Raw genomic sequence first — 55964 nt, forward strand, 5'->3', positions numbered from 1 at the left:
TCGGCGTCGCCGCGCTGACCTTCGACCCGCAGCGGGCGAACGGCCTGGACTCGGCGCTGAAGGCGCTGCGCGAGCAGCCCTACGGGGTGTTCCTGCTGATCGCGGTGGGGTTGGGGATCGCCTGCTACGGGGTCTTCTGCTTCCTCGACGCCCGGTACCACCGGGTCACCTGAACGACCCGGCGGTCTCGTCCTCGACGAGGCCGTACTGGACGGCGGCCTCGTTGAGGCGTGTGCAGGCTTCGTTCAGCTCGGCCAGGTGGGCGTTGTGCGTGGCGAGGATGTGGTCGATCTTCCGTTGAAACATCCGCTGTGCGTCCCTGGAGACCGGGTCGTCGCCGCAGCGGGGAATGTTCGTGAGGTTCAGGGCTGCAACGTTCAGGGCGAGCTGGATGGAGTCGGCCTGCTCCCGGAGAACCGCGTGCGTCTGTAGGACGTTCGAGACGTCGATTTGTGTCATGAGCGAGTCGGAGGCGGTGCCGCGTGGAAGTCGTGCGTCGATGTCCATGCGCCGACCGTAGGAAGTGCACATTCACCGGGGAGCGTTTCGGAAGCGAAGGTTCACAGCTGCGATCGCGGGTCATCGAGTGGGCCGGAGATTCTGTACCACCTGCGAGGTGAAGACCTCTGCGCGCCGGCACAGATCGTCGACGGGTTCCGGGCCGTCGCCGTCGTCGTCTCCCGTCGCCTGGGTCAGCGTCCGGATACCCATGACATCGGATGTGTCGACGTAGTACATGCACAGCGGGACCGAAGTCGTGTAGGCGGTGACCTGTACGACCCCGTAGCCGCCGATCTCCCGGACGACCGAGTCAGGGCTGCCGACCGTGACCGCGGCGGGGACCGGGGTGGTCTGGACGGTGTAGTTGTAGCCGTCGTCGAAGTTGCTCCAGCTGCAGGTTCGCGTCGGGCCGTCGCTGAGTTCGGCGGTACCTGCCGAACCGGGCCCCACACCGAGTGCGAGCTGTTGGTCGGGTTCCAGAGCGGTGCAGAGGTCGACGGTGGTGGTGTCGATGTCGGCGGGCCGGGGTGGGAACGGGCCGGTGGGCTCGCTGGTCCCGCAGCCGGCGAGCAGGGCTGCGATCGTGAGCAGGACGGCGGTGCGGCGCAGTGCCGGTCGTGCCACGGGTCCTCCGAGCGCCTGGGGAGGGTCAGGTTAGTGGCAGTTGGTCACTGTCCGGTGTGGAACGGCCCCGTCCAGGCCGCGTGATCGCCGATCGGGAACCGAGTCGTTCACCCAGCGGGCGTTCTGGTTCCCGATCCGTGATCGTGCGGGTCACCTGAAGGACTCGGCGGTCTCGTCCTCGACGAGGCCGTACTGGACGGCGGCCTCCTTGAGGCGTGTGCAGGCCTCGCGCAGTTCGGCCAGGTACACGTCGTGGGTATCGAGGATGTGGTCGATCTTTGCCTGGAACATCTTCTGGGCGTCCCTGGAGATGGGGTCGTCGCCGCAACGCGGGATACTCCGCAGGTCCGAGGCGTCGTGCAGTGCCAACTGGACGGCAATCGCCTGCTGTTCGAGTGCTGCGTGCGTCTGCAGGACGTTGCCGATGTGGATCTGCGTCATGAGCGAGTCGGATGCGGTTCCGCGAGGAAGCCTGGCGTCGATGTGCATGCGCCGGAGCGTATTGCTCGATGGCTTCGGAGCGATGGCCGTCGGCCCAGGGCTTCGCAGTGGTGAACGGTCAGGGGGCGAATCGTAGGTTTCGTAGAGCGTGCGAGGTGAGGATCGAGCTCCGCTCACACACCTCGTCGATCGTCCTGCTTGCACCGTCGTCGTCCACGCCCGTCAGGAGTACCTGGACGCGGAGGCCGAACTCGTCGGAGACGTCGACGTAGTTCGCGCACAGCGGCGACGAATCCTCATCCTCGGTGATCCTGACGATCCCGTAGCCGTCGATGACGTGGATCGTCGAGCGAGGACTGTTCACGACAGCGAGCGCCGGGACGGGGAGCGTCTGGACGGTGTAGTTGTAGCCGTCGTCGAAGTTGCTCCAGCCGCAGATCCGGGTCGGGCCGTCGCTGAGGAGCCCCGTCCTCGCCCTGCCCGCCTCCACCCCCAGCTCGTCCTGCTGTTCAGCGGTGAGGGCTGTGCAGAGGTCGACGGTGGTGGTGTCGATGTCGGCGGGCCGGGCTGGGAACGGACCGGTGGGCTCCCCGGGCCCGCACCCGGCGAGAAGCACCACCAGCGCCGCGAGGAGAGCCCGGCCGACGGTCCGACATGCCATGGCGCCTCCAGGGAGAACGGGGGATCCCAGGTTAGCGCCGGTGATCACTGTCCGGTGTGGATCCGGACAGCAACATCACCGACCCCTCGCCGAGGGCCCCGCCCGTTGCGTTCTTAACGATTGATCAGTAGGTTGCCGACATCGCCTCGACGTGGAGGGAACCGCGCATGACCGTGGTCGACGAGACCCAGGGCACGACGTCGGAGTACCGCAGGGCGGTGCGCGCCTGGCTCGCCGCCAACGCCCCCGGCTCACTCGCCCACCTGCCGCCCGACGAGCAGCTGCGGCGCTCCCGGGAGTTCCAGGCCGCCCTCTACGACGCCGGGTACGCGGGCATCACCTGGCCGGAGAGCGTCGGCGGGCAGGGCCTCGGGCAGGCCGAGCAGCAGGCGTTCTCCGACGAGGCCGCCGAGCACGAGCTCCCGCTGTACCCGTTCATGATCGGGATGGGGATGTGCGGGCCGACGGTCGTCGACCTGGGCACCGACGCCCAGCGGGACCGCTACCTGCGCCCGCTGCTGCGCGGCGAGGAGATCTGGTGCCAGCTGTTCTCCGAGCCGGGCGCCGGATCCGACGTCGCGAGCCTGCAGTCGCGGGCCGTGCCCGACGGTGACCGCTGGATCCTCAACGGCCAGAAGGTGTGGACGACGAACGCCCAGTTCGCCGACTTCGGCGCGGTCCTCGCGCGCACCGATCCGGACCGGCCGAAGCACGGGGGGTTGACGATGTTCGTCGTCGACATGCACGCGCCGGGCGTCACGGTCCGCCCGCTGAAGGACATGACCGGGCGGTCGCCGTTCAACGAGGTCTACTTCGACGACGTCGGGATCCCCGCGGAGAACGTGCTCGGCGAGATCGGCGGCGGCTGGCACGCCGCGGTGACGATGCTCGGCCACGAGCGGGTGTCGATCGGCTCCGCCCGCCGCCCGCGCCGGAGCCCGCTGGAGTTCGCCTCGCTCGCCGAACGGGCCCGGGCGGCCGGCGTCGCCGACGATCCGGTGGTGCGCGACCGGCTCGCCGAGCTCTATGCGCACGAGCGCGCGCTCGCGCTGCTCAACTCCCGGATCCGGCAGGAGACCGCGGCCGGGCGCCCGCCGGGCGCCCGCGGCTCGGTGCTGAAGCTCGCCGGGGCGCTCCAGCTGCGGCGCGCGATCGAGGTCGCCGGTCTGGTGTCCGGCGCCGACGCCGTCGCCTGGGATCCGGCCGACCCGGCCGGCGACGAGCTGGCGCTGGCGATCAACGCCGCGCCGTCGTCGAGTATCGCGGGCGGCACGAACGAGGTGCAGCGCAACATCATCGGTGAGCGGGTCCTCGGGCTGCCGAAGGAGCCGCAGGTCGATCGGGACGTCCCGTTCCGCGAGCTCGCGGTCGGGACCCAGCGGCGGGAGGGGACCCGGTGACACTCGTCCTGGACAGCGAGGCCGAGGAGCTGCGCGCCGCGGTGCGCCGCTTCCTCGCCGACAAGGCACCCTCGGAGCGGGTGCGCGCGGTGATGGACGGCGATCCCGGGCACGATCCGGCAGTCTGGTCCGGGCTCGCCGCCCAGGGGGTGCTCGGGCTCGTCGTGCCCGAGGAGCTGGGCGGCAGCGGGGCCGGGCACGTGGAGCGCGCCGTCGTCGCGGAGGAGCTGGGCCGCGCGCTCACGCCGGTGCCGTTCCTGGCGTCGGCGGTGCTCGCCGTCGACACCCTGTCGGCGCTCGACGACGACGCTGCACGCGCCGAGTACCTGCCGCGGCTGGCCGCCGGGGAGCTGATCGGCACCGTGGCGGTCGCCGAGCGGGGCGGGGAGTGGGACCGCACCGGCGGGCGGACCACCGCCACCGAGCGGGACGGCCGGTGGGAGCTGACCGGGGCCAGGTCCCCGGTGCTCGCCGGGGACACCGCCGATCTGGTGCTGGTCCTGGCCCGGACCGCGGACGGGCCGGGCTGGTTCGCGGTGGACGGCGACGCCCCCGGCCTGACCCGCGACCGGCTGGGCGCGCTGGACCCGACACGGCGGCTCGCCAGGCTGACGTTCGACGCGACCCCGGCCCGGCCGCTCGCCTCCGCCGACCCGGCGGCGGCGCTCGGAACGGTCGCCGATCTCGCCGCGGTGGCGCTCGCCGCCGAGCAGACCGGGCTGATGCAGCGGGCGCTGGAGCTGACCGCCGAGTACGCGACGCTGCGCGTGCAGTTCGGCCGCCCGATCGGCTCGTACCAGGCGGTGAAGCACGGCTGCGCCGACGTGTACAGCGCCTGGGAGCACGCGGTCTCGGTGGTGCGGCACGCCGCCTGGGCCGCCGACCACGACCGCGCCGAGCTGCCGGTGGCGGCGGCGCTCGCGCAGACCTACACCGGGCCCGCGGCGTTCACCGCGGCGACCGCGATGGTGCAGTACCACGGTGGTGTCGGCTACACCTGGGAGCACGACGCGCACCTGTTCTACAAGCGGGCAAAGAGCGCCGAGCAGCTCCTGGGGTCCCCGGCGGGGCACCGGGCCCGGCTCGCCGAGCGGCTCGGGCTGTAGCGGCAGGGCCGGACCGAGCACCGTGACGGAAGTGAGGACGACGATGTCCGCGACGCCATCCGCGCACGCCCCGACGACGATCCCCGGCCGGGGGATGACGATGAGCGATCTCGTCGCCCGGCACGCCCGCATCGCACCGGACGCGGTGGCGCTGGCCGATCCGGTGCACCGGCGGACCTACCGCGAACTCGACGCCCGGGTCGACCGGCTCGCCGCCGCGCTCGCCGGTCGCGGGACCGGCCCGAGCGACCGGGTCGCCGTGCTCGGGACGAACAGCGTCGGGGTGGTCGAGTCCTGGCTCGCGATCCTGCGGCTCGGCGCGATCGCGGTGCCGGTGAACTTCCGGCTGGCGCCGGACGAGATCCGCTACGTCCTCGACGACAGCGGATCGAGCCTGGCCCTCGTCGATCCGGCGCTGGCGCCCGGGGTCGCGAAGGCCCGCGCAGGGGCGCCGTCGGTCCGGTCGGTGATCACGTTCGGCGAGGAGTACGAGGCGCTGCTCGCCGAACCCGGACGGCCCCGCGGGTACCCGGAATCCCCGGTGCCGGACGAGGCACCGGCGTTCATCATGTACACCTCCGGGACGACCGGCTTCCCGAAGGGCGCGGTGCTCACCCATCGCAACCTGTACCTGCACGCCTTCTGCTCGATGGCGACCCTGGGCATCACCGGCGACGACCGCGTGTGGATGTCGGCGGCGCCGCTGTTCCACATCGCCGGGCTGTCCGGGATGCTGCCGGTGCTGATCACAGGCGGGAAGGTCGTGATCCCGCCGTCGGGCGGCTTCGACCCGGTGCAGACCGTGCGCACCCTCGCCGGCGAGGGCGTCACCTCGTGCTTCATGGTCCCGGCCCAGTGGCAGGCGGTCTGCGCCGTCGATCTCGCCGCCCACGATCTGTCCCGGCTGCGCCGGATCTCCTGGGGTGCGGCGCCGGCGTCGACCACCCTGCTCCGCACCATGATCGACGCGTTCCCTCAGGCCGAGGTGTGCACCGCGTTCGGGCAGACCGAGTGCAGCCCGGTCACCACGAACCTGCGCGGCGAGGACTCGATCCGCAAGATCGGGTCGATCGGCACGCCGATGGTCGGCGTCGAGGCCCGGATCGTCGACGACGACATGAACGACGTCCCGCCCGGGGACGTCGGCGAGATCGTCTACCGCAGTCCGATGGTGATGACCGGCTACTGGAACAAGCCCGAGGAGACCGCCGAGGCGTTCCGCGGCGGCTGGTTCCACTCCGGCGACCTGGTCCGCGCGGACCCGGACGGCTACCTCTACGTCGTCGACCGCAAGAAGGACATGATCATCTCCGGTGGCGAGAACATCTACTGCGCCGAGGTGGAGAACGTGCTCGCCGGGCATCCGAAGATCGCCGACGTGGCCCTGATCGGCGTCCCGGACCCGAAGTGGGGCGAGACGCCGCTGGCCGTCGTCGTGCCGCGGGACCCGGCCGATCCGCCGACCGGCGCCGACATCGAGGGCTACGCCCGGGAGCGGCTGGCCGCATACAAGCGGCCCCGGCACCTGCGGCTGGTCGACGCGCTGCCGCGCAACCCGAGCGGGAAGGTGCTCAAGACGGTGCTGCGCGCGGACCACGGCGGCTAGAACGACCTGCGGGACAGCACCACCTTCGCGTCCGTGACGTCGCGCGGGAAGACCAGCAGGGCGTATCCGGCGCCGCCCTCGTCCCGGGAGATGGTTGCCCGGATGCCGGCGGCGCGCAGCCGGTCGCGCAGCACCCGGGCCGCGTCCGGGCCCGGGACCCGGGAGACCTCGGTCAGCAACCCGGTGGCGACCGGGTCGTCCGGGTCGTCGGTGGGCAGTTTCACGTTCCGCTGGTGGCCGAACGTCCAGCGCAGCAGCAGCCCGATCAGGACCAGCGTCGTGACCAGGCCGATCACGGTGCCCAGCCGGGGGACGAGGTCCAGGTTCATCGGTCGATCGTCGCACCCGCGGGCGCCGGGCGCCTCGCCGAGCGGACGGGGTGAACCGATCCAGCGCTCGGTTTCCCGCGCGGATCGCGTAGTTTGCCGCGCACAGGGGTGTGACGAGTGCCGACTCGGCGACGCCCAGCGGCTACTCGCCAGTAGTATCCGTGCAGGCTGTGCCGACTGTGCCGATGACGACGCGGAGGTGTCCGGTGCCCTACCCGACCGATCGTGAGCGCGACCGCCCGTGGGTGATCCGCACGTACGCCGGGCACTCGTCGGCGGCGAAGACCAACGAGCTGTACCGGCGGAACCTGGCGAAGGGGCAGACCGGGCTCTCGGTCGCCTTCGACCTGCCCACCCAGACCGGATACGACCCGGACGACGAGCTCGCCAAGGGCGAGGTCGGCAAGGTCGGCGTCCCGGTCAGCCACATCGGTGACATGCGCGCGCTGTTCGAGGGCATTCCGGTGGCCGAGGCGAACACCTCGATGACGATCAACGCCCCGGCGATGTGGTTGCTTGCGCTCTACGTCGCGGTCGCCGAGGAGCAGGCCGAGGAGCAGGGCCTCGACTACTCCGAGGTCCGCGGGAAGCTGGCCGGCACCACCCAGAACGACATCGTCAAGGAGTACCTGTCCCGCGGGACCTACGTGTTCCCGCCCGGGCCGAGCCTGCGCCTGATCACCGACATGGTCGCCTGGTCGGTCACCGAGATCCCCAAGTGGAACCCGATCAACATCTGCAGCTACCACCTGCAGGAGGCCGGCGCGACGCCGCAGCAGGAGCTGGCCTACGCGCTGTCCACCGCGATCGCGGTGCTCGACTCGGTGCGCGACTCGGGCCAGGTGCCGCCGGAGAAGTTCGGCGACGTCGTCGGCCGCATCTCGTTCTTCGTCAACGCCGGCATCCGGTTCGTCGAGGAGATGTGCAAGCTGCGCGCCCTCGGCCGGCTCTGGGACGAGATCACGAAGGAGCGCTACGGCGTCGAGAACCCCAAGCAGCGCCGGCTGCGCTACGGCGTCCAGGTCAACTCGCTGGGCCTGACCGAGGCGCAGCCGGAGAACAACGTCCAGCGGATCGTGCTGGAGATGCTCGCCGTCACGCTGTCCAAGGACGCCCGGGCCCGGGCCGTCCAGCTGCCGGCCTGGAACGAGGCGCTCGGCCTGCCCCGCCCGTGGGACCAGCAGTGGGCGCTGCGGATGCAGCAGGTGCTGGCCTACGAGACCGACCTGCTCGAGTACGAGGACATATTCGACGGCTCGCGGGTCGTCGAGGCCAAGGTCGCCGAGCTCGTCGAGGGCGCCCGGGCGGAGATCGACCGGGTGCAGGAGATGGGCGGCGCGGTCGAGGCCGTCGAGAGCGGCTACATGAAGGGCGAGCTGGTGAGTTCGCTGGCCGAGCGGCGGCGCCGGCTCGAGTCCGGCGAGGAGGTCGTGGTCGGCGTAAACAAGTTCGAGACGACCGAGCCGAGCCCGTTGCAGGCCGAGGGCGCGGGGGCGATCTTCACCGTCGACCCGGCGACCGAGCAGGCCGCGGTCGAGGCGATCCGGGCCTGGCGTGCCGATCGTGACCAGGCCGCCGTCGAGGAGACGCTGCGCGCGCTGCGGGATGCGGCCAAGACCGACCAGAACCTGATGCAGGTCTCGATCGACTGCGCCAAGGCCGGCGTGACCACCGGCGAGTGGGCGGGGGCGCTGCGCGAGGTGTTCGGCGAGTTCCGGGCGCCGACCGGGGTGTCCGGGGCGAGCGCGTCCGGCGAGGCCGCGACCGAGATCGCCGAGGTGCGCGAGCGGGTCCGGACGACCGGCGACGAGCTGGGCCAGCGGCTGCGGATGCTGGTCGGCAAGCCCGGCCTGGACGGGCACTCCAACGGTGCCGAGCAGGTCGCCGTGCGCGCCCGCGACGTCGGCTTCGAAGTCGTCTACCAGGGCATCCGGCTGACCCCGTCGCAGATCGTGGCGGCCGCCGTGCAGGAGGGCGTGCACGCGGTCGGGCTGTCCGTGCTGTCCGGGTCACACCTGGAGGTCGTCCCGTCGGTGGTGCGCGGGCTGCGCGAGGCCGGCGCCGGGGACATCCCGGTCGTGGTCGGCGGGATCATTCCGCCGGACGACGAGAAGCGGCTGCGCGAGGGCGGGATCGCCGCCGTCTTCACGCCGAAGAACTACCGGATGACCGAGATGATGGACGAAATCGTGACCCTGATCAGGCAGGCGCAGGGGCTCGACCAGGGGTGAGCGGGCGGTCCGGTCAGTCCCCGGTCTTCTCGCTGCCCCGGCGGCTGAGCAGCCGGAAGCCGGGGATCCCGACGATCGCTTGCCGGACCTCCTTCAGCACGTCCAGCAGCTCGTGCACGTCCGGGCCGACGCGGTCCAGGGTCGCGAGGATCGGCATGATGTCGTTCTCCATGTGCTCGGTGAACACCGGCAGATGGTCGACGAGCTTGATCGCGGCGTGGATCTCGTCCTCGGACAGCTCGTCGACGAACTTGCGGGCCAGCGGTGCCGCCTGCTGAGCGAGCGGGGCGTAGAGATCGATCAGCTCGCGGGCCTGGCTGCTGGCGACCTGCGCCTCGTCGACGACCCCGTTCGCCCGCTCGGCGACCTGGCGGGCCGAGCCGATCACGCCGGTCGCGTCCGTGGTGACCTGCTCGACCTGCGAGATGAGGTTGCCGGCCCGGTCGCAGACGGTCGAGGTGGTGCGGATGAGGCCGCCTGCGTCGTCGGCGACGGCGTCCACCCGGGCGACCAGGCCCTCGGCGTTCCCGGCGACGGTGGTGACGCGGGTGACGAGCTCGCCTGCGTCGTCGGCGACGCCGGTGACCCGGGAGACCAGCGACTCCGCGTCCACCGCGACGCCGGAGACGCGCTCGACGAGCTGCTCCGCGCGCTCGGCCACCGGCCGGATCCGCTCGACCACGCCGGTCGCCTCGCCGGCCACCGCGTCGACCCGGACGAGCAGCCCCTCGGCCCGGTCGACGACGCCGTCCACCCGGTCCAGCAGCGCCTCCGCCCGGCCCGCGATGGTGCCGATCCGGCCGACCAGCGACCCGATGTCGTCGATCAGCTCACCGGCACGGGCCGGGAGCGCGACCACCGTGCCGGCTAGCTCACCGGTCCGGTCGACGACGGCCGCCGCCCCGGAGAGCAGGTCGGACGGGCCGGGGACCGGGATCCCGGCGATGCGCAGCGCCATGTGCGGGATCCTCGCATCCCGGCGGCGTCCGGGGGGTCACGACTCGGGTGTGCGCGCGCAGAGGTCGTCGACGGTGAGATCCGGCGGTGGGAGGTTCTCCTCGGTGAACCCGAACGGACGCGCCAGCTCCAGCCAGCGGCCGGACTCCTGCAGCGCGGTCAGCCCGCGGTCGAACTCGGCGCGGAACGCGGAGTCGGCGGGCCGGAACGCGAACGCCCCGGCACCGACGACCGGGCGGCCGTTCACCTCGGGCGCGAAGCCGGGCGTGACCTGCAGCCCGATGCCGGCGTTGCGGCGCACCTCGTCGAGCAGCGAGATCCGGGTGAGCGCGCCGACCTGGGCCTCCCCGGCGGCGACGCCGCGGACCAGGGCGCCCTGCGAGTCGAACGGGACGATCCGCTCGCTCCCGATGTCGGCGGCGAGCGCGTACTCGAACTCGGCGGAACCGCGCAGCACCCCGAGCGTGGCGCCGGACCGCCGGACACCGCCGAGCGTCGCGACGCCCAGCGGGTTGCCGGTCGGGACCAGCAGCGCGGTCCGGGCGATGTAGTCGGGCCGGGAGAACGCGACCTGCTGGCAGCGCAGCGGGGTGACGGTGAGGCCGACCGCGATCACGTCGAACCGCTCGTCCAGCAGGCCCTCGACCAGCCGCTCGAACGGGACCTGCACCGCGACCAGCCCGCCGCCGCCCAGACCGGCGACGACCGCCCGGGCCACCTCCGGGCTCTGCCCGGTCGGCCGTCCGACGCCGTCGGTGAAGCCGAACGGGCGCTCGCCGGAGAGCCCGACCACGACGTCGCCGCCGGCCCGCAACCGGGTCAGCGCGTCGGCCGACTCGCGGCCGCAGCCGGTCAGCCCGATCGCGGCCCCGCCGAGCACCGCCGCGGTGCCCAGCAGGCGGCGCCGGCTCAGACGGATGGGGTCGTTCATGGTCCGGACGAGCCTAGGTGATCGGTGCGGCCGGGGCCGCCCGGCCGCGGCGCGCCGCTAGTCCGACCACTCCGGCGGGCGCTTCTCCAGGAACGACGCCATCCCCTCGCGGGCCCCGCCGGACTGCGACATCGAGGCCATGACCTCGGACGCGATCCGGTAGGCGTCCGCCTCCGGACGGTCGAGCTGGGCGTAGAGGGTCTGCTTGCCGACGGCCTTGGACAGCCGGCTGCCGCGGGTGGCCCTGGCGAGCAGCTCGTCGACCCTGGCGTCCAGCTCGTCGTCGGGCACCGCGTAGTTGATGAGGCCCCATCCGGCGGCGGTCGCGGCGTCGATCGGGTCCCCGGTCAGGGCCAGCTCCATCAGCCGCTTGCGGCCGATGTTGCGGGCGACCGGGACCGCCGGGGTGTGGCAGAACCAGCCACCCTTGCCGCCCGGCAGCGCGAACGTCGCCGACTCGGCGGCGACCGCGAGGTCGCAGGACGCGACGAGCTGGCAGCCGGCCGCCCACGCCGTCGCGTGCACCCGTGCGACGACGACCTGCGGCACCTCCTGCACGGTGCGCATCACCGTCGTGCACAGCCGGAGCAGGTCGCGCACCCCGGCCAGGTCCCGGTCCGCGACGTCGCCGAAGTCGTGCCCGGAGGAGAACGCCTTGCCCTCGCCGGCGAGCACGATCCCGGTCGCGTCGCTGCGCCCGGCGCTCTCGAACGCGTCCAGCAGTTCCCGGAGGTGCCCGGCGGTCAGCGAGTTCCGCCGCTGCGGCCGGTTCATCGTGATCCGGACCGTGTCGCCGTCCTGCTTGACCAGCAGGTGCTCGTAGTCGGCCATGGCCCGACGGTATCTCGACAGGGCGGTGCGGCGAAGCTATCGTGCACTTTGACCAGATTGACGATTCTGGTCATGAAGTCAAGCAGTCACCACAGTCCAGCAGTGGAGGTGCCGTGTCGGTGGCGGAGCAGGTCCCTGGAGACGCCGAGCGGATGGAGCGGGTGCTCGACGCGGCCGCCGAGCTGCTCGTGCGCTGGGGCTACCGGCGGGTGACCGTCGAGGACGTCGCCCGCCGGGCCGGGGTCGGGAAGGGCACCGTCTACCTGCACGTCCGCACCAAGGAGGCGCTGTTCCTGACCGTGCTGCTGCGGGCGCAGCGGCGGCTGTTCGCCGATCTCGCCGACCGGATGGCCGCCGAGCCGGCGAACGCGCTGCCGTGGCGGATGTCCCGGCTGCTCTACGAGCGGATGCGCGGCGACGCCGTGGCCCGGACGATCTACCTGGGCGACGCCGAGGTGCTCGGCCGGCTCGCGCACGAGGCGGCGGGGGCGCTCGGCGAGCTCGCGGCCATGCGCGAGGACGTCGTCCGGCGGTACTTCCGGCTCCTCCGCGGCGCCGGGCTGGTCGCCACCGACCTGCCCGCCGAGCAGCAGATGCACAACTGGGGATCGGTGATCTACGGCTACTTCCTCACCGACAACCTGCCGCAGGTCACGGCGCTGGTCGGCGAGGGCGGGCGCGGCGAGCTGCTCGAGTACGCGGTCCGCCGCCTGCTCGTCACACCCGGCCTCGATCCCGAGCAGGAGGCGGCCGCCGCGGCGTCCGTCGCGACCGAGGCGGCCGCGCTCTACCGGCCGCTGATCGAGCACATCGATACCGAATGGCGCCGCCGGACCCGGTGATCCCGGGCCCGCCGGACCACCACCGAGGGGAGCACGACATGACCGCACCGACCGGAGCGCCGGACCTGCTGGCACCCGACTTCACCGACGACCCGTACGCCGGATACGCCCGGCTGCGCGAGCAGGCGGCCGCGGCGACCGTCTCCCTGATGGGCGGCCCGCCGATGATGCTGGTGACCCGCTACGACGAGGTCCGGACGGTGCTCACCGATCCGCGGTTCGTCACCGATCCCGAGCTCGCCGGTGCCGGGGTGAACGCCCGGGACGCGCTGCTGCGCCGGGCCGGTGTGCCCGACGACCTGGTCGGCTACCTGGTCCGCACGATCCTCACCGCCGACGGCGACGACCACACCCGGCTGCGCAAGCTGGTCTCCCGCGCCTTCACCGTGCGACGGGTGCAGGCGCTGCGGCCCCGGGTCGAGGAGATCGTCGCCGGCCTGCTCGACGACATCGCCGCGGCCGGTGCGGACGGCACCCCGGTCGATCTGGTCGAGGCGTTCGGCTATCCGCTGCCGATCACGGTGATCTGTGAGCTGGTCGGGGTCCCCGAGGCGGATCGCGCGCAGTGGCACCGGTGGGGCCGGGTGCTGACGTCGATGGATCCGGAGCGGATTCCCGGCGTGCTGCGCGCCGCCGTCGACCACGTGCACGAGCTGATCGCGGCGCGCCGCGCGGAACCGGCCGACGACCTGGTCAGCGCGCTGATCGCGGCCCAGGAGGACGACGGCGACCGGCTCTCCGACCAGGAGATGGTCACGATGGTCTTCGCGATCGTGATGGCCGGGCACGAGACCACCGCACACCTGCTGTCGAACGGGGCGCTGGCCCTGCTGACCCGGCCCGACCAGCTCGCGCTGCTGCGGGCGGAGCCCGACCGGTGGCCGGCCGCGGTGAACGAGCTGATGCGGGCACGCGGGCCGGTGCAGTTCACCCAGTTCCGGTATCCGGTCACCGACGTCGAGCTGGGCGGTGTGCCGATCCCGGCCGGAACCCCGGTGATCGCCGGTCTGCTGCCGGCGAACCACGATCCGCGGGCATTCGACCGGCCGGACGAGATCGATCTCCGGCGGGACACCGGGCGCGGCGAGGGCCACCTCGGGTTCGGTCAGGGCGCGCACTACTGCCTGGGCGCCGCGCTCGCCCGGCAGGAGGGTGACGCCGGGCTGCGGATGATGTTCGACCGCTTCCCGCGCCTGCGGCTCGCGGTCCCCGCGCAGGAGATCACCTGGGTGCCGCAGCCCGGGATGAGCCGGGTCGCGCAGCTGCCCGTGCTGGTGTCCTGAGGCCCGGTTTCCCCCCGCCGGGTCCACCCGGCGGGGGAGGGCGGTGCGCCGCCGCGGACCTAGCGTCGGGCCGTGCCCGGCGGTACCCGCCGGACACCACTCACGGGAGGTGCACGGATGACGGACCGAGCGGGAGCGCCGCAGGCGGGCGGCCTGCGGGCCACCGCGCGCCGGCTGGTCGCGGGCGGACGCGGGATCCTGGCCGCCGACGAGAGCGTCGCGACGATGTCGAAACGGCTCGACGACGCCGGGGTGCCGGCGTCCGCGCAGCGGCGCCGCACCTACCGGGAGTTGCTGGTCACCGCGGACCGGCTGGCCGACGGGGTGAACGGGGTGATCCTCTGCGAGGAGACCCTGCGCCAGCGGTTCGCCGACGGCCGCACCTTCCCCGAGGGGATCGCCGGGCTCGGCATGCTGCCCGGGATCAAGGTCGACACCGGCACCGCGCCCCTGGCCGGGGCGCCGGGCGAGACGGTCACCACCGGGCTGGACGGCCTGCCGGAGCGGGCCGCGGAGTTCGCCGCGCTCGGGGCCCGGTTCGCCAAGTGGCGCGCGGTCTTCCGGATCACCGGTGACCTGCCGTCGAACTGGGCGATCCGGGCGAACGCGCACGCGCTGGCCCGCTACGCCGCCGACTGCCTGCAGGCCGGGCTGGTGCCGATCGTCGAGCCGGAGGTGCTGGCGGCCGGCGACCATCCGCTGGACCGCACCGCGACCGTCACCGCGCGGGTGCTGGCGACGGTCACCGCCGCGCTCGCCGACGCGGGGATCGATCCCGCTGCGACCGTCCTCAAGCCGAACATGGTCACCGCGGGCGCCGACGCCGTGGTGGCGGACCCGGCCTCGGTCGGCCGGGCCACCCTGGACGTGCTCCGGGCGACCGTCCCGGACGATCTCGCCGGGGTCGCGTTCCTGTCGGGAGGCTGGGCCCCGGCCACGGCCGCGGCGAACCTCGCCGCGATCCGCGAGCTGCCGGCACCGTGGCCGGTGACCTTCTCGTTCGGGAGGGCGCTGGTGAGCCCGGCGCTGCACGCCTGGCGTGGCGACCCGGACGCGGTGCCCGCCGCTCAGGAGGCGCTGCTCGCCGAGGTGCGCCGCAACACCGCCCCCGCGCCGGTGCCTGCCTGAGCCGGGATCAGCGGCCCGCCGCGCCGCCGGCGAACGGCCGGTGCGTTCCGCGGAACGCACCGGTCACGGCGCCCGCCACGGTGCGGTCCCGAGCACGTGCGCGAGCAGCAGCCCGGTGCTCGCCGTCGCGTCCGGATGGGTGACGACGTGCCACGGCCGGTCCAACGGGGTCCCCGGCACGTCGAGCTCGACCAGCTCCCCGTCGGCGAGCAGCCTGCGCACCGCCTCCCGGGACACCAGGGTCACGCCGAGTCCGGCCCGGGCGGCGGCGACGGTCGCCCCGTGCGAGCCGAGGACCAGCCGCGGCGGGTCCACGCCGAGCGCGTCGAGCAGCGCGGACAGCGTCGTCCGGATCCCGGAGCCGGCCTCGCGGAGCAGCCAGGTCGTCGTCGCCGGATCCGGCCCGGCGCCCGGCGCGCCGACGACGACCAGCACGTTGTCCCGGACCGCGCGCACCGCGGGCGGGCCGGACGCGCCCGGGTCCCGTGCCGTCGACGGCGGCCGCCCGGCGACGACCACGTCCACCTCGTGATGGGCGAGCATCGGCCAGATCCGGTCGCTGGGCGCCACGTCCACCTCCAGCGCCACCCCCGGGTACCGGGCGCGGAACCCGGCGAGCAGCCCGGGCAGCAGGTGCTCGCCCGCGGTCGTGACGGCGGCCAGCCGGACCCGGCCGTGCTCCGGATCGGCCTCGCCGCGGGCCGCGGCGGCGCCCTCCTCGAGGAGGCCGAGTACCCGGCGTGCGTAGCCGGCGTAGCGGCGCCCGGCGGCGGTAAGCCGGACCCCGCGACCGTCCCGCTCGACCAGCGGGACGCCGACGTCCTCGGCCAGCGCCCGGACCGCCGCCGACACCGTCGACTCGGTGACGAACAGGCTCGCCGCGGCGCCGCGGACCGAGCCGTGCTCCGCCAGCGCGACGAACGCGCGCATCCGGGCAGTGGTCGTCACCCGCTGAGCGTACGGCGGTCGCCGTCGGCAGGTGTGCGATCGCGATCGGCCGGCCGTGGCCGCGGTGACGGAGGTGTTCGCTGGACGGTGTGGACGAAGCGGGGCGGATCATCCGGCTGCGACGTGAGTTGCGCGCGGCGGGATGGAGCGACGACGAGCTGCGCCGGGCGAGGCGAAGCGGCGTGTTGCGGCAACTCCGCCGCGGCGCCTATCTCGACGGAGCGCTCCCCGCCGATGCGGTCGAGCGGCACCACGCCACGACACGTGCCGTGCTGGCCCAGCTCGGTGAGGCCGCAGTGGCCAGCCACGTGTCTGCGGCGGTGCTGCACGGGCTCGCGGTGTGGAACCTGCCGCTGGACCGGGTGCACGTCACCAGGGACCGCTCGTACGGCGGTCGCCGGACCCGGGACCTGCACCTGCACCCGTCCCCGCTGGGTGCCTCCGACCGCACCGTCGTCGGAGGGCTGGCGGTGACCACGTGCGCCCGGACGGTCGTCGACATCGCCCGGACGGCCGGCTTCGAGATCGCGGTCGCGCTCGCCGATTCCGCGCTGGCACGACGGGAGCGGGGAGTGCCGCCGCCGCTGCTGCGGCATGAGCTCGACATGGCGGTCGCGGCCGCGGCGGGGCGCCGCGGTGCCGGAGCGGTTCGCCGGGTGGCGGCGTTCGCGGACGGGCGCTCCGGAAGCGTGGGGGAGTCGCGGGCACGGGTCGCGCTCGCGGTGGCCGGGCTCCCGGAGCCTGAGCTGCAGTTCCCGATCGCCGTCGCCGGCCACCGTTATTTCGCCGACTTCGCGTGGCCGCGGCAGCGCGTCATCGGGGAGTTCGACGGGCGGGTCAAGTACGGCCGTCGCGGAAGACCGGACACCGACGCGCTCTACTCCGAGAAGCTGCGCGAGGACCGGATCCGCTCCGCCGGATTCGCCGTGCACCGCTGGACCTGGCAGGACCTGGCCGACTTCCGCGGCCCCGCCGCCCGCCTGCGCGCCGCGCTGGTGCCCTGACCGCACAGGTTCCGCGACGACCGCACCAGACGGAACCAGTGCGGTCGTCGCGGAACCTGTGCGGCGGCGTCAGCGAGCGTGGCCGCCGTCGAAGACGCGGCTGGCGCGCAGATCGGCGGCGGTCAGGGTGCGGAGGTCGTCGCGGGTGACGATCGCGCTGGTGGCGTTCGCCAGGCGCAGCGCCTGGCGCATCCGGGCCCGGTCGAGGGCGTTGCGGACGCTGCGCGCACCGGCGAAGAAGGGTTGCTCCGAGCGCAGCTCCAGGTAGTCGTGGAGGGCGGTCAGGGCGTCGTCGGAGAGCGCGAGGCCGAGTTCGTCGGTCATCCGGCGGCCGATCTCGGCCAGCTCGTCGACCGAGAAGTCCGGGAAGTCGACGTGATGGGCGACCCGGGACTGCATCCCCGGGTTGGCGGTGAAGAAGGTGCCCATCCGGTCGGCGTAGCCGGCCAGGATCACGGCCAGGTCGCCACGGTGGTCCTCCATCGCCTGCAGCAGGATCTCGATGGCCTCCCCGCCGTAGTCCCGTTCGTTGCCGGGGCGGTGCAGGTAGTAGGCCTCGTCGATGAACAGCACCCCGCCGAGCGCCCGCCGGACGGTCTCCTTGGTCTTCGGTGCGGTGTGTCCGACGTACTCGCCGACGAGGTCGTCCCGGGTGGCGGACACCAGGTGCCCGGTGCGCAGGTAGCCCAGACCGTGCAGCAGGCCGGCCATCCGGCGGGCCAGTGTCGTCTTGCCGGTGCCGGGATTGCCGGTGAAGCACATGTGCAGGGTCGGGGTCAGGGTGGTCAGCCCGAAGCGGGCGCGCACCCGGTCGACGACGAGCAACGCGGCCAGCTCGCGCAGCCGCTGCTTCACCGGCGCCAGCCCGACGAGCTCGCGGTCCAGCGCGTCGAGCTCCCGGTCGACGCCGGCCTCGCGGCGGACCTCGTCCAGGTCGACGGTGTCCCCGGGGCCGAGCTCGGGCTCCGGCTCGGGCCCTGACCCGGCGGGGTCGGCATGGTCCGGCGCCGACCGGTCGGCCGGGCGCGCCGAGGCGGTGGCCCCGGCCGGGCGCGCCGACGTGGTGGGCCCGGCCGGGCGCTCCCGCTCGGCGGACCCGGGCGGGGCCGCCGAGCCGAACGCGATCCGGGTCGGCGCCGCGGCGGCGGCGCCAGAGGTCCGCGCCGGGCCGGCGGTGGGCCCGGCGTCAGCTGGCCCCGGCCCGCCGTTCTCAGTGCGGCGCACGGCCGTTGCCGGACGCCCCGTAGCGCGAGCCCGCCGGACGCTCGGTGGCGTAGGGGTGCACGGTGTACCCGATCCGCCGGTCCGCGCCCTCGGTCCGGTCCAGCCGGAATCCCGGCTCCGCCGAGGGCCGCTGCACCAGGAACGACAGGGCCACGGTCTGCCGGCCCAGCGAGGCGTCGTAGGCGTTGACCCGGACGTAGTGCTCCGGATGGGCCTGCCGGCAGGCGTTGATCTCGGCCAGCACCCCGGCCGGGTCGGCCAGGTCGAACATCGGCATGCCCCACATGTCCCAGTAGGTGTTGCGGGGGTGCGGGTCGTCGGTGAACTCGACGGCGCACGGCCAGTCGTGGTCGAGCGCCCAGCGGATCTGGGCAGTGATCTCGTCGTCGGTGAGATCGGGCAGGAAGGAGAAGGTGCCCTGGGTGACGCGCATCGGTGCCTCCGTCTCAGGCCGGGGTGGGGGTGGTCGTGACGTCCGGGGTGTCGGTGGAGGCGTAGTCGAACGTGATGTCGCCCCAGGTCGACAGCGCCGTCTCCAGCGGCCGGTTGCGCTTCGCGGCGGCGCGCAGGATCTCCGGGCCCTGGGCCAGGTAGTCGGCGCCCTCGTTCCGGGCCTTGATCATTGCTTCGACCGCGACCCGGTTCGCCTCGGCGCCGGCGGCGATGCCCATCGGGTGCCCGATCGTCCCGCCGCCGAACTGCAGCACGACGTCCTCGCCGAGGTGGTGCAGCAGCTGGTGCATCTGCCCGGCGTGGATCCCGCCGGACGCGACCGGCATGGTCGCCGGCATCGACACCCAGTCCTGGTCGAAGTAGAGCCCCTTGACCGGGTCGGCCTCGCTGCGCCCGGCGCGCAGCACGTCGTAGAAGCCGGCGACCGCGTTCGGGTCGCCCTCCAGTTTCCCGACGACGGTGCCCGCGTGGATGTGGTCGACCCCGGCCAGGCGCATCCACTTGGCGATCACCCGGAAGCTGACGCCGTGGTTCTTCTGCCGGGTGTAGGTGCCGTGCCCGGCCCGGTGCAGGTGCAGGATGACGCCGTTGCGCCGGGCCCACGTCGACAGGCTCTGGATGGCGGTGTAGCCGACGGTCAGGTCGACCATCACGATCACGCTGCCCAGCTCGCGGGCGAACTCGGCGCGCTCGTAGATGTCCTCCATCGTGGCCGCGGTGACGTTGAGGTAGTGGCCCTTCACCTCGCCGGTCTCGGCCTGCGCCCGGTTCACCGCCTCCATGCAGGACAGGTAGCGGTCCCGCCAGCGCATGAACGGCTGGGAGTTGATGTTCTCGTCGTCCTTGGTGAAGTCCAGCCCGCCGCGCAGTGCCTCGTAGACGACCCGGCCGTAGTTCCGCGCGGACAGCCCGAGCTTGGGCTTGGTGGTCGCGCCCAGCAGCGGGCGGCCGAACTTGTTCAGGTACTCGCGCTCGGTGACGATCCCGTGCGGCGGCCCGGCGAAGGTCTTGACGTAGTGCGGCGGGATCCGCATGTCCTCCAGCCGCAGCGCGGCGAGCGGCTTGAACCCGAAGACGTTGCCGATGATCGAGCTGGTCAGGTTCGCGATCGAGCCCTCCTCGAACAGGTCGAGGTCGTAGGCGATATAGGCGATCCACTGGCCGGGCGTGTTCGGCACCGGCTCCACTCGGTAGCACTTGGCCTGGTAGTGCTCGTAGGCCGTCAGCCGGTCGGTCCAGACGACCGTCCAGGTCGCGGTGCTGGACTCGCCGGCGACGGCGGCCCCGGCCTCCTCGGGCGGCACCCCGTCCTGCGGGGTGACCCGGAAGGCGCACAGCAGGTCGGTGTCCTTCGGCTGGTAGTCGGGCTGCCAGTACCCCATCTCGGCGTAGGGGATGACGCCTGCGCTCCATCGATCGCTCATGGGCTCCAGCGTGCGGCCGGACCGTCAGTCGGACAATCGAGTGTTCTGGTCGGACTCTTCGCCATATGGCTCAGAGTGGGGTGCTGTGACATGAGGGGCGGTGACATGAGGGGCGGTGACGACGACGGTCGTACCGGCACCGGGGCGCGACCGCAGCCGGGCGATCCCGCCGATCAGCTCGGCGCGCTCGCGCATCGAGGCCGTCCCGTAGCCCTCGCGGACGCCGGCCAGGCCGGTCCCGTCGTCGGCGACCTCCAGCCGGACGCCGTCGTCGTCGACCGCCAGCCGCAGCACGACGCGGGACGCCCCGGCGTGCTTGAGCACGTTCTGCAGGGCCTCCTGCGCGATCCGGTACAGCGCGACCTCCACGTGGTCGGGCAGCCGTCGCTCGTCGAGCTCGAGCCGCACCTCCGGCACCGGCAGGTCGCGGGCCAGCGCGGCGAGCGCCCCGGCCAGGCCGAGATCGTCGAGCACCGGCGGGCGGAGCGCCCCGATCGCCGAACGGGCCTCGTCCAGCGTCGTCCCGACCAGGTCGGAGGCCCTGGCCAGCTCGGCCCGGGCGTCGGCGGTCTCGCCGCGGGAGAGCAGCGTCCCGGCGGCGTCCAGGTGGAACGACAGGGTGACCAGCCGCTGCGAGATGCCGTCGTGGATGTCCCGGGCGAGCCGGCGGCGCTCGGTCTCCTGGGCGGCGACGGTCTGCTCGGCGAACCGTTCGTGCGCCCGCTCCCGGGCCCGCAGCCTGCGGTGCATCCGGGCCTGGTGCAGTGCCGCGGCGAGCAGCCTGCCGATCGCCAGCAGCAGCCGGACGTCGCGGTCGCCGAACTCGCGACGGTCGACGGTGTGCACGTTGAGCACGCCGGCCAGCCCGTAGGGCTCGGACAGCATCGGCACCGACACCATCGAGGTGTAGTCCTGGCCGCGCAGCTCCGGGATCGGCAGGTAGCGGGGATCGGCGCCCTTGTCGTCGGTGATCACGGCGGGGGTGCGGTGCGCCGCGACCCAGCCGCTCACCCCGCGCCCGAGCGGCAGGTGCACGGTCCCCACCCGGGCGTCGAACGGCGGGGTGGCACCGGCCAGCGTCAGCGCGTGGTCGGAGTCGTCGAGCACGTGCACGAAGCAGACGTCGGTCGCGGTCGCCTCGGTGATCACCCGGGTGACCGCGGCCGCCAGCGGCTCCACCCCGGGGCCGCTCGCGGTGGCCTCGATGATGCCGAGCAGGACGGCGTTCTCCCGCTCCGGGTCGCCGAGGCCCAGCCCGCGCGGGCTCACCGGAAGACCCCCTCCCGCAGCGCGGCGGCGACCGCGGCCGTCCGGTCCGGGACGTCGAGCTTGCGCAGCACCGCCCGCACGTGCGACTTCACCGTCTCCTCGCCGATCACCAGCTCGGCGGCGATCGACCGGTTCGAGTGCCCGGCGACCAGCAGCGCCAGCACCTCGCTCTCCCGGTGGGTCAGCCCGAGCCGGGCGCCGGGCCAGAATTCGTTGCGCTCCAGGCGGGCCGCCGACGCCGCGGCCCGGCCGGCCATCGTCGCGTCCACCACGGTCGTCCCGGTCGCGGCCAGCTCCAGCTGGCGGACCAGCTCCTCGCCGCCGATCCGCTTCAGCAGGTACCCGGCGGCCCCGGCGCGCAGCGCCTGGAACAGGTACTGCTCGTCGTCGTAGACGCTCAGTAGCACGACCTTCTGGTCGGGCAGCCGCTCGCGCAGCCTGCGGCACAGGTCCAGCCCGGACTCGCCGGCCATCCGGACGTCGCACAGCACGATGTCGGGCTCCAGCGAGACCGCGGCCGCCAGCGCCGCCGCCGCGTCGTGCGCGGTGCCGACCACCCGGACCCGGCCGCGGAACGGCCCCAGCATGGCCTTGAGGCCCTGGACGACCATCTCGTGGTCGTCGACCACGACCAGCCGCAGCGGTGTGGCGCCCGTCATGCGCCCACCATAGGGCGGGTTCTCCCCCCGCGGCTCCCCCGAGCCGGGGGAGCCCTCGGCCCCGTCCGCTCCCTAGCGTCGGCCACCCGACGGGGAGAGGAGGACCGCCGTGCCGGACAAGTCACTGCGGATCCGGCGGGCCGGGCCCGACGAGGCGCGCCGCCGACCGATCATGCTGGCGATCGCGGGGGACAGCGCCGCGGGCAAGACCACGCTGACCCGCGGGCTGGTGGAGGCGCTCGGCCCGGAGCGCTGCGTGTCGCTGTGCACCGACGACTACCACCGCTACGACCGGACCGAACGCCGCGGGCTGCCGTTCACGGCGCTGCACCCGGACTGCAACCACATCGGGATCATGGAGCAGCACCTGCAGCTGCTCGCGACCGGCGAGCCGGTGCTCAAACCGGTCTACGACCACTCGACCGGCGAGCTGGTCCGGCCCGAACTGGTCGAACCGGCGCCGGTGGTGATCGTCGAAGGCCTGCTGCCCCTGTACTCGAAGCTGGCCAGGGCGTGCTTCGACGTCACCGTGTACCTGGACCCGCCGGAGGAGATCCGCCGGGGCTGGAAGGTGCAGCGGGACTGTGCGAAGCGCGGCTACGACCCGGAGCAGGTGCTCGCCGAGCTGGAACGGCGCGAGCCCGAGTCGGCCGAGCACATCCGCCCGCAGCGCAGGCACGCCGACCTGGTGGTCCGGTTCGCGCCGATCGAGAGCCGCAACGACCCGGCGGGCACGCCGCTGTCGGCGACGGTGATGCTGCGCCCGACGATCCCGCACCCGGACCTGACCGGGGTGCTGCAGCCGGGGCTGAGCCGGGCGATGCACCTCAAGCTGGAGCGCGACCCGGACGGACGCCCGGTGGAGTCGCTGCATGTGCACGGCTACGTGCCCCGGGAGGAGTCGGTCGCGGTGGAGAAGGCGATCTGGACGGAGCTGGACGCGCCCGGCCGGGACGCCCCGGCGGGCCTGGGCCGGATCGGCGACGACCGCAGCGAGCCGCTGGCGATCGCCCAGCTGCTGATCCTGTTCCACCTGATGGAGCTGGACCGGTGAGCGCCGGGGACGTGCCGTCGGCGGTGCTGTTCGACGTGGACGGGACGCTGGCCGAGACCGAGCGGGACGGGCACCGCCCGGCGTTCAACCGGGCGTTCGCCGAGCACGGCGTCGGTGTGCACTGGGACGCCGACCACTACGCCCGGCTGCTCGCCGTCACCGGTGGCAGGCAGCGGATCGCCGCCGACCTGCGGGCCCGCGGCCACGCCGCCGACGCCGCCGAGCGGATCGCGCAACGGGTGCACTGCACCAAGACGACGCTGTTCGCCGAGCACGCCCGGTCCGGGTCGATCCCGGCCCGGCCGGGCGTCCGGACCCTGGTCGCCGACCTGCGCCGGCACGGCGTCCGGATCGGTGTGGTGACGACCGGTCGCCGGGAGTGGGCGGAACCGCTGGTCGGGCACCTGATCGGCGACGTCGCGCAGGAGATCGACGTGGCGGTCTACGGCGACGACGTGACCGCGCTGAAACCGGATCCGCGCTGCTACCGGCTGGCGCTGCGCAGGCTGGGGATGCCGGCGTCGTGCGTGGTGGCGGTGGAGGACTCGGCAGCCGGCCTGCGGGCCGCGCTCGGGGCGGGCCTGGTGACGGTGGTGGTGCGGTCCGGGCCCACCGCCGGGCACGACGTCGGCGGTGCGGCGCTGGTCCGCGAGTCGTTCGACGGGGATCCGGCGCTGGACGCCGAGCTGCTCGGCGGCCTGCTCGCGGACGGTCAGCGGGTCCGGCGGGAGTCGTGCAGGCGCAGCAGCGCGTAGGCGGCGAGGGTCTGCGCGTCGGTGATCCCGCCGCGCAGGGTGAGCTCCTCGAACGTCTCGGGATCGAACCAGGCGGAGCGCATGTCCTGCTCCTGGTGCTCGCGCTGCGGCGGGCCCGCGGTGAGACCGGTGGCGAGATAGACGTGGCCGCGCTGGCTGGACATGCCGGGCGCGACGTCGAGCATCCCGAGGAAGGTCATCGCCGTCGCGGCGAGGCCGGTCTCCTCGAGCAGCTCGCGGACGGCCAGCTCGGCCGGATCGGCCTCGGCCCGGTCCGGCGCGGTGCCCGCCGGGAACTCCCAGCGGCGCTCGCCGACCGGGTAGCGGAACTGCTCGACCAGGTGCAGCCGGCCGTCGTCGTCGCGGGGGATCACCAGGGCGTAGGTGGGCTTGTCGACGACGCCGTAGATCCCCTCGGTGCCGTCGGCGCGCCGGATGCCGTCCTCGCGGACGGTCATCCAGCTGTTCGCGTACACCCGGCGGGTCGAGATCTGCTCGATCACCCGCCCAGCTTCGCCGATCACGGTCGGCTTACAGTGAGCCGGGTGCGCCTCGTCATCGCCCGCTGCCAGGTGGACTACGCAGGACGGCTGACCGCCCACCTGCCGATGGCCCCGCGGTTGTTGCTCGTGAAGCAGGACGGCTCGGTGAGCATCCACGCCGACGACCGCGCCTACAAGCCGCTGAACTGGATGTCCCCGCCCTGCTGGCTCACCGAGGAGCCCGGCGTGTGGACGGTGCGGAACAAGGCCGACGAGTCGCTGGTGATCACCATCGACGAGGTGCTGCACGACTCGACGCACGAGCTCGGCGTCGATCCCGGCCTGGTCAAGGACGGTGTGGAGGCGCACCTGCAGGAGCTGCTGGCGGCGCACCCGGAGACCCTCGGCGAGGGCTGGACGCTGGTCCGCCGCGAGTACATGACCGCCGTCGGGCCGGTCGACCTGCTGTGCCGCGACGCCGACGGCCGGCACGTCGCGGTGGAGATCAAGCGGCGCGGCGAGATCGACGGCGTCGAGCAGCTGACCCGGTACCTGGAGCTGATGAACCGGGACCCGCTGCTCGCCCCGGTGCAGGGGGTGTTCGCGGCCCAGCAGATCAAGCCGCAGGCGCGGACCCTGGCGACCGACCGCGGGATCCGCTGCGCGACCGTCGACTACGACGAGCTGCGCGGGATGACGTCGAAGGAGATGCGGCTGTTCTGAGCGGTCGCGTCCGCCGGGTTCAGCGGATGGAGCCGATGAGATCGCGGGCCGCGTCGCCGTGCAGCGCGGCGGCGTCGCTGATCGTGATCACCGCGCTGGGGCCGGACAGCCGGATCCTGCGGTCGTGGGAGCTGGAGCTGAGCCGCGAGCGGCGGTTGACCGTCCCGCACGGGACCCGGACCGTTCACGTCGGCGCCGCGGGCACCGTGCACCGGGTTCGGGTGGAGCTGGGTCGGCGGCGTCGCCGAGGCTGACCTTCCGGGGCCAGTACGGGCCCGGCCGGACCTTCCGCGGGCGTTTACGCTGATCACGTGAGTGCCACCGCCGCTGACTCCGCCGTGACCGCCGCCACCGATCCCGCCGGTAGTACCGACTTCGCGTCGCTGTCCCCGCGCACCGGCGCCGAGCTCGCCCGCTACCCGGTGCACGACGCCGAGCACGTGCGCGCCGCCGTCCGCGCCGCGGGCGAGGCCGCCGCCTGGTGGGACGGCCTCGGCTTCGCCGGCCGCCGCACCCGGCTGGCCGCCTGGAAGAAGGTGCTGGTCCGCCAGCTCGACCGGGTCGCCCGGGTGGTGGCCGACGAGACCGGCAAGCCGTTCGACGACGCCCGGCTCGAGGTCGTCCTGACGATCGACCACCTGGACTGGGCGTCGGCGAACGCGGCGAAGGTGCTCGGGCGGAAGTCGGTGTCGCCGGGCCTGCTGATGGCGAACCAGGCCGCATCGGTGGCGTACCGGCCGCTCGGCGTGGTTGGCGTCATCGGGCCGTGGAACTACCCGATCTTCACGCCGATGGGGTCGATCGCCTACGCGCTCGCCGCGGGCAACACGGTGGTGTTCAAGCCGTCCGAGCTCGCCCCGGGCGTCGCGCACGAGCTGGCGCGCACCCTCGCCGAGGCGGTGCCCGAGGTCGGCCGCTACCCGCTGCTCAGCGTCGTCACCGGGTTCGGGGCGACCGGCGCCGAGCTGTGCCGGGCGCCGGGCGTCGGCAAGATCGCGTTCACCGGCTCGGCCGCGACCGGCCGCCGGGTGATGGCCGCCTGCGCCGAGAACCTGGTCCCGGTGCTGATGGAGTGCGGCGGCAAGGACCCGCTGATCGTGGACGCCGACGCCGACCTGGACGCCGCCGCGGACGCCGCCGTCTGGGGCGGGATGTCCAACGCCGGGCAGACCTGCGTCGGCGTGGAACGGGTCTACGTCGTGGAGACCGTCGCCGGGCGCTTCCTGGAGAAGGTCCGCGCGGCCGCGTCGAAGCTGCGGGTCGGCACCGCGGCCAACGAGGGCGACCTGGGCCCGATGACGATGCCGTCGCAGACCGAGATCGTGCGCAGGCACGTCACCGAGGCGTTGTCGGCGGGCGGCCGGGCGATCGTCGGCGGTGCGGAGTCCGTGCACGACGACGGCACCATCTCCCCGGTGGTGATCGCCGACGTCCCGGAGGACTCGGTCGCCGTCACCGAGGAGACGTTCGGGCCGCTGGTCGTGGTGAACCGGGTGCCGGACGTCGACGAGGCGGTCCGCCGCGCCAACGCCACCGGCTACGGCCTCGGCGCCACCGTGTTCTCCGCGAAGCGCGGCGACGAGATCGCCGCCCGGCTGCGCTGCGGGATGGTCTCGATCAACGGCGTCATCTCGTTCGCCGGCATCCCGTCGCTGCCCTTCGGCGGGGTGGGGGAGTCCGGGTTCGGCCGGATCCACGGCGCCGACGGCCTGCGCGAGTTCACCCGGGCGCAGTCGGTGGCCCGGCAGCGGTTCGCGCTGCCGGTCGCGGTGACCTCGTTCCGGCGGACCGCGAAGACCATGCAGGCGCTGGTCGGGGTGGTGAAGGCCCGGCACGGTCGGTGACGGCCGCCGCGCCCGGCGGTACTGCCCGTCCGGTCAGCGCGGGCGGGTGGCCCTGGTCGCACCATACCCACCGGTAGCGACCCGGATGGCAGGATCGCGCGCGACGACAGAGACGTCCAACTGGGAGGTTGCAGCGTGGCACGCGAGATCCGGACGGTCGGAGTGGTCGGCCTCGGCACCATGGGCGCGGGGATCGTCGAGGTCTTCGCCCGCAACGGCCTCGAGGTGATCGCCGTCGAGGTCGACGCCGACGCCGGGGAGCGGGGCAAGACCCACCTGGCGGCGTCCACCGGACGGGCGGTGCAGCGCGGCAAGCTGACCCAGGAGCAGGCCGACGAGCTGCTCGGGCGGATCACGGTCACCACGTCGATGGCCGATCTCGCCCCGGCCCAGCTGGTCGTCGAGGCCATCCCGGAGAACCTGGAGGCGAAGGCCGAGATCTTCGCGACGGTGGACGGCGTCGTCGCCGAGGACACCATCCTCTGCTCCAACACCTCGTCGCTGTCGGTGACCGAGCTGGCGGTGCGGACCAAGCGCCCCGGCAAGGTCGTCGGGATGCACTTCTTCAACCCGGCGCCGGTGCAGAAGCTGGTCGAGGTGGTGCGCACGGTCGTCACCGAGCCGGAGGTGATCGACGACGTCAAGGCGTTCGCCGACTCGCTGGGCAAGGTCCCGGTCGTCATCGGCGACCGCGCCGGGTTCATCGCGAACGCGCTGCTGTTCGGCTACCTCAACCACGCGGCGAAGATGTACGCCGAGCGCTACGCCAGCCGCGAGGACCTCGACGCCGGCATGCGCTACGGCTGCGGCTACCCGATGGGTCCGCTGGCGCTGCTCGACCTGATCGGGCTCGACACCGCCTACGAGATCCTCGAGACGATGTACCGGGAGTCGCGCAACCTGCTGCACGCGCCGAACCCGGTGTTCAAGCAGATGATCACCGCCGGGCTGCTCGGCCGGAAGACCGGGCGCGGCTTCTACACCTACGAGGCGCCGCACAGCTCGACCGTGGTGCCCGACGACGAGACCCCGTCGTCGACGGTGCCCGAGGACGTGACCCTGCGCGACGTCAGCCGGGTCGGTGTGGTCGGGACCGGCACGATGGCGTCGGGCATCGTCGAGGTCTTCGCCAAGGCCGGGTACGACGTCGTCGTGCGCGGCCGCAGCGAGTCCAAGGTCGACGGCTCGCTCGCGCACGTGCGCAAGTCGCTGGACAAGGCGGTCGCCCGCGGGAAGCTGGAGGAGTCCGAGCGGGACGCGATCGTCGGTCGGATCACCGGCACCACCTCGCTGGAGGACATGGCCGACGTCGATCTGGTCGTCGAGGCCGTCGCCGAGGAGCTCGACGTCAAGCGAGCGATGTTCGGTGCGCTCGACGACATCTGCAAGCCGGGCGCGATCCTGGCGACGACGACGTCGTCGCTGCCGGTCGTGGAGTGCGCCGCGGCCACCCGCCGGCCCGGTGACGTGATCGGGATGCACTTCTTCAACCCGGCGCCGGTGATGAAGCTGGTCGAGGTCGTCTCGACGATCGGGACCTCCCGCGAGGTCGCCGCCACCGTGCTCGCGGTCACCCAGAAGCTGAAGAAGGTGCCGGTCAGCTGCGGCGACCGGGCCGGGTTCATCGTCAACGCACTGCTGTTCCCGTACCTGAACGACGCGGTGAAGATGCTGGAGGCGCACTACGCCACCGCCGACGACATCGACGCCGCGATGAAGACCGGCTGTGCCCTCCCGATGGGCCCGTTCGAGCTGCTCGACGTGGTCGGCCTGGACGTGTCGCTGGCGATCGAGCGCTCGCTGTACTCGGAGTTCCGGCAGTCCGGGTTCGCGCCGGCGCCGCTGCTGGAGCACCTGGTCACCGCGGGCCGGCTGGGTCGCAAGACCGGGCACGGGTTCCGGGACTACACGCAGCGCTGAGGCATGGCGGGCCGGCGTGCGCGGCGGCCCCGCCCCTCGGAACGGGGGCGGGGCCGCCCCGTCGCGCCGCCGCTGGGCAGCGGCATGGTCACCTCCCGGGAGAGCGCCCGGGACGGCGAGTGGAACGTCCGCCGGGTGCCCGGCGGCAACGACGTGAAGACCTACCGCTGCCCGGGCTGCGACCAGCTGCTCCCCTCCGGGACGCCGCACGTCGTGGCCTGGCCGGCCGACGGCACCGGCGGGGTCGAGGACCGCAGGCACTGGCATCTGCCCTGCTGGAACGCCCGGGACCGGCGACGGCCGGGCTTCCGGCGGCACTGAGCCCGGCGGCACCGGGCCCGGCGGCACCGCACCCGGCGGTGGTTGCGGACCGGGCTGCCGCCGCCCGCCCCCGTCCGCACGGGTTCGTCGCATTCGCACGGGATCCGATCCCGTGCGAACGAGCCGAACCCGTGCGAACACGAGCGGCGGCGCTGCCGCCGCGGCGGAGGGCTCAGCGCACCCGGGCGGCGTGCTTGGTCCGGCCGTTCGGCTGTGTGCGCGGTGCCGGGGACGGGGCTCCGGCCGGGTCGTCGCCCGGCGTCCCGGACTGCTCCGGCGAGGCGCCTGCGGCGTCCGCCGGGTCGAGCCCCGGCCCCGCGTCCAGGTCCCCGGCCGCGCCGTCGATCAGCCCGCGGGCGGCCCGCAGCTGGTCGGCGACCCGCTCCCGAAGCTCGGTGAGCTGCCCGACCCGCCGGCGGGCCCGCGCGGTGATCTCCTCGGCGTCCCGCTGCGCCTCGGCCCGGATCTGCTCGCCCTCGGCCCGGGCCTCGTCCAGCGACCGGCGGATCTGCTCGTCGGCCTCGCGGTTGCGTCGGCCGATCTCCTCGGTCAGTGCGTCCCGCTCGGCGAACAGCGTGGTCAGCGCCTCGCTGCGGCGCTGGTCCATCGCGATCCGGAAGTCGTGCTCCACCTGCTCCCGGTTCTCCCGGGCCTCCGTGTCCGCGCGGGTGATCCGCTCGGTGACCGTGCGCTCCTGCTCGGCCAGGTCCTGCTCGGTGCGCGACCGCAGCTCGGCCAGCTCGGCCTCGGTACTGCTGCGGGCCTGCTCCAGCTCGGCCCGGGTGCGCTCCCGCAGGTCCGCCAGCTCCCGCTCGACGCGCGCCTGCTCCTCGGTGACGGCCCGCTCACGCTCGTCGGACCACCGGTCCAGCTCGGCCCGGCGCGCCTCGGCGTCGGCGACGATCTGCTCGGCGTGCGCACGCGCGTCGGCCACCACCACCCGGGCGTGCTCGTCGGCCTGCCGGCGCTGCTCGGCGACCTCCCGCTCGGCGCGGGCGTGCATCTCGGCGACCTCGTCCTCGGCGAGACGCAGCATCGAACGCAGCCGCTCGCTCATGCCCTGCACGCTCTGCGGCGGCCCGGCCAGCCGGCTGACCTGCTGCTGCAGCGCCTCGGCCCGGGTGCGGGCGTCGTCGAGCTCGCGGCTCAGCCGGGTGTTCTGGGCGACCGCGGCGTCCCGGTCGGCGGCGAGCATCCGCACCTCGGCGTCGAGCCGCCGCAGGTGGCTGTCGACCTGCGCCTGGTCGTAACCGCGGCGCGCGACCGAGAAACCGGTTCGTGGTACGGGTACATCGTGGTCACCGGCCATGGACTCACCGTACCGTCGGGCCGAGGCCTCGGCTGTGCCGAAAGGCACAGCCGAGACACACTCACACCCCGCGGAAGCGGTTGATGCCCTCGATGTGCTTCTCCCGGGTCTCCGGGTCCGTCACGCCCAGCCCCTCCTCGGGCGCCAGCGCGAGCACGCCGACCTTGCCCTGGTGGGTGTTGCGGTGCACGTCGTAGGCGGCCTGGCCGGTCTCGGCCAGCGGGTACACCCGGGACAGCGTCGGGTGGATCATGCCCTTGGCCACCAGCCGGTTCGCCTCGTACGCCTCGCGGTAGTTCGCGAAGTGCGAGCCGACGATCCGCTTGAGGTTCATCCACAGGTAGCGGTTGTCGAACTCGTGCATGTACCCCGACGTCGACGCGCAGGTGACGATCTGGCCGCCCTTGCGGGTCACGTAGACGCTGGCGCCGAAGGTCTCCCGGCCGGGGTGCTCGAACACGATGTCCGGGTCCTCGCCGCCGGTGAGCTCACGGATCTTCGCGCCGAACCGCTTCCACTCGCGCGGGTCCTGGGTCTGCGGGTCCTTCCAGAACTTGTAGCCCTCGGCGTTGCGGTCGATGACCAGCTCGGCGCCCATGTCCCGGCAGATCCGCGCCTTCTCCTCGGAGGAGACGACACAGACCGGCGTCGCGCCGCCGTTCAGCGCGAACTGGGTGGCGTAGGAGCCGAGGCCGCCGGAGGCGCCCCAGATCAGCACCACGTCGCCCTGCTTCATGTCGGCGCCGTTGCGGGACACCAGCTGCCGGTAGGCGGTGGAGTTCACCAGCCCGGGGGACGCGGCCTCCTCCCAGGTCAGGTGTGCGGGCTTGGGCATCAGCTGGTTGGACTTCACCAGGGCCAGCTCGGCGAGCCCGCCGAAGTTCGTCTCGAAGCCCCAGATCCGCTGCTCCGGGTCCATCATCGTGTCGGAGTGCCCGTCCGGGCTCTCCAGCTCGACCGACAGGCAGTGCGCGACCACCTGGTCGCCGGCCTTCCAGGCGTTGACCCCGGGCCCGGTCTGCACGACGACGCCGGCCAGGTCGGAGCCGACCACGTGGTACGGCAGGTCGTGCCGCTTGGTGAGCGGCGAGAGCTTGCCGTAGCGCTTGAGGAAGCTGAACGTCGAGACCGGCTCGAAGATCGACGTCCACACGGTGTTGTAGTTGATGGCGCTGGCCATGACGGCCACCAGCGCCTCACCGGGGCCGAGCTCCGGGACCGGGACCTCCTCGAGCCGCAGGCTCTTGCGGGGGTCCTTGTCCTTGGTGGTCAGCCCCTCGAACATGTCGGCGTCCTCGGCCCGGACGGTGACGCCCTGGTAGCTCTCGGGCACCTCCAGGCCGCCGACGTCGGCGAACTGCCCGGCGAGGATGGCGTCGCGGATGTCCTTCACTGCTGGCCTCCGATGGCGACGTTGCTAGGGGAGTGATCAGGTGCATTCACCCGTACTTGCTTGGGATACCGCAAGTTACCGCGTAGTATGTTAACCGTTGTGCGACGCCCGGTGTGAGCCCCGGCGCGAGTTCGTGACCCAGACCACCGGATGTCCGTACTGGCCTTCCGGGTGGGGCCGTCCCTGGATCGGTCCTCGAACAAGTGCTGAATCAGTGCTGATCAGGGCCCGGCTCGACGAGCTCGACCAGCACCCCGCCCGCGTCCTTCGGGTGCACGAAGTTGACCTTCGAGTTCGACGTGCCCCGGCGCGGCTCGTCGTAGAGCAGCCGCAGTCCCTTCGCGCGCAGCGCGTCCGCGGCGGCCGCCACGTCGGTGACCCGGTAGGCGACCTGCTGCAGTCCGGGGCCGTTGCGGTCGATGAACTTGGCGATCGTCGAGTTCTCGTCCAGCGGGGCGAGCAGCTGCACCTTCGTGGCACCGGCCGGCTCGCCCGGCGCACCGAGCATCGCCTCCCGCACGCCCTGCTCGGCGTTGGTCTCCTCGTGCACGGCGACCAGGCCCAGATTGTCGGTGTACCAACGGATCGCCTCGTCCAGGTCGGGCACCGCGATCCCGACGTGGTCGACCGCCACGACCAGCGGCGACAGGGCATCATCGGTTGTCGTCATGAGGGCAGAAGGTACCTTGATTACCAGCGAGTAGGACCATGTGCCACTGGTCACCCCCACCCTTCGACGTGTCCCGCGACCGCGGAGCGCGTGGGTATGGTGACCGCCCGCCCACCTGTCAACGAAGCTTGCTGGAGGACCCCGTGTCCGGAACCGTGATCGTCGCCGGCGCCCGCACGCCGATGGGCCGTCTGCTCGGCTCGCTGAAGGGATTCTCCGGCGCGCAGCTGGGTGGGATCGCCATCAAGGCGGCGCTGGAACGGGCCGGCGTCGCACCGGAGCAGGTCGAGTACACGATCATGGGCCAGGTGCTGACCGCGGGCGCCGGGCAGATCCCGGCCCGCCAGGCGGCGGTCGCCGCCGGCATCCCGATGGACGTCCCGGCGCTGACCATCAACAAGGTGTGCCTCTCCGGTGTCGACGCGATCGCGCTCGCCGACCAGCTCATCCGGGCCGGCGAGTTCGACGTCGTGGTGGCCGGCGGCCAGGAGTCGATGACCCAGGCCCCGCACCTGCTCACCAAGTCCCGCGAGGGCACCAAGTTCGGCGACGCCACGCTCACCGACCACATGTCCTACGACGGCCTGTTCTGCGCCTTCGACCAGGTCGCGATGGGTGCCTCGACGGAGAAGTACAACGAGCGCTACGGCCTGACCCGCGAGGAGCAGGACGCCTTCTCCGCCCGCTCGCACCAGCTGGCCGCCCGGGCCGCCGGGGACGGCACGTTCGAGCAGGAGATCACCCCGGTCGAGATCCCGCAGCGCAAGGGCGACCCGGTCATCTTCGCCACCGACGAGGGCGTCCGCGGCGACACCACCGCCGAGAGCCTGGGCAGGCTGCGCCCCGCGTTCGCCTCCGACGGCACGATCACCGCGGGCTCGGCGTCGCAGATCTCCGACGGCGCGGCCGCCGTCGTGGTGATGAGCAAGGCCAAGGCGCAGGAGCTCGGGCTGGACTGGATCGCCGAGATCGGCGCGCACGGCGTCGTCGCCGGGCCGGACGCCAGCCTGCACGAGCAGCCCGCGAACGCGATCGCGAAGGCCTGCGAGAAGGAGGGCATCCAGCCCGCCGATCTCGACCTGGTCGAGATCAACGAGGCGTTCGCGGCGGTCGGCATCGTGTCCACCCGCAAGCTGGGCATCGACGAGGACAAGGTCAACGTCGACGGCGGCGCCATCGCGCTCGGTCACCCGATCGGGATGTCCGGGGCCCGGATCGCGCTGCACCTGGCGCTCGCGCTCAGGTCCCGCGGCGGCGGTGTCGGCGCGGCCGCGCTGTGCGGCGGCGGTGGCCAGGGTGACGCCCTGATCATCCGCGTGCCGAAGCCCTGATCCCTGTGTGACGATCGTCGGCCCCCGCCGTGGCGGGGGCCGACGCATGTCCCCGCTGGAGGAACCGATCGTGCCCGGACCGCCGGACCCCCACGAGCTCGTCGAGCGGGCGCGCGCCGGTCAGCAGCTCGCCGTCGCCCGGCTGATCTCGATGGTGGAGAACGCCGGGCCGCAGCTGCGTGCGGTGTCCGCCGCCCTGACCCCGCACACCGGCGGGGCCCACGTCGTCGGGCTGACCGGATCGCCCGGGGTCGGGAAGTCGACCAGCACCTCGGCGCTGGTCAGCGAGCTCCGGGCCCGGGACCGCCGGGTCGGCGTGCTCGCGGTGGACCCGTCGTCGCCGTTCAGCGGGGGCGCACTGCTCGGCGACCGGGTGCGGATGGGGGAGCACGCCGACGACGACGGCGTCTTCATCCGGTCGATGGCCACCCGCGGGCACCTCGGCGGGCTGTCCTGGGCGACGCCGCAGGCCCTGCGGGTGCTCGACGCCGCGGGCTGCGACGTGATCCTGATCGAGACCGTCGGGGTCGGGCAGTCCGAGGTGGAGATCGTCGGACTGGCCGACAGCACCGTGGTGCTGATGGCGCCGGGGATGGGTGACGGCATCCAGGCGGCGAAGGCCGGGATCCTGGAGATCGGTGACGTCTTCGTGGTCAACAAGGCCGACCGGGAGGGCGCCCGGCGGACCGTGCGCGAGCTCCGCAACATGCTGCACCTGCGCGACCACGGCGGCACCGACGCCTGGGAGGCGCCGGTGCTGATGACCGTCGCCTCCCGCTCGGAGGGGATCGGCGCGCTCGCCGACGCCCTCGACGACCACCTGGCCTGGGCGCGCAAGTCCGGCGAGCGGGACCGGCGCCGGCACGAGCGGGTCCGGCGCGAGATCGAGGCGATCGGGATGGAGCAGGTGCGCGCGCGGATGGAACGGGTGCGCGGCGGGGACGCGCTGGAGGCGCTGACCGGGCGGGTGCTGGCCGGTGAGCTGGACCCGTGGGCGGCTGCGGACGAGCTGCTCGGCCAGTCGCGCTGAGCCGGGCCTGGCCGGGCTGCCTGCTCGGTCCGCCGGCCCGGTTGTGCCCGGCCCGCTCACCGGCCGAGCCGGGCGAGCACCGCGAGCGCGCGGGCCGATCCGGCACGCAGCGCGAGCCGGCGGGCCCGTGCGGCCGCGCCGGTGGCCTCCCCGGCGCGCCCGGCCCGGTGCGCGACGACCGCCTCCTGCAGGGCCTCCTCCAGCCGGTCGCGCAGCGGGACCCCGGCGGCCGCGCCTGCCGGGTGACCGTCGAGCTCCACGGTGACCGGGAGGCGCGCCGGGTACCGCTCCACCTCCGGCCCGTCCGCCGGATCCCCGCGATCCCCGCCGTCCTCGCTGTCGAGCTCGGTGCGCAGGCGCTCGCGGCGCCGTGCCGCCCGCTCGGCGGTGCCGCGGTCGCCCGCCCGGTGCGCGGCCCCGGCGGCGAGGCCGTAGGCGATCCAGGCACGGTCCGGTGCATCGCGGTCGCGTTCCTGGTCGCCCGCCAGCAGCGCGGCGCCCGCGAGCAGCTCGGCCAGCACGCGCTCGCATTCCGGGTGCACGCAGTGCTCCAGCAGGTCGCGCAGCTGCTCGACGAGCGCGGCGAGCGGGCCGTGCGCCGCCGCGGTGCCGAGCCGGGCGTCCAGCGCGACGATCGTGCGCAGCTGCTCGCGCAGCAGCCCGAGCTCGGTGTCGCCGAGCGCCGCGGCCCGGTCCAGTGCGGCGCGCAGCCGGTCGCCCGGCCCGGTCGCGCTGCCCGTCCGAGCCGCACCGGCCGTCCCGCCGGGGCCGGCCGGGGCGGCGGGCTCCAGGCCGAGCCCGGCGGGGGTGCTCCCGTAGAGCTCGGCCAGCAGTGCCCGCTGGCCGGGGGCCGGGGTCGCGTGCCCGTTCTCCCAGCGGGACAGCTGGGTCTTGAGGCTCCCCGGCCGGGCCGAGCCGCCCCCGGCACGCTCGGCGAGCCGGGCCAGCTCCCGGGCCGCGTGGGCCTGCGACCAGCCGCGGTCCAGGCGAGCAGCGCGCAGGAAGGGGGGCCCGCCGCGTTCCCGATCGCCGCCCATCCCGTCCCCGACGTCCACCGGCCCGATTCTGTCGGGGTGCCGCGCTAGCGTCAACGCCGTTGCCGCAACAGGGCGTCAACGGCGGCGCGCGGCGCGGGTGGTGCTCCGGCACCTGCGGCAGGTGCGTCGGCACGGGGGATCGGGAGTGTGCGGCATGGACCTGGTCGACTACGTCTCCTGCGTGGTGCTCGCGGGTGCGTCCGGTGCGGTCGCGGGATGGGCGACGGTGCGGCGGATGCTCCGGTCGCCGTCGCTCTGGCGCAGGCGGGGCATGCGGAGCTGGCCCGGTTACGGGCACGGGCTGCCCCCGCCGTCCCGGCGGCGGCGCCGCGGGGGCCGGGGATGAGCGGCCGGCGGCCGGGATCAGTCGAAGTCGCCTGCCGCGCGGCGGACGGTGCGCAGCAGTGCGGTGAGCCGGTCCTGGTCGGCGTCGTCGAGGCCGCCGAGGCCGAACTCGATGGCGGTCACCGCGGCGGTGGCCTTCGCCAGCCGGGCCCGGCCCTCGGTGGTCAGCTCGACCAGCGTCGCCCGGCGGTCGGTCGGGTGCGGGAGCCTGCGGACCAGGCCGTCGCCCTGCAGCCGGTCGACGATGTTGGTGACGCTGGTCGGGTGCAGCTGCAGCCGCTCGCCCATCACCCGCATCGGCAGGCTGCCGCGCCGGGCGAAGTCGAGCAGCACCAGTGCCTCGTAGCGGGCGAAGGTGAGCCCGAGCGGCCGGAGCGCACCGTCCACCTCGGAGAGCAGGATCTGCTGCACCCGCATGACGCTGGTGACCGCGGCCATGGTCCGGGACGGGCCGATCCGCTCCTCCCACAGGTCGGCGGCGCGCTGGATCGGGTCGAAGGGGAGCGACCCGCGAGATGCCATGGCGAGACGCTAGCAAGTGGACCCGGGCCACCCGGCGATCATGCGCGGTGGCATCCCGTGTCGGCGTGGCACTGTGGCGGCATGCTCTTCGCGTTCAGCATCGCACCGTCCGGTTCCGAGTCCGGGGACGGCGGGGTCAGCGCCGCGGTCGCCGAGGCGGTGCGGGTGGTCCGGGAGTCCGGGCTGCCCAACGAGACCACGTCGATGTTCACCACGATCGAGTCGGAGACCTGGGACGAGGGGATGGCCGTGGTCAAGCGGGCCGTCGAGGCGGTCTCCGCCGTGTCGCCGCGGGTCAGCCTGGTGCTCAAGGCCGACATCCGGCCCGGGCACACCGGCCAGCTGCGGGCGAAGGTGGAGCGGGTCGAACAGCACCTGCGCGGGGAAGAGGCGTGAGCGGCGGTCCCGACGCCCCGGGCCGGGCCGTGAGCGGCGGGCCCGGTGGCCCGGATCCGGCCGGGGCGCCCCCGCCGGGGACGGCGCGGGTGGTGCTCGTGCACGGGGCCTGGCACCGCGGCTCCTCGTGGGCGCCGGTCACCGCCGCGCTGGAGCGGAGCGGGGTGCCGGTGTCCGCGCCGGACCTGCCGGCCGACAGCGGCGGGTACGAGGACCAGGTCGCCGCGGTGCTCGCGGCGGCGGGCGCCGGCGCGGCCGCGCGGCCCGGCCCGGCCGGTGGGCCGGATGCGGCGGCGGGCTCCGATCCCGCCGGGGAGCCGGTGGTGCTCGTCGGTCACTCGCTGGGCGGGCTGGCGGCGACCGTGGCCGCAGCCCGGCTGGGCGCCGCCCGGGTCCGGGCGCTGGTGCTGGTCGCCGCGCTCGTCCCCGAGCCGGGCCGCCCGCAGCTGGAGCGGTTGAGATCGGAGGGCGACCTGATGGTGCCCGGCTACGACGACGGGATCCGCCGCGGCGACGGTCCGGTCACCTTCTGGCCGGACGCTGCGACGGTCGCGGCCGGTCTCTACCGGGGTGTCGCCGACGAGCTCGCCGCACGGACCGGGGCGGCGGGCGAGCAACTGGTCGCCGAGGCGGCGGACCGGCTGCGGCCGCAGGACTGGAGCCTGCTGCGGGAGCCGTGCCCGATCGAGGAGTGGCCCGCGGTCCGCACGGTGTCGGTGATCTGTGCGGACGACCGCGTGGTCGATCCGGCGGGCGGCCGCCGGGAGGCGGCGCGGGTCGGTGCGGAGCTCGTCGAGCTCCCCGGCGGCCACTTCCCGATGCTCACCCGGCCGGCCGCGCTCGCCGGGCTGCTCGCCGATCTCGCGGTGGGGACCGCGCTCCCGGCCCGGAGCTGATCCCCGGCCGCCGTGCCCGCCCCGGACACGACGACGGCCGGTGACGGGGACCCGTCACCGGCCGTTCGTACCGGCCGCGACCGCTGCCGGCCGCGGTGGTGCTGCCGTGCTCGTCAGGCGATGAGGCTGGTGAAGTGGTACACGCCGATCAGGATCGCCACGAAGCTGACCACCATGCCGATCTGGCCCAGCTTGGCGGTGGCCGGCTGGCGGAACGCCAGGAAGCCGACGACCAGACCGGCGGCCCCCAGGATCCAGGCGAACAGCGGCACCAGGAACCCGGCGATCACGGCGAGGGCGCCCAGCGCCAGCGACACGTAGGCGAGGGTCGGCTTGGCAGCGGTCTGAACGTTGCTCATCTTCTGGGAATCCTCCGTCGCGGCCGGCATCGGTCCGGCGTTCTCGCTCGTCTTCTCGGGGGCGCACCGGATCGGCGCCGCGGATCTCGCCGCCGATCCCGATGACGCAGGCCCTCGGTGACGCAGGGTCACCGTCGAGGCCCTGCACGGGGTTCAACGAGCGAGCGGAGCCGGTGATGCTCCGCCGGTCCGGTGATCGTGAACCATCCGTGCGCGGCCGCTGCCGCTGCGTGGTCCGGCGGCCGCCCGGGGCGGACCGCCGGCCGGGACCGCACCGGTACGCCGCGGGGACCGGCGGGGTGTGTCACGGCCGACACGCGTCCGTGCCAGGATGGACGGCGTGTCTCGTCCAGATCCTCGTCAGACGGCCCAGCGTGCGGCGATGTCCTCCGCGATGGCCGGAGCGGTCGACCTCTCGGGCCTGAAGGCGCGCGCCGACGCGGCCAACAAGCCGACACCGTCCGGAGCAGGTCCCGGCGGGCCCGGCGCCGCCGGTGGCGGCTGGGTGGTCGAGGCCACCGAGCAGGGCTTCCAGAACGAGGTCCTGGAGCCGTCGCTGCAGGTCCCGGTCGTCGTCGAGCTGTGGGCCAGCCGCTACCCGCGCGAGGAGCAGCTGTCCGCCGAGCTCGAGCGGCTGGCGTCCACCGGTGGCGGCGCCTGGCGCCTGGCCCGGGTGGACATCGACACGCAGCCCCGGGTCGCGCAGGCGTTCGGCGTCCAGCAGGTCCCGATGCTGGTGGTGCTGGTCGGCGGTCAGCCGGTGGACGCCGTCAACGGCGCGATCCCCGACGACCGGGCCGCCGAGTGGGTCCGCTCGCTGCTCGACGCGCTGCGCGAGCGGATGCCCGCGATCGCCGAGGGCGAGCGCCGGGCGGCGGAGGCCACCGGCGAACCCGCGGAGCAGGAGGAGGCGGAGGACCCCCGGTTCACCGCCGCCGAGGACGCGCTCGAGCAGGGCGACTACGCCGCTGCCGAGGCGGCCTACCAGGCCATCCTGGACGTCGAGCCGGCCAACGAGCAGGCCGCGGCCGCGCTCGCCCAGGTGAAGTTCCTGGCCCGCGCCGAGCAGGCCGACCCGAGCGCGATCGAGCGCGCCGACGCGAACCCGGACGACGTCGACGCGCAGCTCGCGGCGGCCGACGCCGAGATGGCCGCGGACCGCGTCGAGGCCGCGTTCGGCCGGCTGGTGAACACGGTGTCCCGCACCGGTGGCGAGGACCGTGACCGGGCCCGCGCCCACTTGGTCGGCCTGTTCGAACTCTTCCCGGCCGACGACCCGCGGGTCAGCACCGCACGCCGCGCGCTGGGCCGGGCCCTGTTCTGAGTCCGTCCCGGACCTGACACGGGGCCCGCTGTGACCCGACCGCACCGGCTGGTCCGCCGGGCCGCCCCGGCCGTCACGGTCGTCGCGCTGCTGACCGCGGCGCTGCTGCTCGCGTTCGGACCGCCGCCGCTGCTGCGGTGGATCCCGCATCCGGACGTCGCGGGCATGCACGTCGACTTCGACACCTTCTGGCACTCGGCGCGTGCGCTGGTCGAGTACGGGCCGGGCAGCTCGGTCATCTACGCCACCGGCGCCCGGCTGCACAACCTCAATCCGCCGCTGCTCAGCGTCCTGCTGGCGCCGTTGGGGGCGCTCGACGCGCTGACCGGCTACCGGATCCTGACGACCTGCTCGGTGCTGCTCGTGGCCGGTTCGGTCGCCGCGGCCGGCCGGGAGTTGCGTCTCGGCCTCGGCTGGACGCTGCTGGGGCTGGGCGCGGTACTGGCGTCGTCGCCGCTGCACGGGACGCTGCTGCTCGGCCAGATCTACCCGCTGCTGCTGGCCGGGATCACCGCGGGCTGGATCGCCGAGCGCCGCGGGCATCCGGTCGCCGCGGCAGTGCTGTACGGGATCACGGTGGCGCTCAAGCCGTCCCTGGCGCCGTTGCTGCTGCTCGCGGCGGCCCAGCGGCGGTGGCGGCCGTTCGCCGCGGGCGTCGGGGCCGCCGCGGTCGCGACCCTGGTGGGCGTGGCGGTCGCGGGCTGGTCGACGGCGTGGCAGTGGCTGACGATGGCGCTGGCCGAGCCGGTCGGCCCGACCCTGGACAACGCCTCGCTGCCCGGCCTGGCGCTGCGCTGGGGGCTCCCGGCCGCCGTCGGGACGGTGCTGGGGGCGGCGCTGCTGCTCGGGACCCTCGCGCACTACGCGCGGCGCACCGCCCGGTACGGGTCCGGGCTCGCCGCGGGCACCGATCCCGGCGGGACGGCCCCGTTCGCGGTGCTGGCCACCGGCCTGCTCGCGGCGCCCATCTCCTGGCACAACTACCTGCTGCTGCTCTGGCCCGGTCTGCTCGCGCTGGCCGCGTCCGGACGGCCGGGGGACACCCGGCGACGGGTGGTGGCGGCCCTGTTCGCGCTGGCCGTGATCCCGGTCGCCTGGGGCGACCTGTGGGCCGACGGCTTCCCGCTCAGCCCGCTGGGCCGCGCGCTCTACACCGCGGTGCTGCTGGCGGCCTGGTGGGCGCTGCTGCGGCCGGCGACCGGCCCGGTGCCGCCCGGGAGCGCGCCGGTGTCGCGACCGGACCGTCGCCCCGGGGCCGCGGGGGAGCCGGTGCGACCGGGCGCCTGAGCCCGGACCGCTGGTGGACCGTTCACCGATCCGATCCGCCGTGAAACGGCGATGTGTTCCGTTCTGCGGAAGAGGCGACCCCTCCTTACGGTGAGGTCTTGTAAAGCTCCTTGCTACCAAGCGCGAGGACGCGCGGCCGGACGTCGGCATCCGGCGGATCGAACGATCCGCCGGATGCGCGGACGGACGGCACCGGAAGGAGGAACGTGGCCCGAGTGTGGGTGGACGTCGATCGGCTCCCCGAGCCGACGGCCTGGGTCCCCTGGCGTCCCGACGACGACGCGGCCGGAGCGCCGGCGCGCGCGGGTGCGCCCCGTGCCCAGCAGCACGCAGGTACCGACGACCACCGCGCACCGGACGCCGCGGTCCCGGCCGAGCGGGCCGCGGGCGGCACGCCCGGCGCGCCGTGCCGGTGCCCGGCCTGCCGCTAGGAACCGTGCCGGTGCCCGGGGCCGGCGGTGAGGATCGTGCCGGTGCCCGGGCCGCCGGTGGAGGGGATCAGTCGGCCGACGACGTGCCGGTGTCCGACCGGCCGGTCCCGGAGCTCCCGGTCACGAACGACCCGTTGCGCACCGCGCGCGCCCCGATCGTCCCGGGCGCCGGGGCCACGCTCTCCGACACCGGGCCGGAGCTGTCGGAGCCCTCGGCACGGCGCGAGTCGTCGGTGCCGGGCGGATCGTCGGAGTCGCCGAGGGGGCCTTCGGTGCCGGGCGTGCCGAGCGAGCCGGCGGCGCTGTGGGCGCCGTTGGTCGCCCCGGCCCCGGTGGCCCCGTTCCACGGCCCCGACCGCACCGGATCCGGCGCAGCGGCCCGGTAGCCGTCGTCCGGCGTCGCGGGGGCGTCGACGTCGGTGGTCTCCGGCTCGTCGGGCAGCTCACCCGCCGGCAGCGGCGGCGGCACCGAACCGGACAGCGCGGCCGGGGCCGAGGTCACCGGCCCGCCGGTCTGCTCCGGCACCAGCCACAGCACGCCCGACGGCGGCAGCTGCAGCACCGCCGACGCCGGCTGGCCGTGCCACATCTGCTGCTCGGCCCGCACCCGGCCCAGGTTGCCCACCCCGGACCCGCCGTAGCCGGACGCGTCGGTGTTCACCAGCTCGGTCCAGTTCCCGGCGAACGGCAGCCCGACCCGGTAGTCCTGCCGCGGGGCGCCGGCGAAGTTCGCGATGCAGGCCAGCACGGTGGGCCGGCCGTCGGCGTCGACGCCGTGCCGCAGGAACGAGAAGACGTTGCCGGTGGCGTCGTTGGCGTCGATCCAGGAGAAGCCCTCCGGCGTGGTGTCGTGCGACCACAGCGCGGAGTGCCCCCGGTAGGCCCGGTTCAGGTCCCCGACCAGTGCGGTGATGCCGCCGTGCAGCGGATCGGTCTCCTGCAGGTGCCAGTCCAGCGAGCGCTGCTCGGACCATTCCCGGGGCTGGCCGAACTCGCCGCCCATGAACAGCAGCTGCTTGCCCGGGTGCGCCCACATGTAGGCGAGCAGCGCGCGGACGCCGGCCGCCTTCTTCCAGTCGTCCCCTGGCATCCGGGTCCACAGCGAGCCCTTGCCGTGCACGACCTCGTCGTGGCTGATCGGCAGCACGTAGTTCTCGCTGAACGCGTACATCAGCGAGAACGTCATCTGGTTGTGGTGGTAGCTGCGGTGGATCGGGTCACGCCCGGTGTAGTCGAGCGTGTCGTGCATCCAGCCCATGTTCCACTTCAGGCCGAAGCCCAGGCCGCCCATGTAGGTGGGGCGGGTGACGCCGGGCCAGGCGGTGGACTCCTCGGCGATCGTGACGACGCCGGGGTGCTCCCGGTAGACGGTGGCGTTCATCTCCTGCAGGAAGGCCACCGCGTCCAGGTTCTCCCGGCCGCCGTGCACGTTCGGCAGCCACTGGCCGTCGGCCCGGGAGTAGTCCAGGTAGAGCATCGAGGCGACCGCGTCCACCCGCAGGCCGTCGATGTGGAACGACTCCAGCCAGTACAGCGCGTTCGCGACGAGGAAGTTGCGCACCTCGTTGCGGCCGAAGTCGAACACCAGGGTGCCCCAGTCCGGCTGCTCGCCGCGGCGCGGATCGGCGTGCTCGTAGCAGGCGGTGCCGTCGAACTTGGCGAGCGCCCACTCGTCGCGCGGGAAGTGCGCGGGCACCCAGTCGACGATGACGCCGTACCCGGCCCGGTGCAGCCGGTCGACGAACCAGCGGAAGTCGTCCGGGGTGCCGAACCGCGAGGTCGGCGCGTAGTACGAGGTGACCTGGTAGCCCCAGGACCCGCCGAACGGGTGCTCGGCCACCGGCAGCAGCTCGACGTGGGTGAACCCGGTGGTGTCCAGGTAGGCGACCAGCCGCTCGGCGATCTCCCGGTAGTCCAGGCCCGGGATCCATGAGCCGAGGTGCAGCTCGTAGACGCTCATCGGCTCCTGGTGCGGCCTGCGGTCCGCGCGCGCCGCCATCCACTCCTGGTCGCCCCACTCGTGCACCGGCGTGGTGACGACGGAGGCGGTCTGCGGCGGGATCTCGGTCGCGTACGCCATCGGGTCGGCCTTGTCCCGCCAGCGCCCGTCCGGGCCGAGCACCCGGAACTTGTAGCGGGCACCGACCCCGACGCCGGGCAGGAAGATCTCCCAGATGCCGGAGCCGCCCAGCGACCGCATCGGCAGCGTCCAGCCGGCCCAGCCGTCGAAGTCGCCGGTCACCCGCACGCCGCCGGCGTTCGGTGCCCAGACGGCGAAGCTGGTGCCGGCCACCGGGCCGGACGCGGTGTCGTACTCGCGCACGTGCGCGCCGAGCACGTCCCACAGCCGCTCGTGGCGTCCCTCGCCGATCAGGTGCAGGTCCATCTCGCCGAGCGTGGGGAGCCAGCGGTACGGGTCGTCGACGATCCGCTCGGCAGCCGGGTCGTCGCCGTGCCGCACGAGCAGCCGGTAGTCGCCGCCGGAACCGGGGACGACCCCGGAGAACAGCCCGGCGTCGTGCACCCGCTCCAGCTCGTGGGCCAGCTCGCGCTCACCGTTCGGCAGCACGGCCACCGAGGTGGCGTGCGGCTGCAGCACCCGGATCACCGTGCCGTCGGCGTGCGGGTGCGCGCCCAGCACCGAGTGCGGGTCGTGGTGGGCCCCGCCCAGCAACCGGTCGATCGTCGCCCGGTCCGGCACGTGCGTCTCCTCCGTCGCCCGCGCCGCCGGGGTCGCTCGCGTCGCTCGCATCTCTTCGGAGGTCACCTGCGGAACCGTACTGGCCTTCGGCAGGAGCCGCCGCCCGCGGGGACCCACCGTTGCCCGATCGCAGTGCGGCCGCCTGCGTACGGCGTCAGCGGGGCCCTCCGGCCGGGTGACGCCGGCGGGTGACGGTGTCCGTCAGCAGACCCAGCAGGGCGGCCGCGGCGGCGTCCCAGGTCTGGGTCCGGGCGCGCTCCCGCACCGCGTCCGAGCGCTCCGGCCAGCACCCGGCCAGCGAGCGGACGGCGGCGGCGAAACCGGCCGGATCGTCCGGATCGGCGAACAGCCCGGCGTCGCCCGCGACCTCCCGGAAGGCCGCGATGTCGGAGACGACGACCGGGCAGCCGCGGGCCATCGCCTCCAGCACGGGCAGCCCGAAGCCCTCGTCCCGGGAGGCGGACACCAGCGCCGTCGCACCGTCCAGCAGCGCCCGGTAGCCGGCGTCGTCGACACCGTCGTGGAACACCGGGCGGTTCGGGGCGGCCAGCCGGACCAGCTCCTCGCGCACCCCGGGCGGGACCGGCGAGACCAGGTGCAGCTCGTGGTCGTCGAGCAGGGCCGCGGCCCGGGCCAGCGTCGCCACGTTCTTGTACGGCATGAACGACCCGGCGTAGACGATCCGGTTGCCCACCGGCCGGGTGCGCCGCGGCGTGCCGTCGGGGAGATGGAAGTCGGTGGCGTCCGGGACGACGGCGACCGGCCGCCGGGTGAGCCGGTGCGCGCCGACCAGATCGCCGGTCGCCCGCGACACCACGGCGACCGCGTCGGCCCCGGCCAGCAGCAGCCGCTGCGGCCACCAGGACAGGTGGTAGCCGCGCCACAGCGCGCGGACCGGCGCGGCCAGCCACGGCGGCGGCGTCCGGTGCCGGTAGTAGATGAGGTCGTGCACGGTCAGCACGACGGCGTAGCGCCGCCCGAGCGTGCCCATCGTCTGCATCGGGGAGAACACCACGGTGTCCGGATCGGCGGGTGCACCGCCCGCCCCGCCGAGCAGCCGGTTCACCCGCCGGGCGACGAACGGCTCGCCGGGCCCGGTGGGTGCGGGCAGGGTGTGCGCCTTCCGGTCCGGCAGCCCGTCACGCTGCCGCGGGTCGGACACCAGCAGCTCGACCGGGTGCAGCCGGTCCAGCGCCCGGACCAGGCCGGTGGTGTAGCGGCCGATCCCGTCCGGTGTGCCGGGCCGGATGTAGCGGCAGTCGACGAGGATCCTCACCGGGGCGATCCAGGGAGCCCGCCGAGGAACCCGGTGATCTCCCGGGCCGCCCAGGCCGGGGCCTCGTAGTGCACCAGGTGCCCGGTGCGCGGCAGCAGGACCAGCCGGGCGTCCGGGAACGCGGCGGCGAGCGCGTGCTGCCCGGCGACCGGCGCGACCCGGTCCCGGGCGCCGGCGAGCAGCAGCACCGGAGCGGTCACCCGCGGCGCCCAGGACCTCGCCGAGCCGGAGCCGGCTGCCCGGAACGCCTCCAGCAGCGACCGGACGTCGGCGAAGGTGCCGAACCGGGCCCGATGCTCGTCGGCGATCCAGTGCCGCAGCAGCGGATCGGTGGTGGTGGCCATGGTGGCCGTCGCGGCGTCGGCGAGCAGTCGGTGCCGCAGCACCCCGTCGAGCCGCAGCCGTGCGGCGCCCTCGTGCAGGAGCGCGGTCAGCCGGGTCCCGGCGCCGGTCACCCCGCCCGCCGCGGAGGCGGGCTCGGCGATCGGGTTGAGGAGCACCAGTGCGCGCGGCGCCGCGGTGGCGGCGGTGGCGGTCGCGACGACCGAGCCGAACGAGTGGCCGAGCAGCGCCGCGCCCGGCCCGAGATCGCGCAGCAGCGCGGCCGCCCAGCGGGTGTACCCGGCGACGTCGTGCGCGCGGTCGGTGAACGGCGGCGATGCGCCGAACCCGGGCAGGTCCGGTATGACGACCCGGAGGCCGGGCAGCCGCGCCGCCAGCGGTGCCAGCCCGTGATGGCTGCCGCGCAGCCCGTGCAGCGCCAGCAGCGGCGGCGCCGCCGGGTCGCCGACGGTGTGCACGACGGTCCGGGCGCCGTCGACGGTGCGCTCGGCGCGCCCGGTGCGCGGCGCCCCCACCCGGAGGGCGGCGGTCACCGCCGCGATCCGGTGCGCCGGTCGGCGGTGCGGCGGACCGGCCGCGGGCCGACGATCGGGGCGGCCCGGGAGCGGTACAGCACCTCGAACGCGTCGAGGGTGGCGTCCATCCCGTGCTCGCCCGCGATCCGCAGGCTGGCCTCGCCCATCGACGCGGCGGCGGCCGGGTCGCCGAGCACCCGGACCAGCCGCTCGGCCAGCGCGGGCACGTCGCCGTGCGGGTAGCGGAAGCCGTTCTCGCTCTGCCGCGCCAGGTGCGGCAGCGCGCCGGCGTCGACCGCGACGACCGGCTTCCCGGTCGCCATCGCCTCCAGCGTGACCAGGCTCTGCAGCTCCGCGGTGCCCGCGTTGACGAACACGTCCAGCGCCGCGTAGACGTCCGGGATCTCCTCGTCGGTGATCCGCCCGGTGAAGACGACGGCGTGCCCGACCCCGGCGGCGCGCGCCGCGGCGTGCAGCCGCATCCGCTCCTCCCCGTCACCGACGACGACCAGGCGCGCCTCCGGCAGCGCCTCCCGGACCAGCGGCAGCGCCCGGACCAGCTCGTCGACGTGCTTCTCCCGGTCCAGCCGCCCGACGAACCCGGCGACCGGGGCGGACCCCGGGATGCCGTGGCGGATCCGGAACGCCGTCCCGCGGCCCTCAGTGTCCGGCCGGAACCGGGACAGGTCCAGGCCGTTCGACACCGGCATCACCGGCCCCGGCACCCCGTTGCGCTCGGCCAGCGCCGCGGCCAGCGGGGTGGGGGCGGTGACCAGGCCGGCCCGGGCGAGCACCCGCGCCGCGTCCCGCCAGAACAGCTTCTTCAGCTGGGCCGGTGGCAGGTGCAGGAAGCTGATCGCGGGCAGGATGTTCTCCGGGATCATGTGCGTCGTCGCCACCGTGGGGATGCCCAGCTCCTGTGCCGCGGCCAGCAGGGCCCGGCCGAGGATCATGTGGCTCTGCACGTGCACCACGTCCGGCCGGACCCGGGTCAGCAGCCTGCGGGCGGTGTGCCGCAGGGCGAGCGGGACGCAGAGCCGGAAGTCGGGCGGTTTCGGCACCGGGAACGAGCGGATCCGGTGCTCGGTCAGCGGCCCCACCTCCCGGGCGGGCCGGCTGCGCAGACCGCGGGCGGGTGCCACGACGTGCACATCGTGCCCGCGCCCGGCCAGCCCGGCAGCCAGCCGGCGGGCGGCGTAGGAGGCCCCGTTGACGTCCGGGACCCAGGTGTCGGCCCCGATCAGGACGCGCACACGTTCTCCTTCCGCGAGGTCGTGGCGCGCACCCACAGTGCGCGCCCGGCCACCAGCCCGAGGCCGACACCGAGCCCGGCCACCACCAGGATCCACGGCCGGTCCGCCAGCTCGGCGGCGAACCGGCCGCCGACCGCCCAGCCGATCCCGACCAGCAGCGCTGCCCGGACCACGGTGGCGGGGACGACCCAGGCCAGGAACCGTCGGTAGGACACCCCCGCCAGGCCGGTGGCCAGGAACGCGGGGATGGCTCCGACGTCGACCAGTTTCGCCCCCAGCACCACGTGCCCGAGATTGTCCCTCACCCGTTCCCGCAGCATCTCCCAGCGTCCGCCGGTCAGTCCCAGCTTCACCAGGACGGGTGCCACCCGGGGCCGTCGGCCGGCCCGGCCGAGCAGGTGGAGCACGGTGTCGGCGACGACGTCGGCGACGGCGGCGACCAGCAGCACCGTCCACCAGTCGAGGATCCCGGCACCGGCGAGCGAGCCGGCCACCACGGTGACGACCGGCCCCTCCAGGAACACGCCGACGCCGAGCACCGCGAGGGTCAGGGCGAGCGTGCCCGGCCCGGGCGCGAGCATCAGCCCCAGCACGTCGTCCACGCCCGGGATCATCGGGTCTCCCGGCGTCGTCGTCTCATCGCAGTGTTCCTCCTCTTCGGAGGATTCCACGATCCCGCGACCGTCCGCCCGGGACGTCGGGCGTTGCCCGGGAGACGGGTTCGCGAAGGTCCGGTGGCTACCGGGTTACACCCCCGGCCCGGACGTGGTACGTGCGATCGCGGTCAGCGGGATCGGCAGCCAGGTCGGACGGCTGCGCGTCTCGTAGAGCACCTGGTAGACGGCCTTGTCCAGCTCGAACGCGCGCAGCAAAGCGGTCTGGGTGCGTGGGTCGGTGCCGGTGCGCGCGGCGTAGCCGGCGCAGAAGGCGTCCCGGTTGGCGGTCGACCAGGCGTGTGCCGCACGCGACTCCGGAGTGTCCGAACCGAGACCTGCGCCGGGCGTGTCGGAGCTGGAGAGCAGATGGTGGAAGGCCGCGTACTCGAAGGAGAACAGCATCCCGACGACGTCGCGCACCGCGGCGTCGGGTGCCCGCCGCTCGGCCGGGGTGGCCGCCGGCTCGCCCTCGAAGTCGATGATCAGCCAGCCGCCGCCGGGGGTGCGCAGGGTCTGGCCGAGGTGCAGGTCGCCGTGCACCCGCTGGACGGCGACCGGCTCGCCGAGCGCGGCCACCTCGTCGTAGACGGCCCGGATCGCGGGCACCTGCGGGGCGAGGACCGGGACCTGGGCGGCGACCGTCTCCAGCCGGGACGTCCAGTAGCCGGCCATCGCGACCGGATCGGCCTCGCCGGCGCCGAGCTCGTCGCGCAGCGCCAGGTGCACGTCGGCGAGCGCGCCGCCGAGCGCGCGGGCGTCGTCGGTGAAGTCCCGCCCGTCCCGGACGGCGTGCACGGCGCGTTCCCAGCCGTCCTGCGATCCGGCGGCGAACTCCTGCAGCAGGCCGTAGGTGGCGGGCAGGCCGTCGAGGGTGCCCTCGATCGCGCCCTGCAGCGCAGCGACCGCGCCGACCCCGGCCGAGCGCAGCGCGCGGTGCAGCTCCAGATCGGGGTTCAGGCCGGGGGAGAGCCGCCGGTAGACCTTGAGGATGGACCGCTCGCCCCAGCGGACCGAGGTGTTGGACTGCTCGGCGTCGACGACGGTGCCGGTCTCGGCGGTGGGCAGTGCGGCGCCGGGCTCGGGCACGAACGCGAGCCCGTCCACGGTGCGGCCGGCGGCGATCGCGTCGAGCAGCCAGCCGGTGACGGCCGGATCGTGCAGTCCGTCGTAGAGCAGCACGCCGTCCAGCTCGCCGATCACCGCCGCGGCGGGGCCGCCGCCGGCGCGCCGGGCGAGGTGCAGCTGGTAGTGCCGGTCCGGCCCGTCGGCGAAGGAGACCGCGAGCACCAGCACGTCGAGCCCGAGCAGCCCGGCCGGTGCCGGCAGCGCGGTCCGGGCGGCGATCCGGACCGCCTGCAGCGGCCTGCCCTTCTCAGCGAACCAGCGCCGCCCCGGCAGCCAGCCCCGGAGCAGCTCGGGGAGCGCCGTGAGGTGGTCGGATGCTCCGGTCGGGCCCACGCGTCGTCCCCCTCCCGCCGGAGCGCACGCCCGGCTGTGGTCTCGCTGCGGCACCGTGCGTACCAGCACGTTCCGCGTCCGCCGAACCCTAACCGTGGGCGGCGGTCCGGGCCGGGTGTGCACCCGCCCCACTGGTACTGTCCGTCGCGGATGGACCACCCGTCGTCACGGGCGGTCACCGAGCCCCTCTCCCGGGCAGCCCCGTGCCCGGAAACCCATACTGATCCCGGTGCCCCCGTGGGCCCGTGGCGGACCGGCACGTTCCGGCACCGTCCGGACCGCGGTTGCCGTGCCCGGCCGTGCGAGGCCGGGTGCGCGCACGCACCGACGAACCCCGACAGCGACCCGGAGGACCGGCGGCGTGAGCGAGCGAGAGCCGATGGCCGAGGACACTGCGACCTCCGGGGTCTCCGGCGAGGAACCCGCCCCGCAGCCGCCGGACGTCAACTTCGCCGAGTACTTCCACGAGGCCCGCCCGCGGACGCTGCGCCACCGCGCCCGGGTCCGGTCGACGGTGCGCCGCCGCTCGGTCGCCCAGGACGGCCCCGCGTCCGGCGAGAACCCGGTGTACGTGTCCTGGCTGCTCGCGCAGTCGATGCTCGGGCACGCCGACGAGCTGGCCCGGCAGTTCTCCGGGCAGGGCTCGATGTGGCAGAACCCGTTCGCCAGCCCCGGCCCGCGGCACGCCGTGGAGACCGCGTCGGTCTGGTTCACCGCCTACCCGATCTCGCTGATCACCCGGCCCGGCGTGTCCTTCCTCGGCGCGCTCGGCGACGAGGAGCTGTGGCAGGCGTTCGAGACGATCGGCATCGAGGGCGTGCACACCGGGCCGGTGAAGCGGGCCGGCGGACTGTCCGGCTGGCAGCCGACCCCGAGCGTCGACGGGCACTTCGACCGGATCTCCAACGAGATCGACCCGGTGTTCGGCACCGAGGACGAGTTCCGCGGCATGTGCGCCACCGCGACCTGGCACGGCGGCACGATCATCGACGACGTCGTGCCCGGGCACACCGGCAAGGGTCCCGACTTCCGGCTCGCCGAGCTCGCCTACGGCGACTACCCGGGGATCTACCACATGGTCGAGATCGAGCCGGGGGACTGGGGCATGTTGCCCGACGTGCCGCCCGGGCGGGACTCGGTCAACCTCGACGCCGCCACCGAGGAGGCGCTGGAGAAGTCCGGGTACATCGTCGGGCGGCTGCAGCGGGTGATCTTCTACCGGGAGGGCGTGAAGGAGACCAACTGGTCGGTGACCGGCGAGGTCACCGGGGTCGACGGCGTCGTCCGGCGGTGGGTGTACCTGCACTACTTCAAGGACGGTCAGCCCTCGGTGAACTGGCTGGACCCGACCTTCGCCGGGATGCGGATGGTGATGGGCGACGCCCTGCACTCGCTGGCCGATCTCGGCTCCGGTGCGCTGCGGCTGGACGCCAACGGCTTCCTCGGCGTCGAGAAGTCGACCGGCGGGATGCCCGGCTGGTCCGAGGGGCATCCGCTGTCCGAGGCGGCGAACCACCTGATCGCGAGCATGGTGCGCAAGGTCGGCGGGTTCACCTTCCAGGAGCTGAACCTGACCGTCGACGACATCAAGGTCACCTCCGAGGCCGGCGCCGACCTGTCCTACGACTTCATCAACCGGCCCGCCTACCACCACGCGCTGGCGACCTCGGACACCGAGTTCCTGCGGCTCACCCTGCGCACCGCGCTCGACCTGGGGGTCGATCCGGCGTCGCTGGTGCACGCCCTGCAGAACCACGACGAGCTGACCTACGAGCTGGTGCACTGGACGGCCGGGCACGCCACCGAGCTGTTCGTCTTCCGCGGCGAGGAGATCACCGGCGGAGAGCTCGCCGACACCATCCGGCGCGACCTGTGCGACCAGCTGGCCGGCCCGGACGTCCCGTACAACTTGATCTTCACGACGAACGGGATCGCCTGCACCACCGCGACCGTGATCGCCGCGTCGCTCGGGATCACCGCGCTCGACGACATCACCCCGGACGACGTCGACCGGATCCGCCGGGTGCACCTGCTGCTGGTCATGTTCAACGCGTTCCAGCCCGGTGTGTTCGCGCTGTCCGGCTGGGACCTGCTCGGCATGTTGACGCTGCCCCCCGAGCAGGTGTCGGATCTGCTGGCCTCCGGCGACACCCGGTGGATCTCCCGCCCGGCGCACGACCTGATGGGTCACTCGCCGGGCGCCGACCGGTCCTCGGCCGGGATGCCCCGCGGGCGCAGTCTCTACGGCCCGCTGCCCGACCAGCTCACCGACGAGACCAGCTTCGCCCGGCAGATGCAGGCGATCCTGGCCGTCCGCAAGCACAGCGGGGTGGCGACGGCGCGGCAGATCGACGTGCCCGACGTCGCGCACCGCGGGCTGCTGGTGATGGTGCACGCGCTCGACGACGGCCGCACCCAGGCGACCGTGCTGAACTTCGCCGACGAGCACGTCGACGCCGCGGTGCGGTCCGACCACTTCGAGCCGGGATCGCAGGTGGTCGACCTGTTCTCCGGGGAGACCGTCGGGACGGTGGACGACCTGAACGGGTTCCGGGTGGACATGACGCCGTTCCGGGCGACCGCGGTGGTGCTGGAGGCGCCGCCGGTCGAGGACGGGGCCTGACCGCCCGGATCCGTACGCCGAGCATCGACGCATCTGATGCGCGGCGGCTACGCTTGTGATGTGCGGACGACGGTGGACATCGACGGATCGGTGCTGATGCAGCTCAAGAAGCTGCAGCAGCGGCGACGGACCACCCTCGGTGCGCTCATGTCCGAGCTCCTCGCCAAGGCGCTGGAGGACGAGATGCGCGCCGAGGGGCCGGCGGCCAGGCCGCTCGACTGGACGTCGGCCCCGATGGGGGCCCGCGTCGATCTCGACGACCGCGACGCCGTCCTCGACCTGCTCGACGGTGACGGGTGAGCGTCACCGTCGACGCGAACGTCCTCCTCTATGCCTCGGACGCGGACAGCCCCCGGCACGAGGCCAACCGGTACCTGCTCGACCGGCTGGCGGTGGGGCCCGGACTGGTGCACGTCTTCTGGCCGGTCGCCATGGCCTACCTGCGGATCGCGACGCACCCGCGGATCTTCACCCGGCCGCTCGACCCGGCCACCGCCCTGGCGAACCTGGAGGACCTGGTGTCGCGGCCGCACATCCGGACACCGGGCGAGGGGGACGGCTTCTGGAGCGCCTTCCGGGACACGGTCGCCGGGGACGTCGTCCGGGGGAACCTGGTGCCCGACGCGCACATCGCGGCCCTGATGCGGGAGCACGGCGTCGCGACCATATGGACGTCCGACCGGGACTTCCGCCGGTTCCGTGACATCACCGTCCTGGATCCGTCCGACGTGTGATCACCGATCCGGAACCGGAACGCCCGCCCGGCGGACGCCCCGGTTCCCGATCCGTGATCAGCGCGGGTCAGACCAGCGGGGTGCGCGCCGGCAGGCGCAGGATGTGCGCGACGTGCTCGGTCGGCACCAGGCGGACGAAGTTGTACTCGCCCCAGCGGAAGGTCTGGCCGGACACCTCGTCGTGCACGTCGACGACGTCGGCGTAGTCCAGGCCCAGCGCCGGCATGTCGAGCTTGAGGGTGCCCTCCCGAGGGGTGAACGAGTCCAGCGTGACGACCACGAGCACCTGGTCGCCGGTCGCCGGGTCCAGCCGGGAGTAGGCGATCAGCTGCTCGTTGTCCACCTCGTGGAAGTGGATCTCGCGCAGCTGCTGCAGCGACGGGTGCTCACGGCGGATCTCGTTCAGCCGGGTGAGGTAGGGCTCCAGCGACCGGCCCTGGTTGAGCGCGGTCTCGAAGTCGCGCGGCCGCAGCTCGTACTTCTCCGAGTCCAGGTACTCCTCGCTGCCCGGCTTCACCGGGGTGCCCTCGTACAGCTCGAAGCCGGAGTAGACGCCCCAGGTCGGCGACATCGTCGCGGCCAGCGTCGCCCGGATCGCGAACATCGCCGGGCCGCCGGTCTGCAGCGACTCGTGCAGGATGTCCGGGGTGTTGGTGAACAGGTTCGGCCGGCACTCGTCGGCGTGCTCGGCGTGCATCGTCGCGAAGTCGGCCAGTCCCTCGGCGTCGGTCCGCCAGGTGAAGTACGTGTAGGACTGGGTGAAGCCGAGCCGGGCCAGGCCGAACAGCCGGGCCGGGCGGGTGAACGCCTCGGCCAGGAACAGCACGTCCGGGTCCCGGCGCTTGACCTCCCAGATCAGCCAGTGCCAGAAGTTCGGCGGCTTGGTGTGCGGGTTGTCGACCCGGAAGATCTTGACGCCGTGCTCGACCCACTTCATGACCACGCGCAGGCACTCGGCGTAGATGCCGGCCGGGTCGCGGTCGAAGTTGAGCGGGTAGATGTCCTGGTAGCGCTTCGGCGGGTTCTCCGCGTAGGCGATCGTGCCGTCCGGCCGGACGGTGAACCACTCCGGGTGCTCGGTGACCCACGGGTGGTCCGGTGCGCACTGCAGCGCCAGGTCCAGCGCGACCTCCAGGCCGAGCTCGCCCGCCTTCGCGACGAACGCGTCGAAGTCGTCGAAGTCGCCCAGCTCCGGATCGATGGCGTCGTGCCCGCCCGCGGCGGAGCCGATCGCCCACGGCGAGCCGACGTCGCCCGGCTCGGCGTGCACGGAGTTGTTGCGGCCCTTGCGGTGCACCGTGCCGACCGGATGGATCGGCGGGAGGTAGACGACGTCGAAGCCCATCCGGGCGACCCGGTCGAGCTCCTTCGACGACGTCGCGAACGTGCCGTGCACCGGCCGGCCGGTCTCGTCCCGGCCGCCGGTGGAGCGCGGGAAGAACTCGTACCAGGAGCTGAACAGGGCGCGCCTGCGGTCGACGTGGATCTGGCGCTCCGGGCCGCGGGTGATCAGCTCCCGGACCGGCCGCTCGGTCATGATCGTGACGACGGCGTCGAACAGGGCCGGGGCGACCCGTGCCCGCAGCGGCAGCGCGGTGTCGCGCAGGGCGTTCGCCGCGCCGAGCAGCAGATCGCGGTTGTCCTTCTCGGACGGACGCCGGCCCACCCGGGACAGCAGCCGGGCGCCGATCTCCAGGTCGTTGGCCAGCTCGTCGGCCGACTGCCCGGCGGCGATCTTCTTCTCGACGGCCGAGCGCCAGGTCGCCCACGGGTCGCTCCAGGCGTCCACCCGGAACGTCCAGCGGCCCTCGGCGTCGGGCACCACCCAGGCGCCGAACCGGTCGGTCCCCGAGCCCTCGGGCAGCATCCGGACGTAGCGCGGCTCGCCGGGGGTACCGTCGGCGCCGAGCGGGGTGAGGACCACGTTCGCGGCGACCGCGTCGTGCCCCTCGCGCCACACCGTGGCCCGGACCGGGACGACCTCGCCGACGACGGCCTTGGACGGATCACCGGTCTCCACGAACGGCGTCACGTCATCGATTCCGAGCCGACCGGTCATCGGCTGCACCCCCAGGCTCCGCGTCACCGCGGTTCGTCGTCACCGTCGGTAGAAGTCTCGTGCCGCGGTCCGGCGCTCGCCACACCGGCGCCGCCATCCCGCCGACGGCCGGCGTTCGCGGCGGTACGGAACCGATCCGACGTGCACGGACCCGGTCTCCCCCGCGGTCAGCCAACCCTACCGGTGCACGGGCCCCCCGGCCGGGCGGGCCGCGTACGCGTGTCGGTGGTCCCGGCTACCCTCGCCGCCGTGAGAGCCCTCCGCCGTTTCACCGTCCGTGCCCAGCTCCCCGGTCCGCTCGCGCCGCTGCAGACGCTGGCCACGAACCTGCGGTGGACGTGGCACGCGCCCACCCGGGACCTGTTCGCCTCGCTGGATCCGCGCGCCTGGGACGGCTGCGGCCAGGACCCGGTCCGGCTGCTCGGCGAGATCCCGACCGCCCGGCTCACCGAGCTCGCCGCGGACACCGCGGTCACCGAGCGGGTCGCCGAGCTCGACGCCGACCTGCGGCGCTACCTCGACGAGCCGCGCTGGTACCAGGAGGAGGACGCGGCGGGCCGGCCCGGCGCGATCGCCTACTTCTCGATGGAGTTCGGCGTCTCCGAGGTGCTGCCGAACTACTCCGGCGGCCTCGGCGTGCTGGCCGGCGACCACCTCAAGGCGGCGTCCGACCTGGGCGTCCCGCTGATCGCGGTCGGGCTGCTGTACCGCTCGGGCTACTTCCGGCAGTCGCTGTCGCTGGACGGGTGGCAGCTCGAGCACTACCCGGCGATCGACCCGCAGGGCCTGCCGCTGCAGCTGCTCACCGCCGCCGACGGCTCGCCGGTGCTGGTCGAGGTCGCCGTGCCCGGCGACCGCGTGCTCAGCGCCCGGATCTGGCTGGCGAAGGTCGGCCGGGTCCCGCTGCTGCTGCTGGACACCGACATCGAGGGGAACGAGCCGGACCTGCGCGGGGTCACCGACCGGCTCTACGGCGGCGACCAGAACCACCGCATCCAGCAGGAGATCCTGATCGGCGTCGGCGGCGTCCGCGCGGTGCGCGCGTTCTGCCGGACCACCGGGCACC

55 protein-coding genes and 1 pseudogene (2 of these 56 running past the window's edge) are annotated in these 55964 nt (G+C 73.9%); 28 read left to right on the forward strand and 28 right to left on the reverse strand.

The features are described 5' to 3' along the window. Positions 1-173, forward strand: the end of a protein-coding gene (locus ABZ881_RS02770; RefSeq protein ID WP_358481286.1) for a DUF1206 domain-containing protein. 667 nt of this gene lie to the left of the window's left edge; the window shows 173 of its 840 coding nt (coding positions 668-840); its start codon lies off the left edge, out of view; its stop codon occupies positions 171-173. On the opposite strand, the gene ABZ881_RS02775 is transcribed toward ABZ881_RS02770, so the two are convergent. From ABZ881_RS02775 to ABZ881_RS02790, 4 genes are all read right to left on the reverse strand, one after another. Beyond that, the gene (locus ABZ881_RS02775; RefSeq protein WP_358481288.1) at positions 166-507 is read right to left on the reverse strand and encodes a PE domain-containing protein; all 342 of its coding nucleotides are present in this window, start codon (positions 505-507) and stop codon (positions 166-168) included. The two genes, ABZ881_RS02770 and ABZ881_RS02775, sit on opposite strands and share 8 nt — an antisense overlap. Before the next feature lie 72 nt (positions 508-579). Beyond that, entirely contained in the window at positions 580-1125 is a 546-nt protein-coding gene (locus ABZ881_RS02780) for a DUF3558 family protein (protein WP_358481290.1), read from the reverse strand. Positions 1126-1275: 150 nt separating this feature from the next. Then, positions 1276-1614, reverse strand: coding sequence for a hypothetical protein (locus tag ABZ881_RS02785; protein WP_358481292.1), 339 nt, complete (start codon positions 1612-1614; stop codon positions 1276-1278). A gap of 70 nt (positions 1615-1684) precedes the next feature. Next, complete coding sequence (locus ABZ881_RS02790; RefSeq protein WP_358481293.1) at positions 1685-2227, reverse strand: DUF3558 family protein; 543 nt, start codon at positions 2225-2227, stop codon at positions 1685-1687. A 167-nt stretch (positions 2228-2394) separates the two neighbouring features. Between ABZ881_RS02790 and ABZ881_RS02795 the strand changes: the two genes are divergently transcribed. Genes ABZ881_RS02795 through ABZ881_RS02805 form a run of 3 tightly spaced genes read left to right on the forward strand, consistent with a single transcriptional unit; the run spans position 2395 to position 6339 of the window. Beyond that, on the forward strand, positions 2395-3627 hold the full coding sequence (locus tag ABZ881_RS02795; protein ID WP_358481295.1) for an acyl-CoA dehydrogenase family protein: 1233 nt from the start codon (positions 2395-2397) through the stop codon (positions 3625-3627). Continuing rightward, positions 3624-4733: an acyl-CoA dehydrogenase family protein gene (locus ABZ881_RS02800; protein WP_358481297.1), complete on the forward strand. Its 1110-nt coding sequence runs from the start codon at positions 3624-3626 to the stop codon at positions 4731-4733. The genes ABZ881_RS02795 and ABZ881_RS02800 overlap by 4 nt, the downstream gene beginning before the upstream one ends. 43 nt (positions 4734-4776) lie before the next feature. Then, the gene (locus ABZ881_RS02805; RefSeq protein ID WP_358481299.1) at positions 4777-6339 is read left to right on the forward strand and encodes a long-chain-fatty-acid--CoA ligase; all 1563 of its coding nucleotides are present in this window, start codon (positions 4777-4779) and stop codon (positions 6337-6339) included. Here the strand turns inward: ABZ881_RS02805 and ABZ881_RS02810 are convergent. Continuing rightward, positions 6336-6668 (reverse strand): hypothetical protein, encoded by a 333-nt coding sequence (locus ABZ881_RS02810; protein ID WP_358481301.1) that lies wholly within the window; start codon positions 6666-6668, stop codon positions 6336-6338. The two genes, ABZ881_RS02805 and ABZ881_RS02810, sit on opposite strands and share 4 nt — an antisense overlap. 206 nt (positions 6669-6874) lie before the next feature. On the opposite strand from ABZ881_RS02810, the gene ABZ881_RS02815 reads away from it, so the two are divergent. Then, the gene (locus ABZ881_RS02815) at positions 6875-8899 is read left to right on the forward strand and encodes a protein meaA (RefSeq protein ID WP_358481303.1); all 2025 of its coding nucleotides are present in this window, start codon (positions 6875-6877) and stop codon (positions 8897-8899) included. 13 nt (positions 8900-8912) lie between these two features. On the opposite strand, the gene ABZ881_RS02820 is transcribed toward ABZ881_RS02815, so the two are convergent. From ABZ881_RS02820 to ABZ881_RS02830, 3 genes are read right to left on the reverse strand one after another with little or no spacing between them, the layout of a single operon-like run. Next, positions 8913-9857: a hypothetical protein gene (locus tag ABZ881_RS02820; RefSeq protein WP_358481305.1), complete on the reverse strand. Its 945-nt coding sequence runs from the start codon at positions 9855-9857 to the stop codon at positions 8913-8915. Between the two features lie 36 nt (positions 9858-9893). Continuing rightward, positions 9894-10787 carry a transporter substrate-binding domain-containing protein gene (locus tag ABZ881_RS02825; RefSeq protein ID WP_358481307.1) on the reverse strand — a complete coding sequence of 298 codons (894 nt, stop codon included), beginning with the start codon at positions 10785-10787 and terminating at the stop codon, positions 9894-9896. Positions 10788-10844: 57 nt separating this feature from the next. Next, positions 10845-11618 carry an enoyl-CoA hydratase-related protein gene (locus tag ABZ881_RS02830; RefSeq protein ID WP_344024470.1) on the reverse strand — a complete coding sequence of 258 codons (774 nt, stop codon included), beginning with the start codon at positions 11616-11618 and terminating at the stop codon, positions 10845-10847. A gap of 119 nt (positions 11619-11737) precedes the next feature. Between ABZ881_RS02830 and ABZ881_RS02835 the strand changes: the two genes are divergently transcribed. The 3 genes from ABZ881_RS02835 to ABZ881_RS02845 all read left to right on the forward strand — a co-directional run bounded on the left by ABZ881_RS02835 (position 11738) and on the right by ABZ881_RS02845 (position 14871). Next, positions 11738-12460, forward strand: coding sequence for a helix-turn-helix domain-containing protein (locus ABZ881_RS02835; RefSeq protein ID WP_358481309.1), 723 nt, complete (start codon positions 11738-11740; stop codon positions 12458-12460). Between the two features lie 38 nt (positions 12461-12498). Beyond that, positions 12499-13743 (forward strand): cytochrome P450, encoded by a 1245-nt coding sequence (locus tag ABZ881_RS02840; RefSeq protein ID WP_358481311.1) that lies wholly within the window; start codon positions 12499-12501, stop codon positions 13741-13743. A gap of 117 nt (positions 13744-13860) precedes the next feature. Continuing rightward, on the forward strand, positions 13861-14871 hold the full coding sequence (locus tag ABZ881_RS02845) for a class I fructose-bisphosphate aldolase (protein ID WP_358481313.1): 1011 nt from the start codon (positions 13861-13863) through the stop codon (positions 14869-14871). 63 nt (positions 14872-14934) lie between these two features. On the opposite strand, the gene ABZ881_RS02850 is transcribed toward ABZ881_RS02845, so the two are convergent. Beyond that, positions 14935-15819, reverse strand: coding sequence for a LysR substrate-binding domain-containing protein (locus tag ABZ881_RS02850; protein WP_358481315.1), 885 nt, complete (start codon positions 15817-15819; stop codon positions 14935-14937). Positions 15820-15908: 89 nt separating this feature from the next. Between ABZ881_RS02850 and ABZ881_RS02855 the strand changes: the two genes are divergently transcribed. Next, on the forward strand, positions 15909-16823 hold the full coding sequence (locus tag ABZ881_RS02855) for a hypothetical protein (protein WP_358481316.1): 915 nt from the start codon (positions 15909-15911) through the stop codon (positions 16821-16823). 69 nt (positions 16824-16892) lie between these two features. Here ABZ881_RS02855 and ABZ881_RS02860 read toward each other — a convergent pair whose 3' ends face one another. From ABZ881_RS02860 to ABZ881_RS02880, 5 genes are read right to left on the reverse strand one after another with little or no spacing between them, the layout of a single operon-like run. Continuing rightward, on the reverse strand, positions 16893-18047 hold the full coding sequence (locus ABZ881_RS02860) for an AAA family ATPase (protein WP_358481318.1): 1155 nt from the start codon (positions 18045-18047) through the stop codon (positions 16893-16895). Then, positions 18034-18480 carry a ribulose bisphosphate carboxylase small subunit gene (locus ABZ881_RS02865; RefSeq protein WP_358481320.1) on the reverse strand — a complete coding sequence of 149 codons (447 nt, stop codon included), beginning with the start codon at positions 18478-18480 and terminating at the stop codon, positions 18034-18036. The genes ABZ881_RS02860 and ABZ881_RS02865 overlap by 14 nt, the downstream gene beginning before the upstream one ends. 13 nt (positions 18481-18493) lie before the next feature. Continuing rightward, a complete protein-coding gene (locus ABZ881_RS02870; RefSeq protein WP_358481322.1) occupies positions 18494-19924 on the reverse strand; it encodes a form I ribulose bisphosphate carboxylase large subunit in 1431 nt (476 codons plus the stop codon). Positions 19925-19948: 24 nt separating this feature from the next. Then, positions 19949-21193, reverse strand: a complete 1245-nt coding sequence (locus ABZ881_RS02875) for a GAF domain-containing sensor histidine kinase (protein ID WP_358481323.1) — start codon at positions 21191-21193, stop codon at positions 19949-19951. After that, positions 21190-21852, reverse strand: coding sequence for a response regulator transcription factor (locus ABZ881_RS02880; protein WP_344024490.1), 663 nt, complete (start codon positions 21850-21852; stop codon positions 21190-21192). Before ABZ881_RS02880 ends, ABZ881_RS02875 begins: the two co-directional genes overlap by 4 nt. A 109-nt stretch (positions 21853-21961) precedes the next feature. On the opposite strand from ABZ881_RS02880, the gene ABZ881_RS02885 reads away from it, so the two are divergent. Next, entirely contained in the window at positions 21962-22906 is a 945-nt protein-coding gene (locus tag ABZ881_RS02885) for a phosphoribulokinase (protein WP_358481324.1), read from the forward strand. After that, positions 22903-23661, forward strand: coding sequence for an HAD-IA family hydrolase (locus ABZ881_RS02890; RefSeq protein WP_358481325.1), 759 nt, complete (start codon positions 22903-22905; stop codon positions 23659-23661). The genes ABZ881_RS02885 and ABZ881_RS02890 overlap by 4 nt, the downstream gene beginning before the upstream one ends. On the opposite strand, the gene ABZ881_RS02895 is transcribed toward ABZ881_RS02890, so the two are convergent. Next, the gene (locus tag ABZ881_RS02895; protein ID WP_358481576.1) at positions 23619-24161 is read right to left on the reverse strand and encodes an NUDIX hydrolase; all 543 of its coding nucleotides are present in this window, start codon (positions 24159-24161) and stop codon (positions 23619-23621) included. The two genes, ABZ881_RS02890 and ABZ881_RS02895, sit on opposite strands and share 43 nt — an antisense overlap. Positions 24162-24206: 45 nt before the next feature. Here ABZ881_RS02895 and nucS point away from each other — a divergent pair, with 45 nt between their 5' ends. From nucS to ABZ881_RS02920, 5 genes are all read left to right on the forward strand, one after another. Beyond that, positions 24207-24866 carry an endonuclease NucS gene (nucS, locus tag ABZ881_RS02900; protein ID WP_344024496.1) on the forward strand — a complete coding sequence of 220 codons (660 nt, stop codon included), beginning with the start codon at positions 24207-24209 and terminating at the stop codon, positions 24864-24866. 35 nt (positions 24867-24901) lie between these two features. Further along, the gene (locus ABZ881_RS02905; RefSeq protein ID WP_358481328.1) at positions 24902-25120 is read left to right on the forward strand and encodes a hypothetical protein; all 219 of its coding nucleotides are present in this window, start codon (positions 24902-24904) and stop codon (positions 25118-25120) included. A gap of 57 nt (positions 25121-25177) precedes the next feature. Next, entirely contained in the window at positions 25178-26710 is a 1533-nt protein-coding gene (locus ABZ881_RS02910; protein ID WP_358481330.1) for an aldehyde dehydrogenase family protein, read from the forward strand. Between the two features lie 135 nt (positions 26711-26845). Continuing rightward, complete coding sequence (locus ABZ881_RS02915; RefSeq protein WP_358481332.1) at positions 26846-28630, forward strand: 3-hydroxybutyryl-CoA dehydrogenase; 1785 nt, start codon at positions 26846-26848, stop codon at positions 28628-28630. A gap of 84 nt (positions 28631-28714) precedes the next feature. Next, positions 28715-28951: a hypothetical protein gene (locus ABZ881_RS02920; protein WP_344024504.1), complete on the forward strand. Its 237-nt coding sequence runs from the start codon at positions 28715-28717 to the stop codon at positions 28949-28951. Between the two features lie 172 nt (positions 28952-29123). On the opposite strand, the gene ABZ881_RS02925 is transcribed toward ABZ881_RS02920, so the two are convergent. The 3 genes from ABZ881_RS02925 to mce form a co-directional block, all read right to left on the reverse strand. Then, the gene (locus ABZ881_RS02925) at positions 29124-30260 is read right to left on the reverse strand and encodes a hypothetical protein (RefSeq protein WP_358481334.1); all 1137 of its coding nucleotides are present in this window, start codon (positions 30258-30260) and stop codon (positions 29124-29126) included. Between the two features lie 61 nt (positions 30261-30321). Further along, positions 30322-31653: a crotonyl-CoA carboxylase/reductase gene (gene ccrA, locus ABZ881_RS02930; RefSeq protein ID WP_358481336.1), complete on the reverse strand. Its 1332-nt coding sequence runs from the start codon at positions 31651-31653 to the stop codon at positions 30322-30324. Between the two features lie 211 nt (positions 31654-31864). Next, on the reverse strand, positions 31865-32323 hold the full coding sequence (gene mce, locus ABZ881_RS02935; protein WP_358481337.1) for a methylmalonyl-CoA epimerase: 459 nt from the start codon (positions 32321-32323) through the stop codon (positions 31865-31867). A 143-nt stretch (positions 32324-32466) separates the two neighbouring features. On the opposite strand from mce, the gene ABZ881_RS02940 reads away from it, so the two are divergent. Both ABZ881_RS02940 and meaB read left to right on the forward strand, forming a co-directional pair. Next, positions 32467-33654 (forward strand): acetyl-CoA C-acetyltransferase, encoded by a 1188-nt coding sequence (locus ABZ881_RS02940; protein ID WP_358481339.1) that lies wholly within the window; start codon positions 32467-32469, stop codon positions 33652-33654. A 70-nt stretch (positions 33655-33724) separates the two neighbouring features. Next, positions 33725-34684 carry a methylmalonyl Co-A mutase-associated GTPase MeaB gene (gene meaB, locus ABZ881_RS02945; RefSeq protein ID WP_358481341.1) on the forward strand — a complete coding sequence of 320 codons (960 nt, stop codon included), beginning with the start codon at positions 33725-33727 and terminating at the stop codon, positions 34682-34684. A 56-nt stretch (positions 34685-34740) separates the two neighbouring features. Here meaB and ABZ881_RS02950 read toward each other — a convergent pair whose 3' ends face one another. Continuing rightward, the gene (locus ABZ881_RS02950) at positions 34741-35739 is read right to left on the reverse strand and encodes a helix-turn-helix transcriptional regulator (protein WP_358481342.1); all 999 of its coding nucleotides are present in this window, start codon (positions 35737-35739) and stop codon (positions 34741-34743) included. Between the two features lie 136 nt (positions 35740-35875). On the opposite strand from ABZ881_RS02950, the gene ABZ881_RS02955 reads away from it, so the two are divergent. Then, positions 35876-36067 carry a hypothetical protein gene (locus tag ABZ881_RS02955; protein WP_344030458.1) on the forward strand — a complete coding sequence of 64 codons (192 nt, stop codon included), beginning with the start codon at positions 35876-35878 and terminating at the stop codon, positions 36065-36067. 17 nt (positions 36068-36084) lie between these two features. Here ABZ881_RS02955 and ABZ881_RS02960 read toward each other — a convergent pair whose 3' ends face one another. Then, complete coding sequence (locus ABZ881_RS02960) at positions 36085-36588, reverse strand: MarR family transcriptional regulator (RefSeq protein WP_344030455.1); 504 nt, start codon at positions 36586-36588, stop codon at positions 36085-36087. An 81-nt stretch (positions 36589-36669) separates the two neighbouring features. Between ABZ881_RS02960 and ABZ881_RS02965 the strand changes: the two genes are divergently transcribed. Next, on the forward strand, positions 36670-36984 hold the full coding sequence (locus ABZ881_RS02965) for a thiamine-binding protein (RefSeq protein ID WP_344030452.1): 315 nt from the start codon (positions 36670-36672) through the stop codon (positions 36982-36984). Next, positions 36981-37880, forward strand: a complete 900-nt coding sequence (locus ABZ881_RS02970) for an alpha/beta fold hydrolase (protein WP_358481345.1) — start codon at positions 36981-36983, stop codon at positions 37878-37880. Before ABZ881_RS02965 ends, ABZ881_RS02970 begins: the two co-directional genes overlap by 4 nt. Positions 37881-37993: 113 nt before the next feature. On the opposite strand, the gene ABZ881_RS02975 is transcribed toward ABZ881_RS02970, so the two are convergent. Then, on the reverse strand, positions 37994-38239 hold the full coding sequence (locus ABZ881_RS02975; protein WP_344030447.1) for a hypothetical protein: 246 nt from the start codon (positions 38237-38239) through the stop codon (positions 37994-37996). Between the two features lie 382 nt (positions 38240-38621). Here ABZ881_RS02975 and ABZ881_RS02980 point away from each other — a divergent pair, with 382 nt between their 5' ends. The 3 genes from ABZ881_RS02980 (at position 38622) to ABZ881_RS02990 (ending at position 41281) form a co-directional block, all read left to right on the forward strand. Next, complete coding sequence (locus ABZ881_RS02980; RefSeq protein ID WP_358481347.1) at positions 38622-39563, forward strand: tetratricopeptide repeat protein; 942 nt, start codon at positions 38622-38624, stop codon at positions 39561-39563. A 30-nt stretch (positions 39564-39593) separates the two neighbouring features. Continuing rightward, positions 39594-40850 (forward strand): glycosyltransferase family 87 protein, encoded by a 1257-nt coding sequence (locus ABZ881_RS02985; RefSeq protein WP_358481349.1) that lies wholly within the window; start codon positions 39594-39596, stop codon positions 40848-40850. A gap of 206 nt (positions 40851-41056) precedes the next feature. Beyond that, the gene (locus ABZ881_RS02990) at positions 41057-41281 is read left to right on the forward strand and encodes a hypothetical protein (RefSeq protein ID WP_358481351.1); all 225 of its coding nucleotides are present in this window, start codon (positions 41057-41059) and stop codon (positions 41279-41281) included. Between the two features lie 517 nt (positions 41282-41798). Here the strand turns inward: ABZ881_RS02990 and glgB are convergent. The 6 genes and pseudogenes from glgB to ABZ881_RS03020 all read right to left on the reverse strand — a co-directional run. Next, positions 41799-43982 (reverse strand): annotated as a pseudogene (gene glgB, locus ABZ881_RS02995) (1,4-alpha-glucan branching protein GlgB); the annotation flags it as partial. A gap of 154 nt (positions 43983-44136) precedes the next feature. Continuing rightward, positions 44137-45258 (reverse strand): glycosyltransferase family 1 protein, encoded by a 1122-nt coding sequence (locus tag ABZ881_RS03000; RefSeq protein WP_358481353.1) that lies wholly within the window; start codon positions 45256-45258, stop codon positions 44137-44139. Then, on the reverse strand, positions 45255-46133 hold the full coding sequence (locus ABZ881_RS03005) for an alpha/beta fold hydrolase (RefSeq protein ID WP_358481355.1): 879 nt from the start codon (positions 46131-46133) through the stop codon (positions 45255-45257). Before ABZ881_RS03005 ends, ABZ881_RS03000 begins: the two co-directional genes overlap by 4 nt. Continuing rightward, a complete protein-coding gene (locus tag ABZ881_RS03010) occupies positions 46130-47368 on the reverse strand; it encodes a glycosyltransferase (protein WP_358481357.1) in 1239 nt (412 codons plus the stop codon). The genes ABZ881_RS03005 and ABZ881_RS03010 overlap by 4 nt, the downstream gene beginning before the upstream one ends. Further along, positions 47356-47970 (reverse strand): hypothetical protein, encoded by a 615-nt coding sequence (locus ABZ881_RS03015; RefSeq protein WP_358481359.1) that lies wholly within the window; start codon positions 47968-47970, stop codon positions 47356-47358. The genes ABZ881_RS03010 and ABZ881_RS03015 overlap by 13 nt, the downstream gene beginning before the upstream one ends. Positions 47971-48114: 144 nt before the next feature. Continuing rightward, complete coding sequence (locus ABZ881_RS03020; protein ID WP_358481361.1) at positions 48115-49482, reverse strand: aminoglycoside phosphotransferase; 1368 nt, start codon at positions 49480-49482, stop codon at positions 48115-48117. Positions 49483-49843: 361 nt separating this feature from the next. Here ABZ881_RS03020 and treS point away from each other — a divergent pair, with 361 nt between their 5' ends. The 3 genes from treS to ABZ881_RS03035 are packed head-to-tail and all read left to right on the forward strand — an operon-like array spanning position 49844 to position 52839. After that, a complete protein-coding gene (gene treS / locus ABZ881_RS03025; RefSeq protein WP_358481364.1) occupies positions 49844-52105 on the forward strand; it encodes a maltose alpha-D-glucosyltransferase in 2262 nt (753 codons plus the stop codon). Positions 52106-52165: 60 nt separating this feature from the next. After that, complete coding sequence (locus ABZ881_RS03030) at positions 52166-52405, forward strand: hypothetical protein (protein WP_358481366.1); 240 nt, start codon at positions 52166-52168, stop codon at positions 52403-52405. Continuing rightward, entirely contained in the window at positions 52402-52839 is a 438-nt protein-coding gene (locus ABZ881_RS03035) for a TA system VapC family ribonuclease toxin (RefSeq protein ID WP_358481367.1), read from the forward strand. Before ABZ881_RS03030 ends, ABZ881_RS03035 begins: the two co-directional genes overlap by 4 nt. A 67-nt stretch (positions 52840-52906) precedes the next feature. On the opposite strand, the gene ABZ881_RS03040 is transcribed toward ABZ881_RS03035, so the two are convergent. Continuing rightward, complete coding sequence (locus tag ABZ881_RS03040) at positions 52907-54898, reverse strand: alpha-1,4-glucan--maltose-1-phosphate maltosyltransferase (protein WP_358481369.1); 1992 nt, start codon at positions 54896-54898, stop codon at positions 52907-52909. Positions 54899-55147: 249 nt separating this feature from the next. Between ABZ881_RS03040 and glgP the strand changes: the two genes are divergently transcribed. Continuing rightward, positions 55148-55964, forward strand: partial view of an alpha-glucan family phosphorylase gene (gene glgP, locus ABZ881_RS03045; protein WP_358481371.1) — the 5' end (the start) only. The gene runs 1766 nt beyond the window's last position; only the first 817 of its 2583 coding nucleotides appear in the window; its start codon is at positions 55148-55150; its stop codon lies off the right edge, out of view.

This window comes from Pseudonocardia sp. NPDC046786 (assembly GCF_040645415.1).
GTDB classification, from domain to species: domain Bacteria; phylum Actinomycetota; class Actinomycetes; order Mycobacteriales; family Pseudonocardiaceae; genus Pseudonocardia; species Pseudonocardia kongjuensis.

Coding starts and splice junctions, on each gene's coding strand:
- ABZ881_RS02775 (WP_358481288.1), bottom strand. CDS start 507: ATGGACATCGACGCACGACTTCCACGCGGCACCGCCTCCGACTCGCTC.
- ABZ881_RS02785 (WP_358481292.1), bottom strand. CDS start 1,614: ATGCACATCGACGCCAGGCTTCCTCGCGGAACCGCATCCGACTCGCTC.
- ABZ881_RS02790 (WP_358481293.1), bottom strand. CDS start 2,227: ATGGCATGTCGGACCGTCGGCCGGGCTCTCCTCGCGGCGCTGGTGGTG.
- ABZ881_RS02795 (WP_358481295.1), top strand. CDS start 2,395: ATGACCGTGGTCGACGAGACCCAGGGCACGACGTCGGAGTACCGCAGG.
- ABZ881_RS02805 (WP_358481299.1), top strand. CDS start 4,777: ATGTCCGCGACGCCATCCGCGCACGCCCCGACGACGATCCCCGGCCGG.
- ABZ881_RS02810 (WP_358481301.1), bottom strand. CDS start 6,668: ATGAACCTGGACCTCGTCCCCCGGCTGGGCACCGTGATCGGCCTGGTC.
- ABZ881_RS02820 (WP_358481305.1), bottom strand. CDS start 9,857: ATGGCGCTGCGCATCGCCGGGATCCCGGTCCCCGGCCCGTCCGACCTG.
- ABZ881_RS02825 (WP_358481307.1), bottom strand. CDS start 10,787: ATGAACGACCCCATCCGTCTGAGCCGGCGCCGCCTGCTGGGCACCGCG.
- ABZ881_RS02830 (WP_344024470.1), bottom strand. CDS start 11,618: ATGGCCGACTACGAGCACCTGCTGGTCAAGCAGGACGGCGACACGGTC.
- ABZ881_RS02840 (WP_358481311.1), top strand. CDS start 12,499: ATGACCGCACCGACCGGAGCGCCGGACCTGCTGGCACCCGACTTCACC.
- ABZ881_RS02845 (WP_358481313.1), top strand. CDS start 13,861: ATGACGGACCGAGCGGGAGCGCCGCAGGCGGGCGGCCTGCGGGCCACC.
- ABZ881_RS02865 (WP_358481320.1), bottom strand. CDS start 18,480: ATGCGCGTCACCCAGGGCACCTTCTCCTTCCTGCCCGATCTCACCGAC.
- ABZ881_RS02870 (WP_358481322.1), bottom strand. CDS start 19,924: ATGAGCGATCGATGGAGCGCAGGCGTCATCCCCTACGCCGAGATGGGG.
- ABZ881_RS02880 (WP_344024490.1), bottom strand. CDS start 21,852: ATGACGGGCGCCACACCGCTGCGGCTGGTCGTGGTCGACGACCACGAG.
- ABZ881_RS02905 (WP_358481328.1), top strand. CDS start 24,902: ATGAGATCGCGGGCCGCGTCGCCGTGCAGCGCGGCGGCGTCGCTGATC.
- ABZ881_RS02920 (WP_344024504.1), top strand. CDS start 28,715: ATGGTCACCTCCCGGGAGAGCGCCCGGGACGGCGAGTGGAACGTCCGC.
- ABZ881_RS02925 (WP_358481334.1), bottom strand. CDS start 30,260: ATGGCCGGTGACCACGATGTACCCGTACCACGAACCGGTTTCTCGGTC.
- mce (WP_358481337.1), bottom strand. CDS start 32,323: ATGACGACAACCGATGATGCCCTGTCGCCGCTGGTCGTGGCGGTCGAC.
- ABZ881_RS02955 (WP_344030458.1), top strand. CDS start 35,876: ATGGACCTGGTCGACTACGTCTCCTGCGTGGTGCTCGCGGGTGCGTCC.
- ABZ881_RS02960 (WP_344030455.1), bottom strand. CDS start 36,588: ATGGCATCTCGCGGGTCGCTCCCCTTCGACCCGATCCAGCGCGCCGCC.
- ABZ881_RS02965 (WP_344030452.1), top strand. CDS start 36,670: ATGCTCTTCGCGTTCAGCATCGCACCGTCCGGTTCCGAGTCCGGGGAC.
- ABZ881_RS02975 (WP_344030447.1), bottom strand. CDS start 38,239: ATGAGCAACGTTCAGACCGCTGCCAAGCCGACCCTCGCCTACGTGTCG.
- ABZ881_RS02980 (WP_358481347.1), top strand. CDS start 38,622: ATGTCCTCCGCGATGGCCGGAGCGGTCGACCTCTCGGGCCTGAAGGCG.
- ABZ881_RS03040 (WP_358481369.1), bottom strand. CDS start 54,898: ATGACCGGTCGGCTCGGAATCGATGACGTGACGCCGTTCGTGGAGACC.